Origin of the sequence: Arthrobacter parietis, from assembly GCF_039530425.1 — a bacterium.
GTDB classification, from domain to species: domain Bacteria; phylum Actinomycetota; class Actinomycetes; order Actinomycetales; family Micrococcaceae; genus Arthrobacter_D; species Arthrobacter_D parietis.
The window spans coordinates 484708-542378 of the sequence record NZ_BAAAON010000001.1 but is presented as its reverse complement, the minus strand read 5'-3'; the positions used below and the strand labels follow the sequence as shown (position 1 = coordinate 542378).

The following is a 57671-nucleotide window of genomic DNA, read 5'->3' as shown; positions in this document are numbered from 1 at the left end:
TCGGGCGTCCCATGCTTCCACAGACGCCAAGTGGACGAAAGGCCCGCTCAGCGAACCGCTCGATCGCAGCGTCAGCTGGGGAAGCTCGAACCAAGCGCAGACAGCACCCCGAACGCCTTCGTCCGGACCTCGTCCCACTCCTCGGCGGGGTCGGAATCCGCAGTGATCGCGCCGCCCACTCCGAGTGTGAGGCGGGTGCCGCCGTCGTCGTCCTCCAGCACGAGAGTGCGGATGACGACGGCGAGATCCGCCGCCCCATCGAGGGAAAAGTAGCCGGCGGCGCCGGCGTAGACGCCGCGGGGTGCTTCCTCGAGCCGGTCCAGGATAGCCATGGTGCTGATCTTCGGCGCACCCGTCATTGAGCCGGCAGGAAATGCGGCCGCAACGGCTTCGGCACGGGAGGAACCGGGCCGGAGCCGGGCGTCGATGGTGCTCACCATCTGGTGAACGGTTGCATAGGTCTCGATGTCGCACAACCGGGTCACCGTCACGGTGCCGGGGACTGCAAGGTGGGAGAGGTCATTGCGGAGCAGGTCCACAATCATGATGTTCTCTGCCCGGTCCTTCGTGCTGGTGCGCAGATCCTCCTGGAGGGCGGCGTCTTGGGCTGGGTCCGGGGAGCGGCGCCGGGTTCCTTTGATTGGTTCGGCCCGCATTCCGCCGGTGGAGTCCAGCCGCAGGAATCGTTCGGGCGAGGTGCTCGCGACGGCGAAGCCCGGGAAGGTGAAGTAGTGCGCAAACGGGGCAGGATTGGCGCCTCGCAGGGCGAGGTAGATGCCGAATGGGTCGACGGGCGTTTCCTCGCGTGAGGTCAGGGCCGTCGTCAGGCACACCTCATACGAGTTGCCGTCCGTGATTTCCGCCTTGGCCGCACGGATTTTCTCCAGGTAGGGCTCGCGTGTGTCCCGCGCAGTGAAGCGGGGTGCACTCAGTGGGCGCGGTGCACCCACCGGACTTGTCACCGCCGGAGCAGCGCCCCCGGAAAGCACGACGGCGCGGGCACGTTCCAGCCACGCATCGGCGTCGGCGTCGCGGGAGCCGTCGCTCAAGGTCAGCAGGTAGGTGCGCTGTTCCCGGTGGTCAAGGACGACGGCACGCCCCGCGAAGAGCAGCGAAGCATCCGGAACCGAACTGGAACCGTGCGCAGGAGCGGAACCACCGGTTTCACGCTTCAGCTCGTAGCCAAGGTAGCCCAGCCAGCCAAGTGCGAACGGCCCCGGATAGTCCTCCGGCGACCGGACCGCGCGGCGACCCCACACGCCGTCGAGCCAGCGGAAAAATGGACCGGCAATCCGGGCAGTAACCGGGCCGCTGCTGACCATGGTGACGCCGGAGGTGTGCTGCGCAACCTGCCCGAACCGGCCGCCGTCGTCAGCCAGGATGGAGAAGCGGCTGCGGCCCTGCGGGTCCTGGGCCGCGGAGCTGTCCAGCCAGGCAGCGGCCTCAGCTCCGCCATACAGGGTGGAGAAAACGCCTGCGGCGTCCGGACACCCTGCGACGCTCTCAACCTGTAGCGTAAGACCCCGCCGTGCGGCACGCTCCATGGACATGAGCGATTCACACTGCGGCAGTCCGGCCAAGGCACGACGAAGCTGGTCCGGAACGGCGTTGCCGCGATGGCCCTGGACCAGCAGGTCAGCGTGGGGCGCGGGCCGGTCGGTTGCGAGCCACCGCTCTTCCTGTTCGGACCAACGCTGCCAGAACGGCGCATACGTATTGCCGTCCCGGACGAGTGCACTGGTCCGGCGGAGATTGTCGTCAGCGTGTATCCACACCACCACGTCGAGCAGTTCCCGGGCAGCTGCGCAGGCCGCACCCACGCCCTCGACCACCACAATGTCAGCGGGTTGGGTGAGATGGGTGGCGCCGTCGTTGTTCGTTGTCCAGTCCCACGCCGTCCACCGGGCGGGCAGTCCGGAAGCCAGCGGGGTGAGCACCGTGCGGACGTACCGCTCCATGCCGTCGGCCAGGCCGTCCCAACCGGGGTAGATGTCCTCGAGGTGGAACAGGCTGACGGTGTGGTGTTCGCGCAGCAGTGCAACAAGTTCCACGGCGAGGGTGGTTTTACCCGCTCCGGACCGGCCGTCCACGGCAATGATGAGCGGAGCGACGGCGTTCGCGGACTTGTGACCCATACGTCAGGCGAATGCCAGCAGCGCACCCACGGCCACGAACAGGGTGCCGAACGTGCGGTTGAGGACGCGTTGCCCGCGCGGGCCGCTGGTGAACCGGCTGAAGGAACGTGCAGCGGCGGCGAAGAACAGCCACATCACCAGAACATCAATAACGACGACGGTTCCCGCCAGCACCCCGTACTGGCCGAAAAGCTCCTGCTCGGGCCGGATGAATTGGGGGACGAACGCGAGGAAAAACACGATCGCTTTGGGATTGAGCAGGTTCACCCAGAGGCCGCGGCGAAACATTGACGCAGCGCCCTCGGCGTGGAGCGTGGCCGCCTGCTCGGCTGGCACCAGGGGCTCAAAGAACTTCCGGATGCCCAGGTAAACCAGGTAAGCGGCACCGGCGTAGCGGATGATGCTGAATGCCAGCGGGGACCCGGCGACCAGGAGGCCAACCCCTGCCGCGACGACGCCGATGTGTACCAGCAGTGCCAGCTGCTGGCCGAGGATGCCCCACATGGAGCGGCGAAAGCCGACGGTGAGCGAGTTGCTCATAGTGTTGACGGCTCCCGCACCCGGGGTGAAACTGATGAGCGCCTGGGCGCCGACCAGCGCCAGCCAAATCGAAAGGGTCACTGGTTAATCTTAGGGGCCGCACGGAACCTTCAACGCCGCTTTCATTGCCGCGGAGGCATACAGGGTCTCATCCATGCTGCTGATGATCTTGCGAGGCCTTGGTCGAGAGCGAGCGTGGGCTCTGCCGGGGGAGTAGGGCTGTAGCCTCGTCAGCACTCAGCGGGCGGCGTGGCCCGCGCCAGTTCCTCCAGTACGTACTGAACGATCCCGGGAACGGCGTCGTTAACCATCCGCCACGTGGCTTCGAAGTCTGCCTGATCTCCGTACCACGGGTCGTAGATTCCGAGCTCGGAAACCGGTGTCCCGGCAGCGGCCGGATCGAATTCGCGAAGCATGCGCACCCGGCTCCGGCTCTCGGCGTCGGGCGCTTCCAGGCGGAGGTCCTCGTAGTGGTCAACATCGAGCGCGAGAATGAGGTTGCGCTCGCTGTACCACTCCGGGTCGAACTTCCTCGCACGGTGCGTATCGCTGACAAGCCCGAGTTCGGTGAGCTTCGCGGCCGCCCGCTCATCGATCGGGTTACCTGCTTCCCAGCCGGTGGTGCCGGCGGAATCCACCAGGACGTCATCGGCCAGACCAGCCTCCTCAAAGGCGCGGTTCAGCATAATTTCGGCCATGGGGGAACGACAGATATTGCCGGTGCAGACAGTGACGATCCTGTACATGAATCAATCCTAGGTACTGAAGCGGGACGGTCGCAGGGGACGTGCCGAAATCCTCGGCTAATCCTCTTCCAGCAGCGCCATCGCGGCGCTGTAACCACCGAGTCCGCTCACGCCGCCGCCGCGCCGTGACCCCGCTCCGCACAGCAGGACGCGCGTGTGATCCGTTGCGACACCCCACCGGCGAGCGGGCGTGTCCAGGGGTTCGTCGTCGTCCGCAAAGGGCCACGACAGCGGTCCGTGAAAGATGTTCCCGCCCGTCAGGCCCAACGTTTCCTCGAGATCGAGGGTGGTCTTGGTTTCAATGCAGGGCTCACCCGAGGGTCCGGCGAGGATGCAGTCCTCGATCGGCTCGGCCAGCACGCTGTTCAGCGACGCCAGCACAGCCTGCTGCAGCGCAGCGCGGCGAGCATCGTGGTCCCCTGAAGCGAGCAGCCGGTGAGGGGTCTGCAGGGAAAAGACGGTGAGTGTGTGCGCCCCCGCCTCCCGCAACTCCGGCGACAGGATCGAAGGATCCGCCAGCGAGTGACAGTAGATCTCGATCGGCAACGGGTCGGGTACCCGGCCGGCGGCCGCCTCGTCATAGGCCTTCTCCAGCTGCGGGTACGTCTCGTTGATATGGAACGTCCCGCCGAATGCCTGCTCGGGTTTCACATTCGGGTCGCGGAGCTGCGGAAGCCTGGACAGCAGCATGTTCACCTTCACCTGGGCGCCTTCAGCAACAGGGTGCGACGCCGGTGGGAAGCGTGAGGCATCCGGCCCGCCCATCAGCCGGCCCAGAGCGGCCGGCGTGACATTCGCGAGGACAAATTCGCCGCTCACCCGCTGAGGACCACCGCCTTCGCTGTAATACACAACCGGTGTTCCGCCGACTGTAGCTGCCACAGCGGTCACTTCCGCTTCCGTGCGGATCACCACGCCTGCTTCGCGCGCCGCCCGCTCCAGCTCTCCCGAGACCGCGCCCATTCCACCGACGGGCACATCCCAGTTCCCGGTGCCACCGCCGATCACGTGGTACAGGAGGCACTTGTTCTGCTGCAGATCCTCGTCGTGTGCCCGGGCGAAAGTGCTGATGAGCCCATCGGTCAGTAAGACCCCGCGCACCAGATCGCTGTCCACGCAGCGTTCGATCACCTCACCGACCGGCCGCTCGATGAAGTCTTCCCACACCGAGTCGTCGCCGACCAACGCGCGCGCCTCAGCCCGGCGCAGCAGCGGCTGCGTCACCGTCGGCCACAACTTTTCGCCGAGTATCGAAGTGCTCCGGTGGAAGGACGCGAATCCGCCGGTGTCGTTTTCAGCACCGATGCGTTCGAAGCTGGCGCGGGTCGCCTCGTCATCGGAGATATCGATGAGTAGCCCCACGTCAAAGCCGGGCAGCGGCGTATAGGAGGAGTACCGCCGTCGTACCAGTTGCAGGTCAAGATCGAGGTCCTCGATGATCTGCTGCGGCAGGAGGCTCACCAGGTAGGAGTAGCGGGACAGCCGGGCACCGGTGCCTGGAAACGCTTCGGCCGAGACCGCTGCGCCGCCCACCCGGTCCAGCCGTTCAAGGACCACCACGGACCGGCCGGCACGGGCCAGGTACGCTGCCGCAACCAGGCCGTTGTGGCCGCCACCGACCACCACGATGTCGAAATGCTCAGGATCGGTTGGCAGGGTCCGGCTCATCATCGCCTCACCCTACAACTTCACACGCGAACCGAATCGACAACTGTTTCACACACGGATGATGAGCTCCCCGCACGGAATGAGGAACCAGCCGTCGGGCGATTCACCCCAGCGCCGCCAACCGGCAGCCATCCGTTCCAGCGCGGCGCTGTCCGCCAGACCGCGCTCAAGCGTCTGCTCCGCGAAGCCCGAGCTCAGCACGCGCTCCGCCCAGGTCTCCGCGTGCCAGCGGCGGCGCTCCTGCGTGGCATACAACCAGTTCGACGACGATGCCTCCACCTCCGTCAGGCCCGCCTCGTGAGCCCAGGCAAGGAGGTGGCGGCCGGCGTCGGGCTCTGCCCTGTTGCTGCGGGCGAGCTGTTGGTAGGTTTCCATCCACTCGTCCAGCTCCGGAGCCGGCGGGTACCAGGCCATGGCGTGGAAGTCCGCATCACGGACGGCGATGATGCCGCCAGGGCGGGTGACGCGCTGCATCTCGCGTAGCGCCGCAACCGGGTCCGTGAGGTGCTGCAGCACCTGATGGGCGTGCACCACATCAACGGATTCGTCCTCAAGATCGAGGTCATACACATTGCCCGTGCGAAATGAGAGGTTCTCAATGCCGGCATAGGTGCGCGCCGCCAGAGCCACGACGCCCTCGGCCCGATCCATGCCGATCACCACTGCGGGGTCCAGCAGTGCGGCAAAATCGGCGGTAATGCTCCCCGGGCCGCAGCCGATATCGAGCAGGCGCATCCCGGAGGAAAGGTGTTCCAGCAAGTATCCGGCGGAATCCTGCGCCCGACGCATTGCATGGGCGCTCGTCACGCTGGCGTGGTGGCCATGGGAGTAGACCTCATCATTCATGACCGACAGGTTACTCCGGCGCGTCCTCCGACGCCTGACGGCGCGCGTTCACGGTGGCGTCCGTGACCTTGCGCATCATGGTGCTGAACAACTCGAGTTCTTCGGGGGCGAACCCGGAGAGGGCCTGTTCCACTTCACGCGCCAGGGGGATGAATAGCCGGGACCCGGTTTCGAGTGCCTTCTCCGTCATCTCGAGGTGTACCTGCCGCCGATCCACAGAACTCCGGGAGCGGCGGACGTGCCCCGCTTCATCGAGCCGGTCTATCAGCGCCGTGGTTGCCGGTGAACTCAGGTTCAGGGCGTGGCGGAGCATCCCGGGTGTCACGGTGGCGCCGGCTCGCGCAGCACCCATCATGATCCCCAGTGCGTTCAGATCCGTGCGGTGCAGGGAATCGCGGACGCTGACCGTATCCACGTAGCGGTCAGTCTCAACGGTGAACTGCTGAAGCAAAGCCAGTAGTTCACGTGATGCGGCGGCCATCTTCCTCCTGTTCATCTCCAAGATTAGAATACTGCGAATTATCTCGATGGTGGATATAGTAGGCAGCAGAGATACTCCAGGAAGGTTGCGCATGTTCAACAAGAAGTGGGTCCGGGTGTTCTTCCCGGCATTCATCGTGGTGCTGTGGTTCATCGGTGCCGGCTTCGGCGGTCCCACTTTCGGCAAGCTGGAGGAGGTTTCCAGTAACGATCAGGCGTCCTTCCTCCCGGCCAGCGCCGAATCGACGGAGGCCGGCGAGCTGCAGGCAGCGTTCACGGAATCCACCGCGGTGCCCGCGGTGATCGTGGTTGAGTCGGAGACCGAGATCCTTCCCCAGGAACTCCCGCTCTATGAGGAGTTGGCTGGTCAGCTGACTGAGGTGCCCGGCCTTGAGCCTGCCGCCGAGGGGCAGCCGGCTGTCATCGGTCCCATCCCCTCGGAGGATGGCCTTGCCATCCAATACATCGCCTCAGTGTCCGACGGCGCCGAGCTGGGTGAGGTGGTCATCGAACTCCGCGAGGTGCTTGAGGCGGAGCTTCCCGCGGGTACCGAGGGCTATGTCACCGGTCCGGCGGGCTTTACCGCTGACCTCGTCAGTGCATTCGGCGGAATTGACGGGATCCTCCTGGCTGTTGCCCTGGCAGCGGTGTTCGTGATCCTCCTGGCCGTGTACCGTGCGCTCATCCTGCCGTTCCTGGTGCTGTTCACCTCCGTCTTCGCGTTGGCAACCTCGATTCTGCTCGTCTACGCCTTCGCCCTGTGGGGCTGGATCGAGCTGAGCGGGCAGAGCCAGGGGATCCTGTCGATCCTGGTGATCGGCGCGGCAACGGACTACGCGCTGCTGCTGGTTGCCCGCTACCGTGAAGCACTCACCGAGTTCAGCTCTAAGTGGGATGCCATGAAAGTTGCTTACCGGGCCTCGGTCGAGCCGATCATCGCCTCCGGGGCCACGGTGATCCTCGCCCTGCTGTGCCTTCTCTTTTCCGATCTCAACTCGAACCGCAGCCTTGGTCCCATTGCCGCGATCGGCATTGTCTTCTCCCTGCTGGCCGCGCTGACCCTCCTGCCCGCCTTCCTCCTGCTTTTCGGGCGAAGCGCTTTCTGGCCGCTACGGCCGAAGGCCGGCACTCATCCGGCCGGTGTCCACGGCCGCAACGTCACCGGTCTGGAAGGACTGCGCGGCGTCTGGAAGCGGGTCGGTGGACTCATCTCACGGTCTTCCCGGCCTGTCTGGATCGTTTCCCTGCTGGTCCTCGTGGCAGGATCCCTCGGGCTGCTTCAACTTCAGGCTTCGGGTGTCCCGCAGTCCTCGCTGATCCTGACTCCGTCGAATGCGGTGGATGGTCAGGATGCACTGGCCCGCCACTTCAACGCCGGCGCCGGCAGCCCGGTGACCATCATCGCTCCCGAAGGGCAGGAAGACGGCGTGCTCGATGTCCTCGAAGCGCAGGAGGGCGTCGCTGAGGCGACCGTTGCCGCTGACCAGGCGGGCGACGTCGTCGTACGCGATGGAAATGTGCTGGTCAGGGCCACGCTTGACTACCAGGCTGACTCCGCAGAGGCCGAGGAGCTCGTCAAGCAGCTGCGCACCGATCTGGACACGGTGAGCGCGGACGTGCTGGTCGGTGGCGTGACCGCCGTCGCGCTGGATACCAACGAGACCGCCCAGGCAGACCTGACGAAGATCATCCCCATCGTCCTGGTGGTGATCCTGGTGGTCCTCATGCTGCTGCTGCGGTCCGTCCTGGCGCCGGTGCTGCTCATCGGTTCAGTGGTGTTGTCCTACGCCACTGCGCTCGGTGTCTCGGCGCTGGTGTTCAACAACCTGCTCGGGTTCGATGGCGCGGACGCGTCGGTTCCGCTGTTCGGCTTCGTGTTCCTGGTCGCGCTCGGCGTCGATTACAACATCTTCCTGATGACCCGGGTACGGGAAGAGTCACTGCGCATCGGAACACGGCCTGGAATTCTCCGCGGGCTGGGTGTGACGGGCGGGGTCATCACCTCCGCGGGCGTAGTGCTGGCTGCAACCTTTGCGGCCCTGGGCGTCATCCCGATCCTGTTCCTCGCGCAGATCGCCTTCATAGTGGCATTCGGCGTGCTGCTCGACACGGTGATTGTGCGTTCACTGCTGGTTCCGGCGCTCGCGTACGACATCGGACCGAAAATCTGGTGGCCTTCCAAGCTGGCACAGCACGACGGCGGCACCCACCCAGACCGGCAGTCTGAAACTGAGCAGGAAGGGCGGAAAGAGCCGGCTCACCGGGCGTAGCTGCGGCGGTTGGCGGGCGCAACCTGCACAAATTCTCATTGGTATTGCGGTTGCTACCGGCGAGTAGCTAGCGTCTGTGCGATGCCCGCTCCCGCCCGGGGAGCGTCGATGATACGAAGAGGTTTCACCATGCCGCACCGCCTGTCGACAATCTTTGCCACCGCCGCCCTGCTAGGCGGAAGCCTCGCCGGGGCAGCTCCCGCCGCTGCCGACACCGAGGACATTTCGCCGCCCGGTGCCAACAACTGGTCCTGCACGCCGAGCGAGGAGCACCCTCATCCCGTCATCCTGGTGCCGGGAACTTTCGAGAGCATGGTGAAGAACTGGTCCACGCTCTCCCCGGTGCTGGCCGGACAGGGGTACTGCGTATTCGCCCTTAACTACGGCACCACGAACGGTATTGACGCCACGGGCCCCGTGGCCGATTCCGCAGCGGAACTTGGCTCGTTCGTCGACGCCGTTCTCGCCGCCACCGGAGCCCGGAAAGTTGACCTGGTGGGACACAGCCAGGGCGGCATGATGCCGCGCTATTACATCGGCTTCCTGGGCGGGGCGAAGAAGGTCAACCACCTGGTGGGAATTGCGCCCTCGAACCATGGCACCGAGGGAGTCCTGGTGCCGGCAGGCGAGGACGCGCCCCTCACTACGTCGGATACCAGCTTTCTCTGCCAGGCCTGCGCAGATCAGGAGGCAGGTTCGCCGTTCCTCACCGAACTCAATTCGATTGGCGACACGGTCAGTGGGCCGTCCTATACGGTCATCAGCACCAGATATGACGAGGTCGTGACGCCCTACACGAGCCAATTCCTGGCGGGCCCTGCACGGCAGGTCACGAACATCACCATTCAGGACAAGTGCGCCCTTGACCTGATCGAGCACGACCAGGCACCGAACGATCCGGTAGTGCACAGGCTCGTGACCCATGCCCTCGCCCAGGACGGCCCGGCGGACGCCAAGTTCCAGCCACGCTGCCTCTGACCGTTTGCAGCTGGCTGCAGATGCCCGAGACTGCAGTGCAGGATTCTAGTTGAGTGTTCCTGACTCAACTTCAAATTGACATCCGTGGCGAGCGGAGTACAGTTGAGTGCAGAACGCTCAATCTGGGCGGAATCCCGAATTTCTGGTTGATGGCCACAAGGCCGCCGACTCGCTGAAAGGAAATACGCATGTCACGTGCAGTAGGTATTGACCTCGGAACCACCAACTCCGTCGTTTCCGTGCTCGAAGGTGGCGAGCCCACCGTCATCGCCAACGCAGAAGGCGCCCGCACCACTCCGTCCATCGTCGCTTTCTCCAAGAGTGGAGAGGTCCTGGTCGGCGAGATCGCCAAGCGCCAGGCAGTCAACAACATCGACCGCACCATCGCCTCCGTCAAGCGCCACATGGGAACGGACTGGACCAAGCAGGTTGATGACAAGACTTACACTCCGCAGGAAATCTCCGCGCGCATTCTGCAGAAGCTGAAGACTGACGCCGAGAGCTACCTGGGCGAGAAGGTGACCGACGCCGTCGTCACCGTTCCGGCCTACTTCAATGACGCTGAGCGTCAGGCCACCAAGGAGGCCGGCGAGATCGCGGGCCTGAACGTCCTGCGCATCGTGAACGAGCCCACGGCTGCCGCGCTCGCCTACGGCCTGGACAAGGGCAAGGAAGATGAGCTCATCCTGGTCTTCGACCTCGGTGGCGGAACGTTCGACGTGTCCCTCCTCGAAGTCGGCAAGGACGAGGATGAGTTCTCGACCATCCAGGTGCGCGCAACTTCCGGTGACAACCGCCTCGGCGGCGATGACTGGGATCAGCGCGTCGTCGACTTCCTGCTTGCGCAGGCAAAGGCAAAGGGTGCAGACCTGTCCAAGGACAAGATCGCGCTGCAGCGCCTCAAGGAAGCCGCTGAGCAGGCCAAGAAGGAACTGTCATCCGCCAGCTCGACCAACATCTCCCTCCAGTACCTGTCCGTCACCCCTGACGGCCCGGTTCACCTGGACGAACACCTGAGCCGTGCCAAGTTCCAGGACCTCACCAAGGACCTGCTCGATCGCACCAAGAAGCCGTTCAACGACGTCATCAAGGAAGCCGGCATCAAGGTAGCCGACATCGATCACATCGTGCTTGTCGGTGGCTCCACCCGTATGCCTGCCGTTTCTGAACTGGTCAAGGAGCTTGCCGGAGGCAAGGAGCCCAACAAGGGCGTCAACCCGGACGAGGTCGTCGCAGTCGGCGCAGCACTGCAGGCAGGTGTGCTGAAGGGCGAGCGCAAGGACGTACTCCTTATTGACGTCACCCCGTTGTCCCTCGGCATCGAGACCAAGGGCGGCGTGATGACCCACCTGATTGAGCGCAACACGGCCATCCCCACCAAGCGAAGCGAGACCTTCACCACCGCGGATGACAACCAGCCGTCCGTGGCCATCCAGGTCTTCCAGGGCGAGCGCGAGTTCACCCGCGACAACAAGCCGCTGGGTACCTTCGAGCTCACCGGCATTGCCCCTGCGCCGCGCGGCGTACCGCAGGTCGAGGTGACCTTCGACATCGATGCCAACGGCATTGTGCACGTATCCGCCAAGGACAAGGGCACCGGCACTGAGCAGTCGATGACCATCACCGGTGGTTCCTCGCTCTCCAAGGAAGACATCGACCGCATGGTCCGTGACGCCGAGGAGCACGCTGCCGAAGACAAGCAGCGCCGTGCGGCAGCTGATACCCGTAACGGTGCCGAGCAGCTGGCCTACTCGACCGACAAGCTCATTGCCGATAACTCGGACAAGCTGCCGGAAGAGGTCAAGACGGAGGTTCAGGCTGACGTCGACGCCCTCAAGAAGGCCCTGGAAACCCAGGACAATGATGATGAGGTGAAGGCCGCCTTCGAGAAGCTCCAGGCATCGCAGAGCAAGCTGGGCGAAGCCATCTACGCCCAGGCACAGCAGGAAGGCGCCACCGGTCCCGGTGCTGCCCCAAGCGGTGAGCCGGGCGAAGACGGCACCAAGGCTGACGATGAGGACATCGTAGACGCCGAGGTTGTTGACGAAGACGAGAAGAAGTAGCCATGCCTCACCACGGAAACGAAGAAGAGCATCAGGAGCCGGTCAGCTTCCGGGACAACCGGAAGATCGACCCGGAAACCGGCCAGGTCCGTGGGCAGCAGGATGCCGGCGGGACCGCCGGCTCGGATGACACTGGTTCGGCGCCCTCAGCGGGTGCCGGTCAGGAGTCCGAAGCCCCGACCGACGGCCCTGCAGACGGCCAGGACGCATTGGCCCAGGCGGAAGTCATCCTCAACGAGGCCGGTGGCGGCGAAGAGGTTCCGGCTGCTTCCACCGATGTTGAGGCCGAGCTCCGGAACGACTTCCTGCGGCTGCAGGCGGAGTACGTCAACTACCGCAAGCGCGTGGAGCGTGACCGGGACGTCGCGCGGGACATGGCAGTGATCGGCGTGTTGAATTCGCTGATGCCGGTTCTCGACGACATTGACGCAGCCCGGCAGCACGGCGACCTCGCGGACGGTCCTTTCGCAGCAATCTCCACCAAGCTGGAGAACGCGCTGAAGACCTACGGTCTGTCCCGCATCGATGAGACCGGTGTGGAGTTCGACCCGAACATCCACGAAGCCCTCATCCAGCAGCCCAGCGCCGAGGTCCAGTTCGACAGCGTCAGCCAGATCCTGCGCGTGGGTTACAAGAAAAATGACCGCGTCCTGCGTGCCGCCCAGGTGATCGTCGCAGTTCCGGAGTAGCTGAGCGCGTCCTTTCCCTCCGACCGGGGGCAACGAAATTCCGAGACTCGCAGAGCTCGCTTCGGAATATTAAAGCCCCCTTCCTCGGAGGGAAAGGACGCAACGCTTCCACGAACAGGCAACTTAGAGAGTTATAGAGAGGAGGGGTCAGATGGCCAGTCAGGACTGGGTCGACAAGGACTTCTACAAGATTCTTGGTGTGCCCAAGGACGCCTCCGACGCCGACATCAAGAAGGCTTACCGGAAGCTCGCGCGGAAGCACCACCCGGACCAGAACCAAAGCACCGGGGGCTCTGACAAGATGTTCAAGGACATTTCCGAGGCCTACTCGGTGCTGTCCGACGCTGAGGAACGCCAGCAGTATGACGCGATCCGCGCCATGGGAAGCGGCGCCCGATTCACCGCAGGGGGCCCCGGTGGCCCAGCCGGCGGCGCAGGCTTCGATGACGTCTTCGGGAACCTCTTCGGCCAGTCCGCGGGGCGTCAACGCAGCGGCGGCTTCGGCGGCGGCAGTAACCTGCCACCGGAGTTCGCTGACCTGTTCGGGGGCGCAGGCGGCTACTCGTCCGGCGGCGGTTTTCCGGGCTACCAGACGCCGCCCCGCAAGGGCGCGGACCGCACCGCCAGCACCAGCATCTCCTTCGCAGGGTCAATCCGCGGGACCACCATCGGCCTGCGTGAACCATCGGGCGAAGTCATCGACGTGCGCATTCCAGCCGGCATCCGCGACGGCCAGAAAGTGCGTGTGCGCGGCAAGGGTCAGCCGGGAGCCGCAGGCAACGGGGACCTCATGGTCACCGTCAATGTGAAACCGCATTCCTTCTTCCAGCGCGACGGCGACAACATCCGTGTACACGTGCCGGTCACGTTCCCGGAAGCGACCCTCGGAGCGCAGGTGGAGGTGCCCACCCTGGACGGCGAGAAGGTCACGGTGAAAGTCCCGGCAGGCACTCCCTCGGGAAGGACCCTGCGCGTGAAGGGCCGCGGAGTAAAGACGTCGAAGGCAACCGGCGACCTCCTGGTGACAATTGACATCGTTGTTCCACAAAATCTGAACAAAGACGCCGCAGCCGCAGTGGAGGCCTTCTCGAACGCCACGAAAGACGCTGATCCACGGGTCAATCTTGCCGAGAAGGCGCGGCTCTAAGGTGTGGGAGAGCTAGCCAGCGAAAGGGGAGCGACACATGCCTGTTGACATCAATATGCCCATCTATGTCATCTCCGTTGCGGCGGAGTTGGCGGACATGCATCCCCAGACGCTGCGTCAATACGACAGGTTGGGCCTCGTGATTCCCAGCAGGGCGCCGGGGCGTGCCCGGCGCTACTCACAGCGTGACGTCAATGTCCTGCGTGAGGTGCAGCGGCTCTCCCAGGAAGGCGTTTCGCTCGAGGGCATCAGGCGCATCCTGGAGTTGGAGAACCAGGTCCTGGCACTCCAGCACCGGGTGAGTGAACTCACGGACGAACTCGCCCAGCGCCGGAAGTCCGAGGCCACCCGTGTTTTCGCTGCCGGTCTCGCGGGCGACGTGGTTACCCTCGCCCGCGGGCAGCGTCCCCGCCCGCGCAGCCAGGCACTGATGATCTGGCGCGGCGAGCCAACCCGCTGACCGCTCCGGTGCTTCCCACGTGGCGCAACCTGCAATTCCACGGCACACTTAGATACATGCCTGAATCAGAGTTCGTTGACGCCGCGGAATTCCTGCTGGAGGGTGTTCTCCAGCTTCTCCTCTTCGGGGGTGCCGTCCTGGGAATCCTCGCGATTGGCGCTGCAACCGGAACCTGGTTGATTGTGCGCCGCATCCGTCGCTCAGGAATTCTCCGTCGCCGGATCGAGCGCGGCTCCAGCCGGCTGCGTTCCTTTTCCACGGACGCTTCGGCGCGGGAGCTCGCAAGGCTCCGGCTCCAGCTGGAGCGTTCCACTGGCGCCACGCGCCGTTCAGTTGCCGCCGCCATCGCGCAAGGGTCTCCGACGGGTGATCTGGCGGCAACGGCGGATGACCTCACGCGCGCCGAGGCAGTACTCTGCGAACGCATAGCACTTGCTGAGCGTGAACCTAACCGCGCGCTGCGCGAGGACCTCGCGAACAGCATCGGAGAGCAGGTCAACTCCCTGTGCGAACTGTCGGCCCAGCTGCGCCGTACCTTGCTGGAGGTACACCAGGAAACCGGCAGCAGGCAGCTGGAGCGGGCCACCTCCCGCCTCACCATGGAGATCGGCGCGCTGAAGACCTGGAACGCCGCCTACGGCACCGGCACCCGGCGGGCCTAGCGCCAGTGTCCGTCCGACGCCGCATCTCACGCATCATCGCCTCACGCCGAAACGCCGTTGAACCGGGCGATCCCATCACCGCCCTCGGCGAATCGCAGCGCCAACAGGAAGAGAACCTCGACCGCGCGCGCCGCAGCGTCGCTGACCTCGCCGCAGTCCGCCATCGCGTGGATACCCTTGCCCGGCAAGCAGCTGCAGATCTCGATGCGTGCAACCGGGAAGCGGAACGGGCTGTCGCGAACAACAATGACGACGCCGCCCGGTCAGCCCTGCGCCGCGCCCTGGAAATCCAGAAGAGACTCGAGACACTGACCCGCCAACGCGACGACGTCGATCAGCAGTTCCGCTCGCTGGAGTCAGACCTGTACTGGCTTGAAACCTCCCTGCAGGACAACGCGGTGCGCTACGAATCCCTGAAGGCTCAGCACGGTGCAACCCAGGCAGCGCTGGACGTTCGGGGAGCAGTCTCGTCCTCCGCAGGCAACAGTATGGAAACCGCCCGCGCTGCCCGCGAGGCGGAGCAGGAAGCCCGGCGGCTGAGGCACCTGCAGGCTGCGCAGGAAGAACTCGCCTGGTCAGACCCAACTTCCGGGAAGCTCGAAGACGCCTTCGGTGAGCTGGAAGCACGCGAAGCTGCCGAGCAGGAACTCCGCCAGCTGAAGGGTCGGGTGCAGGGAAACCGTCCAAGTTCCGCCTGACAGCCCGGGCACTTCAGGGGGAACCGTCAGGGCCGGTTGTTAGGCTCAGGCAATGGATGATCTCAATGGCAACGGAATCAGCGGCAAACAGTTCCTGGTGGTCGGCGCAACGGGTGAGCTCGGCTCGCGCATCGCGGGGGAGCTGAGCTCCAGGGGAGCTGAACTGACGCTCAGCGGCAGGGACCAGGAGAAACTCGGTGCGCTCGCTGGCCGGCTTGGCGCCCAGTGCATCGCCGCTGACCTCACGCTGCCGGGCGGTCCGGCCGGCATCGTCGATGCGCTTGACGGCCAACCGCTGGACGGCGTGGTGTACGCCGCCGGTGTGGTTGCGTTCGGCGCCTTGGCGGAGCTCGACGACGACACCCTGGATGAGCTGCTCCTCACCAACTTCGTAGGCTATGCCCGGCTTCTGCGGGCAGTGCTTCCGCGCCTGGAGAAGGGCGGGCAGGTGGTTCAGATCAGCGCCGTCGTCGCCGATAGTCCCACCGCAGGAATGGCGGCGTACTCGGCCAGCAAAGCAGCCCTGAGTGCCTTCGGGAAGGCAGCCGCTCTCGAACTGCGCCGCAGCGGTGTCCGTGTGCTGGACGTGCGGCCACCCCATACCGAGACCGGCCTCGCTACCCGTCCAATCGATGGCCAGGCACCCCGCCTGCCGCAGGGCAAGGACCCGGATGCGGTTGCGCGGCGGATTGTGGATGCGATGGCTGCGGGGGAGCGGGACCTGCCGTCGTCGTCGTTCGACTGAGCGGAGGGACAGGAACGCGAAGGGGTCAGCGGAAGCGGCGGCCCTGATCGCGCCGCGCAGCCCAGAGCGCTGCCGCTCCCAGTACCAGCAGCCACGCCAGCAGGCAGACGACGGTGGTCGAGTGCAGCCCCTCACCGGTGAGCGCGAAGACGGACAGGTCCCGTGCGGCACGCGAGGGGAGGAACAGCGAAAGCGTGTTGAGCCACTCAGGGAACATCAGCGGTGGGAGCATCATGCCGCCCGCAAAGGCCAGTGGGAAGAACACCACCTGCGTCACCGCAACGGCTACCTTCGAGGTGCACAGGTGCCCGATGAACAGCCCAAGCGCCAGGAACGGCAGCCCGCACAGCAGCCACACCGCTACAGCGAAGGGAACGCGCCACCAGGGCAGGTCGCCGCTGGTGAAGGCGTCCGGTGCGGAGGTGAGCAAGGCGCCCAGAATCAGGACCGGCAGCAGCGACATGAACGCAAACAGCATTCCGGTCACCGCTCTCCCCAGGATTCCAGGCAGCGCTCCCACCGGGAGTGAGCGGACATAGCTGCTCCACGGGTTGGCGCGGTCCTCCGCCACTCCGACTCCGTAGTTGAACAGGAACGCGCTCATCACACCGAACACGCCAAGCTGCGCTATCGATTCCAGCGAGGCCATCGGATCGGCAGTCACCGCCGGCTGCGGCACCACGAAAAACATCAGCACCAGTGCCGGAAATACCACCGAGGAGATCACCGCGACCGGAATGCGCAGCTGCTCAAGGAGCTGTGCTTTCGTATGCGTGCGGATCAGTGAAAGCTGGGACGGCGCAGTGTGTGCCGTCGCGGTGTTGTGACGAGCCGCGGCGTCAGGTCCTGTGACGGTGCTCATTGCTGCTCCTTGGCGGTGAGGGAAAGGAAGGCTTCTTCGAGGGTTGCCCCATGGACCTCAAGCTGTGAGAACGGCAACCCGTCCTGAACCAGCTGCCGGACTGTGGCGTCGGCGTCCTGGGTTACCACGGTGGTGCGTCCGGTGTCAGCGACCGTGACGTCCACCGTGCCCGGGAGGCACAGGAACGACGACGCGGGCAGGTCCGTTAGGAAGGACACCTTGCTGACTGCCACCCGGCTGCGGATGTCATCCACCGTTCCGTCAGCAATGACCGTGCCCCGGTCGATCACCACTACCCGGCTGGAGAGGGCCTGAATCTCCTCGAGGTAATGGCTGGTGATGAGCAGCGTGCCGCCGGAACTGCGGTAAGTGCGAAGTTGGCTCCACAGCGTCTCGCGTGCGTCCACGTCCAGACCGGTGGTTGGTTCATCGAGGATGACCAATTCCGGCCTTCCCACAAGTGCCAGCGCTACCAGCAGGCGCCGCTGCTGGCCGCCGGAGAGGCCGCCGCACTGCTTCCGTTCCGCCTCCACCAGCCCAAAATCCTTCAGCAGCTGTGCGGACGGAATGGGGTCCGGGTAATGTCGTGCGACAAACTGCACGGCTTCATGGACTGTCAGGTTCTGCGGAACCGCAGTGGCCTGCGGAGTGATGCCGAGCCGTAAGCGCGTGCGGGGATGGGAAGGGTTCTCTCCGAATAGCCGGACGGTTCCCGAGTCAGGCCGCCGGAGCCCTGACAGCAGCCCGATCAGGGTTGACTTGCCGGCACCGTTCGGGCCAAGAAGCCCCACAGATTCGCCAGGGTGGATCTGCAGGCTCACTCCGGTGAGCGCAGCGGTCCTTCCGAAGGATTTGGTGACTGCCTCCGCAGAGGCGAGCGGCGCCGTCGTAGTCGGATGGCGCTGTACCAGTGCTGCTGGTGAGGTCATGACTTCTCCGTAAGTTCGGTGGTGAGGAGTTGATGTAGTGCCAGGCGGTAGGCGGCGTAGGCGGCGGTCCCCGCCGGGGTGATGGCCACGTAGGTTGCCGGGGTGCGGCCCTCGATGGTCTTGGAAACGGTGATATAGCCGGCGTCTTCGAGCTTGCGCAGATGGGTTGAGAGATTGCCGGCCGTCATGTCGAGGATCTTCTGCAGCTTGGTGAAGGCGATGCGGTTGCGCTCGCCGACTTCGTTCAGCGTGGTGATGGCCCGCAACCGCGACTCGGCATGGATCACGGGGTCGAGCTCAGGCATGCGTCGGCCTCCGGCGCTGACGGAGCGCCTGTACTACGGCCCCCACAAAGAAGCCGCCGGAACCGAAAATGAAGAACACGGTGAGGAAATGTTCCGGTCCGGCGATGATCGACGCGATATCCACCACGAGGAACCAGACGCCCATGACCACCTGCACCACGTCGTTGAATGTGGTGCCACCCGTGATGTACAGCAGGCCGACAATCAGGATGGCGATGCCATTGATGAGCATCCCCCGGAGCCAGAAGTCGTCCACTGCCATCCCGATCGTGCCGCTCAATGCCCCCATGACTATGAACCCCAAAATCCAGGCGAGCGCATAGAAGCCTCCCGTGAAGCGTGAGTGCCCGCGGATACCCCGGCCTTGACGGCCGAAAATCACGATGGTCACCGCTACACCGGCGGCAACGAGCAAGCCGAAGAGCGTGAGCGCGGTTTCGGGTTCGAGAGGAATCCAGCCGTTGCGGGAGCCATGCAGGGTGCCGAACCCGCTGAGCCAGGTGAGGGCCCACAGGAGATACACCCACGCACCGTTGCCACGCAGTTCCCGTCGTGCACGCCTTTCTGCGGCCTCAACTACGTTGAGCGCGGCGTTCAGGTCCAGGGGGCGTTCGTCGTCGGCCTGGTGTGCGCCGTCACTGAGCTTCTTTCGCGAGTTCACGCAAACTACTTTGCGGCACAAACCTGTTTGTCGCAAGAGGCAAGGTGCAATTCACCGTCACAGGATGCAGGCGAAGGGGTAGGTCTGGATACGCTTCCTCCTATGGCGATTGAACCGGATACCAAAGACTGGACCTGGGTGCTCGAGCGTCCCTGCCCCCAGTGCGGCTTCGACGCGTCGGACTATCCGTCCGAAAGCATCGCGGGAAAACACAGGCTGGACCTGCCGCGGTGGCGGAAGGCGCTTGGCAGGGCTGACGTGCGGGACCGCCCGGATGAGTGCACCTGGTCAACGCTTGAGTATGCTGCGCACGTCCGGGACGTTTACGTGCTGTTCACCGAGCGCACGGAGCTGATGCTGTCGCAGGAGGATCCAATTTTCGACGATTGGGACCAGGACCGCACGGCTCAGGAGAAGAACTACGCGGCGGAGGATCCGGGCCGCGTAGCCGACGAGCTGGCGGCAGCCGGGGAAACCTATGCGGCGCTGCTGGACTCGGTCGGGGACTGGAGCCGGGTTGGACGCCGCAGCAACGGCTCGCGCTTCACCGTGGAAACCCTTGCCCAGTACGGGCTGCACGACGTCGTCCATCACCTTTCCGACGTCCGCGCCTGACGCAGCGCTACCGGACCCGGCGGTACGCCAGGTCGAAGATCGAGCGGCCAGCGTCGTGGGCCTTGTTCTCGAAGCTCGTCAGGATGCGGCCATCGAACCGCGGCGCCCAGCCGCCGATCGAGTCTTCGCCTTCCTGGGCGGAAGCCGTCCCGGCTGGTTCGCGCCCCTCGCGGCGGGGCGTTCCGCCGACCTCGTGCTCTACACCGCTGGCCCAGATCTGGGTGAGCGGGCTGTCGGAGCCGGCGCGTTCGCCGTCGTGCAGGTTCTCGAAAAGCGGTGAGTCATCGGCGGCCGCGCGCATCTGCACTGCGTAGTCGGACCAGTCGGTTGCGAGGCGCAGAATGCCGCCCGGTGACAGCACACGGCCGGCGAGCGCAACAAAGGAGTCTTTCACCAGCCGGCGCTTGTGATGGCGGGTCTTGTGCCAGGGGTCCGGGAAAAACACCCACAGTTCAGCAACCGAGGCCGGGCGGATCATGGTGGCCAGAGCCTCTGCCGCGTTCACCTGCGCAACGCGGACGTTGGTGAGCCCGCCCTGATCGATGCGCAGCAGGGTCTGGGCGAGCCCCGGCTTGTAAACCTCGAGCGCTAGAAAGTTGCGGTCGGGATCGGCCGTCGCGGCGGCCGCCACCGCTTCTCCGAGTCCTGACCCGACCTCCACCACCAGCGGGGCGTCGCGGCCAAAGGAGGCAGCGGCGTCGTACTCCCAGGCAGGATCCACGGACGTGTCCGCTGCAGTGTTCCGGGGCACATCCACCACCAGGCCCTCGGACAGTTCAGCCCAGGCATCACGACGGCGGCCCTGCAGGCGGGAGCCTCGGCGGACGAAGGAGACCGGTTGGGTGGAGAAGGGCTGGGGTTCAGGGCGCGTGCTCATCGGTACAAGCGTAACGAGGCCCGCAAAGCCGGCGATGCCGCTGGATGGTTCCGCTGGGTAGTGCCGCCGGGTCAGGCGCCGGACAACTCGGCGATCCGCGCCATCGCCAGCTGCGCATAGAGCGCGGTGCCGTCAGCCAGGATGCTGTCATCGAAGGCCGCGTAGGGAGAGTGATTGAAGGCGGTACCCGCCGGGTCCACACCGGGTTGAACCGCGGACAGGAAAACGAAGCTTCCGGGCACGGCGGCGAGCACCCGGGAGAAATCCTCGGAGCCGCTGAGCGGGTTCACCATCTGCGTGTACCGTTCGTCGCCGAAGAGGTCGCGGACGTGCTTCTCGATGTTCGAGGTCTCGCCGGCGTCCGTCACGGTCAGCGGGTACTCCGTTTCATACTCGACGGTCGCGTGAAGCCCGTGCGCCTCGGCAATGCCGTTCACCAGCCGGGGGATGGCGGTGCGCATCAGCTCCCGGTTCTGCTCGGAGAACGTCCGGATCGTCGCTTCGATGCGCGCGGATTCGGGGATGACGTTGCGCTTGGTTCCGGCGTGCAGCAGGCCAACGGTCAGTACCGCGGGGTCGAACATGTCGAACTGGCGGGTGATCATCGTCTGGAGGCTGGTCACGATCTCCGCCGCAACGGTGACCGGATCCTTCGCGCGGTGGGGCGCTGACCCATGACCGCCGGCGCCGTGGACGGTCACATACAGCCCATCCGATGCTGACATCAACGTTCCAGGCCTGCTGGCAAAGAGGCCGTTGGGCAGCAGTGAGGACACCACATGGATGCCATACGCAGCATCGGGCCGCCGCCCGGCTGCCTCAAGCACACCCTCGCGGATCATCACCCCTGCACCGTCGAAACCCTCTTCGCCCGGCTGGAACATCAGGACGACGTCGCCGGCCAGTTGGTCACGTCGGTCGGCAAGGATCCGCGCGGCTCCGGCGAGCATTGCGGTATGCAGATCATGCCCGCAAGCATGCATCGCGCCATCGATACGCGACGCGTAGGGCGCACCGGTCTGCTCCTGGACCGGAAGCGCGTCCATGTCACCGCGCAGCAATACCACCGGCTTCCGGGAGGCCGACGACGGCGCCGTTCCGCGCAGGACAGCAGTCACCGACGTCGTATCCCTGCCCATGCTTACCTCGTAGGGCAGTCCATCGAGCGCTTCCAGCACCTTTTCCTGCGTCCGCGGGAGGTGCAGTCCGATCTCCGGCTCCTGATGCAGCCGATGGCGTAGCTCCGTCACTTCCCCGGACAAATCTGCAGCATGTGAGCGAATAGCGGCGGCGGTGGACATGGTTCCTCCTGCGTAGATGACGAGGTGTGTCGGTGAGCAGGCATGGTGGGCTTGCTCACACAGACCCCATCCTCACGAACCGTCGTCGGGACCGCAACCTCACCACTGATAGACTGGTTCCACTTGCTTGCGGCATCCGGAGCTTGTTCCTGGAGATTTCCGGGTTCCTTCAGCCGCAGCCTGCGTCGATGAACGCATTCTTTTGTCCCGCGCTATCTCCCAAGATCGTGAGAGCGGTTGACACTGTCTGACTTTCCTTCGGCGGACTCTGGGCACCAACCGGTGCGCAGGGAAGATGAGAAGAAAGTTCGTGTACTTTACATGACTACCTTTGCTGCGCTTGGCGTGCCCACAGCGCTGGTCCGTTCCCTCACCGAGCAGGGAATCACCGAACCATTCCCCATTCAGGTCAAGACGCTCCCCGACACCCTCGCGGGCCGGGACGTCCTTGGCCGCGGCCGCACCGGCTCGGGCAAAACCCTGGCCTTCGCGTTGCCCATGGTGTCACGCCTGGCCGAGCGCGAGGCGGCCTACCGCCGCAAGCCCGGACGCCCCCTGGCGCTGATCCTTGCTCCCACCCGTGAACTCGCCACCCAGATCAACGCCACCGTTGAGCCACTCGCCAGTGAGCTCGGCCTGAACACCACCGTCATTTACGGCGGCGTATCGCAGGCGCGTCAGGAGAAGGCGCTGCGTGCCGGCGTCGACATTGTCATTGCCTGCCCAGGCCGGCTTGAAGACCTGATGCGCCAGAAGCTGGTCACACTCGAGTCGGTCGAAATCACCGTGCTTGACGAAGCCGACCACATGGCTGACCTCGGCTTCCTGCCCGTCGTGAAGCGGATCCTCGACACCACGCCCACCGAGGGTCAGCGCATGTTGTTCTCGGCCACGCTGGACAACGGTGTGGACAAGATCGTGCAGCGCTACCTGTCGAACCCGCTGACCCACTCCGTGGACACCACGCAGGCTTCGGTCACCACTATGGAGCATCATGTGCTGCTGATCGGGGATCAGACCCAGAAGAAGCAGCTCATTGTGCAGCTGGCCTCCGGTACCGGCAAGCGCGTACTGTTCATGCGCACCAAGCACCACGCCCGCAAGCTTGCCAAGACCCTGACCGACGCCGGCATCCCCGCTGTCGATCTGCACGGCAACCTGTCCCAGAATGCGCGTGACCGCAACCTGGCCGAGTTCTCCACCGGAGATGTGCGGGTTCTCGTTGCCACCGACGTCGCAGCGCGCGGCGTCCACGTGGATGACGTCGAGCTCGTGGTCCACGTTGACCCGCCCACAGAGCACAAGGCTTACCTGCACCGTTCCGGCCGCACGGCCCGCGCCGGTTCCGACGGCACCGTTGTGACCATCACCCTTCCCGAGCAAAAGGGTGAGGTGCAGAAGCTCATGAAGGCCGCCGGTGTGAACGTGGGGTTCGAGAACGTTTCCGCCACGTCCCCGCTGGTGGGCAAGCTCATCGGCGATGTTGCAGAGAAAGTCGACCCACGCACCCGCGCCGCCCTGCTGGCCCAGCGGGAGACCCCGCGCGGTGGCGGCTCCTCGACCGGAGCAAACGCCGAGCGCAAGCGAAACCGGCGTGCAGCCCCAACAGCAGGCGGACGCGGCGGCCGCGGTGGACGCGGCCGCGTGGCAGCGGACGCACAGGGCAACCGAGCAGAAGGCAACCGCGCAGAGCGCCGCAAGGACCAGCCGCAGGCAGCACGTTTCGGTACCGACGGCGAGCGTCGTCGTACCGGTGAGGGTGCAGCAGCCGGCGGCAACCGCACCCGCCGCCCGCGTCCGGCGCGTTCGGGTGACGTCGCCGCTCACAGCGCCACCGGCGGTACCCGTGGTTCGCAGGGCAAGGCGCAGGCCGGTTCCGGGCAGCGCAGTCACGCGCCGTCGTCGGCTGGACGTCCGGCGGGCTCGCGTGGAGCCGGCTCACGCAGGGCGAGCGCACCGGCGTCGAATGAGCGCCGCGGCCGCTAGGTAGCATCCTTGAAACGCCCCTGCCCACCGAGTTGACGAACAACTCGGTGGGCAGAGGCGTTTTTGCGTCGATCAGAACAGTGGCTACCAGGAACGATCGGCAAGGAGATCGTTCCGACATCGGGCAGCCGGTACCTGCAGCGGTTGCGGTAGCGGCCCGGCTACTGACCGGCCCCGCGAAGGAATTCCTCCATCAGCGGGCCGCCGGAGATGGAGCCGCGTTCACCCTCCTCAACGAAAACGGCAACCGCAAGATCCCCCTGCAGAGCTACCACCCAGGCATGCGTCCGGGGCGGATCTTCCGTGCCGAATTCGGCCGTGCCGGTCTTGGCGAGGACCGGCTCGCCCGGGATATCCGCGAGCAGTTGCGCACCACCCACCGTGACGACGGCGCCCATCATCTCCCGAAGTGCTGCCGCCTCGTCGGCCGTCAGGCTACTTGGCGTTGGAGCCGGCTGTGTCTGGGCTTCTGCTGTTTGTTCAGTTGAGGGCTCAGCAGAAGCCAACGACGACGGCGCCTCCTCCGGCGCTGCGGTCCCTGCCAGGAGCGTGGGTGCCACCCGTTCTCCGGCGCCGACCGAGGCGGCCATGATGGCCAGGGACAGTGGGGAGACCAGGACCTCGCCCTGCCCGATCATGGATGCTGCATGAGCAGTGCCGTCCGCCTCCGTCGGAACCGAGCCGAAGAAAGCGGGGGTTCCAATGGGAACGTCGATTCCAATGCCCAGGTCCGCGGCAGCCGAGGCCAGCGCTTCCTGGGAAACGACGTCGCGCTGTGAGATGAAGCCAGTGTTGCAGGATTGCGCAACGGCCTGCAGGAGCGGAATTTTCCCGGTGAACTGCGCGGGATACCCCGGCACGTTGTTGAACGCGCGCCCCTCGACCACCAGCTCCTCGGGGCAGCTGGTGGGGGTCTGCGGGGTGAAGCCGTTCTTGAGCAGGGCAAGTGATGTGGCCACCTTGAAGGTAGATCCGGGCGGATACTGGCCAAGCAGTGCGGTCTGCAAACCCTCGCTGCCGGGGCCGTTCGCGACCGTCAGGATTTCTCCAGTTGACGGCCGGATAGCCACAATCGAGGATGCCGAGGGTTCTTCTGCGAGCACGTTCTCTGCCAGTGTCTGCAGCGCCGGATCAAGTGTGAGTTCCAGCGGCTCTCCGGGAACCGGCGCCTTCTCGAAGAGGACTTCGCTGGTGCGTGCTTCTCCCTCCCCGGTCACGGCTTCGATGACCATCCCGGGGGTGCCGCCGAGCTGCTCGTCATACTGCAACTGAAGACCCGATAAGCCCGCAACATCACCCGGTTCGAGGCGACCAGCAGACTGCTCCACCAGCTCAGCCGTCACCGGCCCAACGGACCCCAGCAGCTCCCGGGCAAAGGTGCGGGTGGGGGCAAGGGACATGGTGTCCGGGATGCCGGATGCTCCCGGGATAGCGTCAATCTCTTCGTCCGAGACGGGGCGGTCCTCGTTGTCACGCAGGACGATCGCCTCGACGAAGGCCTGCTCGCCGGCACTCAGCACCTGTTCTGTGTAGGCGGCAGGATCGATGCCGACTAGTTCGGCCAGCGCGGCGGACGACGATTCAAGCCCGGAAGCATCGATCCGCGTCTTGTCGATGCCCACCCTGATGACCGGGCGGTCTGTCACCAGAACCTCGCCACCGGCGCCGAGGACTTCCGCGCGTTCGGCCGGTGTGCGGGAGACCGCAAGCGAAGCTTCGGCACTGAGGCCGTCAACGGCGACGGAGGGATCCCAGCCCGCCTGCCATTGGTCATCAACCAGCGTCAGCTCGGCGATGGTGGTGTAGGTCCAATCCTTGTCGCTGTCATCAAGATCCCACACATGATTCAGCTGGGCCGTTGCGGTGTCTTCTCCCGTCGATTCCACGCCCGCAACGGAAACCTTCGGTGAAACCGCGTCAAGGGCAGCGGTGATTTCTTCGAGCTGCGCTGTGGCATCCTCACCGGAGACGGCGGCAAAAGCAACGCTGCTCAGGTCCCCGCTGGCCAAGCCCTCGGCGAGGCGTGTGGCTGCATCCTCGGCCGTAGGACCATCCTGTGAGCAGGAGGTCAGCGTCAACGCCAACGCGGCAACGGTCAGGACGGACGTGATGTTGGTTTTCCCCATGGGTTCATTATTGCCTAGGTGCTTCCCGGATGATCCCGCTTGTCCACATACGCCGCGCAGGCCTGTCGGGCGGCCTGTCAGCGGAATACCATCGAGGGCATGACCCTCATCCGAACTGAACTGGCAACCGGCCTCACCGTGAGCGCCCAGGGATTCGGCGGCATGGCGCTCACCGATGTCTACGGCGGGCTCGATCAGGAACAGGCACTGAAAACGCTCCACCATGCTGTCGACACCGGCGTGACGTTCATCGACACGGCTGACGTGTACGGTGCGGGCAGCAACGAAGAACTCGTTGGCCGGCTGCTTGCGGCGCGGCGGGACGAGGTGGAAGTTGCCACCAAGTTCGGAATCGAGGGGAGCCCGGCCTCAGGTTACACGGGCGTCCGCGGAGATGCTGCCTATGTGCAAAGCGCAGCAGAAGCCAGCCTGCGGCGGCTGGGAACGGACGTCATCGACCTCTATTACATGCACCGGCGTGATACTTCCGTACCGATCGAAGAGACAGTCAACGCGATGGCGGAACTGGTTGCAGCGGGAAAGGTGCGCCACCTGGGACTGTCAGAGGTGACTGCGGATGAGCTGTCGGCCGCCCATGCCGTGCACCCGATCGCCGCCGTACAGAGCGAATGGTCCATTTGGAGCCGGGACGTCGAACGTCAGGTTGTGCCCGCAGCTGTACGGCTCGGGGTTGGGTTTGTGCCTTATTCGCCGCTCGGTAGGGGGTTCCTCACCGGGACGGTCCAGGCTCGGTCACTCTCTGCCGGCGACTTCCGGCATCGCGTGCCGAGGTTCAGCGCGGACGCGATGGATGCCAATGCCGCCGTGGTGGAAGCCGTCCAAGCGGTGGCCGTCAATGCCGGAGCCACGCCCGCGCAGGTGGCCCTTGCCTGGCTCGGGGCGCAGGGCTCCAAGTTTGGGCTTCCGGTAGTTCCGATTCCCGGCACCCGCAAACCGGAGCGCATCGACGAGAACGCAGGCGCGCTTTCGGTGACGCTTTCCGACGCGGATCTGGATGTGCTGGATGCGGCTGCGGACCTCGTGGTGGGCGAGCGCAGTGCCAACCCCGGCTGGGTGTCGAAGGGCAGGGAGGCCTGAGGCGGCTCTGTGCATCGGCAGCGGTTCGCCTGAAGTGAAAACGCCCTCCGAACACTGCGGCGTGAAGTTGAGCGTAGTACACTCAACTTAGTAGTTTGCGCTAATGCAGGAGGGCCAGCATGGACACCAAGTTCACCACCAAGAGCCAGGAAGCACTGTCTGCTTCCGCTATGAATGCCTCCACCGCAGGAAACCCCCAGGTGGAGCCCGCACACGTACTCAAGGCGTTGATGGATCAGCGGGACGGTGTGGCTGTCGCGCTGCTCTCGGCTGCCGGTGTGGGTGCTGACAGTGTCAGCGTCAAGGCGAGCGCCGCGATCAAGGCGATGCCGTCGTCGTCGGGTTCATCCGTTGCCCAGGCACAGTTTTCACAGCCCATGCTGAGGGTCATCACCGCTGCGCAGCAGGAGGCGGAATCGCTGGGGGACTCCTTCGTCTCCACCGAACACCTCCTCCTCGGGATCGCCGCTGACTCCGGGCCTGCAGGCCGGATTCTGCGCGAGGAAGGAGCCTCCCGTGATGCGCTGATAGCGGCACTCCCGGGCGTGCGTGGGGACCGGCGCGTCACCAGCCCTGATCCTGAGAACACCTTCCAGGCGCTTGAGAAGTTCGGTGTGGACCTGACGGAGATCGCGCGCTCGGGCAAGCTGGACCCGGTCATTGGGCGTGATACCGAGATTCGCCGCGTGGTGCAGGTGCTCTCTCGCCGTACCAAGAACAATCCCGTGCTGATCGGTGAGCCGGGGGTCGGCAAGACGGCCGTCGTGGAAGGCCTGGCGCAGCGCATGGTCGCGGGGGACGTTCCTGAGTCACTGAGGGGCAAGACGCTCATCAGCCTCGATCTGGGTTCGATGATCGCCGGTGCCAAGTACCGCGGGGAGTTCGAGGAACGCCTCAAGGCGGTCCTTGAGGAGATCAAAGCCTCGAACGGACAGGTGGTCACCTTCATCGATGAGCTGCATACCGTTGTCGGAGCGGGTGCGTCGGAAGGGTCCATGGACGCCGGCAACATGCTCAAGCCCATGCTCGCCCGCGGCGAGCTGCGCCTGATCGGCGCCACCACCCTGGACGAGTACCGGGAGAACATCGAGAAAGACGCGGCGCTCGAACGCCGGTTCCAGCAGGTCTACGTCGGTGAGCCAAGCGTTCAGGACACCGTGGGCATCCTGCGCGGACTCAAGGAACGCTATGAAGCCCACCACAAGGTGTCCATTGCGGACTCGGCGCTGGTTGCGGCCGCAACACTGTCCAACCGGTACATCAGCGGACGCCAGCTACCGGACAAGGCCATCGACCTGGTGGATGAAGCGGCGTCCCGGCTGCGGATGGAGATCGATTCCGCACCGGAGGAAATCGACCAGCTGCGCCGCGCCGTCGACCGCCTCACCATGGAGGAACTTGCACTCGAGGGTGAGTCTGATGAAGCCTCCGTTGAGCGTCTGGAGGCTCTCCGCGCGGACATGGCGGACCGCAAGGAGCAGCTCGCTGCGCTGAACGCCCGCTGGGAGGCGGAAAAGGCCGGGCTGAACCGCATCGGCGATCTCAAGGCGAAGCTGGATGAACTGCGCTCACAGCAGGAACGCACCCAGCGCGAGGGTGATTTCGAGACTGCCTCCCGCATTCTCTACGGCGAGATACCGCAGGTCCAGCGGGAACTTGATGCCGCGCAGGCCGAGGAGGAGCGGTCCGCGGATTCGCCGGAGCTGATGGTCGCGGAGGAGGTCACGGCGTCGGACATTGCGGAGGTGATCTCTGCGTGGACCGGTATTCCGGCGGGCCGCATGCTGCAGGGTGAAAGCCACAAGCTGCTCCACATGGAGGAAAACCTTGGTGAGCGCCTGATCGGCCAGAAGAAGGCCGTTGCGTCGGTTTCCGATGCAGTGCGTCGCGCCCGTGCCGGGATCTCGGACCCGGACCGGCCCACCGGATCTTTCCTCTTCCTCGGGCCTACCGGTGTAGGTAAAACTGAACTCGCCAAGGCCCTCGCGGACTTCCTGTTCGACGATGAGCGTGCAATGATCCGCATCGACATGTCCGAGTACTCGGAGAAGCATGCGGTTGCGCGGCTGGTCGGCGCGCCTCCCGGGTACGTGGGGTATGAGGAGGGCGGGCAGCTCACCGAAGCGGTCCGGCGCAGGCCCTACAGCGTGGTGCTGCTCGACGAGGTGGAAAAAGCTCATCCCGAGGCGTTTGACATCCTCCTTCAAGTGCTCGACGACGGCCGGCTCACCGATGGTCAGGGCCGCACGGTGGACTTCCGCAACGTGATCCTGGTGATGACATCCAACCTGGGTTCCCAGTTCCTGGTGGACCCCACCGTGGATGAGTCCGTGCGCCGGGATGCGGTCATGTCGGTGGTGAACTCAAGCTTCAAGCCGGAGTTCCTCAACCGGCTCGATGACATCATCATGTTCGACGCCCTCAGCATTGAGGAGCTCTCGCAGATTGTGGATCTGCAGGTGGCTGCGCTCGCGGCCCGGCTTCAGGACCGCCGGCTCACACTCGATGTCACCGACGCCGCGCGGGAATGGCTGGCACTCACCGGGTTTGACCCCGCGTACGGTGCCCGGCCGCTTCGCCGCCTGGTGCAGCGTGAGATCGGCGACCGCCTCGCGCGGGGATTGTTGTCAGGAGAAATCAGCGACGGCGACAAGGTACGGGTTGACCGAGCAGCGGACGGGGCAGCAGGGCTGAGCGTCGGCAGCGTTACGGTTTAGAACTGGCAGATCCCCGTGCCGGCGGCGCCGGTACGGGGATCCAGGCACTTCTTTCGGTCACCCGGCCAGCAGGGTGTCTGTGATGACGTTGCCTTCATCGGAGACTACGAAGCAGTCGATGCGCCGGTCGCCGTCCGCCCAGGTACCCGACGTCGGGGTGACCTGAGTCAGTGTGAGGCCCGCGTACTCTGCGGCCGCGTTCTCATCAATCGCCACCGAGTTGCACAGATCGTCTCCGCTGGCATTCAGTGCAGCTTCCCCGGGGAACTCCGAGTCCTCGGGGAAGGAGGTGGTGGCCAATAGCTGGGCATTGTGCGGCGTGGTGCACGTAACGGTGGTGACGTCAGCGCTGAGGTCAGTGGAATCGAAGCCGAGGATACAGTCTCCGGCGACGAGTTCGAGGGGCGAGATGCCTTCCGCGATGATGCCGTCCGCACCCGGAGTGGTGCTGGCAGAGGACGCGGCATCGGAAGTGTCCGCACCCAGCGCATTGACGATGCTCGCGATCGCGAAGATCAACAGGGCGAGCACCACCAGTCCTGCAACACCCAGAATGATCAGCTTTTTCCGGCTTCCGCCGCGGGAAGAGCGGCCGGCGGAACGGGCTCGGATGCGCGTAGGGGCAGGGTCATCTCCTCCCGCCGGTGGAAGGCCATAGGGCCCGCCCACAGGCGGAACAGGGCTCCCGGGAGCCTGCGGTTGCCCGCTCGCGAATGGTTGGGCCCACGGCGCTTCGGGAGCGGCCGAATCTGAGGATGCGCTGGTTGCTTCCGGTTCTTCAGTTCCGGGTTCAGCGGCGACTTCAGTCTCGGTTCCAGCTCCGGTTCCAGTTCCGGTGGGGTCGGTTGGTTGCGGGTCCCCGGCGGCGGTTGTAACCTCGTCGGCCTTCACGGCGGCGGCGGACGCATCAGCTTGGCCGGCGTCGAACAACGCGTCCCAGCGGGCCTCATCGCTGCCCGGGCCTGTCCAGGCCGGCTCGGTGCCTGATGCCGCGAAACTCGTCAATCCGCCTGGCGGGGCGTCTCCTGCTGCGCCGCCGGCAGGCGCAGTGCCCGCCGGCGCGGCAGCCTCAGCCGGGTCCTCGGTGGGACGGGGGCCGGCTACCAGTGTGCCGACGTCCTCTGCTTCTTTCGCTACCTGCGCGGCCTCTGCAGCCGCATCATCCAAGGAGGCGGCTTCGGCTGCGTCCCCGCTGATTTCCGCCGCTCCAAGGGACGGTTCAATGAGCCGGACATCCTCGGCCGAGGTGTTGAGGGTAGGTTCCACCGCATCCCCGGAGACATCCGGATCCGCAAGGTGAACGTCCTCGGCCTTGAGGATCTCGGGCTCCGGAACGGAAGCGTCTGCCGATGCCGATTTGTCATCCTCCGGCGTGTCCGGCTGATCGCTCATAGTGAACTGCCCCCTCATGCGCCTGCCGGAACGGCGGGCTGGCTATGGTCATGATTACCCCACGACTTTAGCTAACAATGGGCTTTTCCCGCATGGAGGCAGACCTTCGTTGGGTCTCCGGCTCCATCCGGCGGTGGGGCCCGCACGTTCGGCCCGAGAAACCATGTAACCTATACATACGACACATTAACCGGATACTCCGGGGCCTCGCTACGCCGTTATTTTGTTGGCCATGGCGACCACCTCCGGATCGACGCAAAAAGGGGGTCACGCCATGGGGCGCGGCCGTCAGAAGGCGAAAGCCACCAAGCAGGCACGGGACATGAAGTATTTCAGCCCGTCCACGGACTACTCGGCGCTGCAACGCGAGCTCAAGGCAACCGGTAGTCGTGCCTCCCGCCATGATGATCCGGTTGAGCCGGATTATTCGGCGTATGAGGATAAATACGCGGAGCAGTTTGATGATGAAGAGGATGACGGCGGCACCCGCCGCATCGGATAACCTCCTCTTCTGAGCAGAACGCTCGCATAAGACGTTGAGAACCAGCGGCCAGGACGATCACGTCAGGCCGCTGGTTCTTGTTGTGCCCGGGAATTGTGATGCGGCTCGGTAGCCGCCGCCCTGGGACAGTTTCGGGGCCCCCGCCCGGAACAGCGCCGAGCGGGGCTCCCGAAGAAGATCAGGCGTAGGAACCGACCAGCCGCACGGAGCCGCCATCCACACCCTTTGCACCCTGCACATAATCAGGTCCGTCGGTGCTCTCATGGGAAGCGCGTGCCACCTGGCCCATGACCCACGCGGGAACGCCGCGATCGTTCAACCGTGCAACAGCGCTGTCGGCTCCTGCGGCGGAAACGACCGCCACCATTCCGACACCAAGGTTCAGCGTGCGCTCCAGATCCGGCAGCGGTACGCTCCCCAGCTCGGACACAAGGCTGAAAACCGGCGGAAGCGACCAGGTGGAGCGATCCACGGTTGCTTCAAGTCCACGCGGCAGAACGCGCGCGAGATTGGCGGCAAGACCTCCGCCGGTGACATGGCTGAAACCGTGGACGGCGCCGTCGGAATCGAGCGGGAAATGCCGGGCGAGGTCCAGGCAGTCGGCCGCGTAGACGCGGGTTGGCTCGAGGAGTTCCTCACCGAGCGTGCGCCCGAGTTCCGAGACCTGCCGGTCCAGTGCCCAGCCGGCCTGGTTGATGACCCGGCGGACCAGCGAATAGCCGTTGGAGTGCAGGCCGGAGGACGCCATGCCGATGATGACATCGCCCTCGCGCACCCGGTCAGGGCCAAGCAGTGCGTCCGCTTCCACGACGCCGGTGGCGGCGCCCGCGACGTCATATTCATGCTCACCCAGGAGGCCGGGATGCTCGGCGGTCTCGCCGCCCACGAGGGCCGTTCCCGCGACGGAACAAGCGGAGGCGATTCCGCGCACAATAGCTGCGATGCGGTCAGGGACCACCTTGCCGCAGGCGATGTAGTCGGTCATGTAGAGGGGCTCCGCCCCAACCACCACGATGTCATCCACAACCATTCCCACCAGGTCGAATCCGATGGTGTCGTGGATATCCATGGCCTGCGCGATGGCAACCTTGGTTCCCACGCCGTCAGTTGAGGTGGCGAGCAGCGGCTTGCGGTACGTCAGCAGCTTCGAGACATCGTAGAGACCCGCGAAACCGCCGACGCCGCCGACAACATTGGCTGTGTGGGTGGCCTTGATGGCGTCCTTCATGAGCTCCACCGCCCGATCGCCGGCTTCGACGTCTACTCCGGCGCTTGCATAGGTGATGGGGTCAGGTGAGCTCATACCCGCTCTTTCTTGTCTGCTTCGGTCAGGAGGGTCTCAAGTTCGCTGCCCGGCCCGGGATCGCAGCCGGTGGCGCCCGGCTTTTCGGCCGGATCAGCCCGCTCAAGGAGGTTTTTGCCGCGGCGGTCTTCCTCGGGAAGCTTGATCGGGTAGTCCCCGGTGAAGCACGCCGTGCAGAGCCGCTCCCGCGGCTGCTTGGTGGCTTCGATCATGCCGTCCTCGGAAATGTAGGCCAGGCTGTCTGCGCCGATCGACGCGGCGATCTCATCCACTGCCGCGCCGTTGGCGATCAGCTCTGCGCGTGAGGCAAAGTCGATGCCGTAGAAGCAAGGCCAGCGCACCGGCGGGGAGGAGATCTTGATGTGGACTTCGGCGGCGCCGGCCTCGCGCAGCATCCGCACCACGGCCCGCTGGGTGTTGCCGCGGACGATGGAGTCATCAACCACGATGATCCGCTTCCCCTTGATGACGGACTCCAGCGCGTTGAGCTTCAGCCGGATGCCCAGTTGGCGGAGCGTCTGGCTGGGCTGGATGAAGGTGCGCCCCACGTACGCGTTCTTCACGAATCCGTGGGCAAACGGAATCCCGGACTGCTCAGCGAAACCAACGGCGGCAGGTGTGCCGGATTCCGGAACCGGAATGACGACGTCGGCCTCCGCCTTGTTCTCCCGGGCCAGCTGCCGGCCCATTTCGACGCGCGAATCATAGACCGAGCGGCCGGCAATCGAGGCGTCGGGCCGGGCAAGGTAGACGTACTCGAAAACGCAACCGGCCGGCGTGGTCGGTGCAAAGCGGCGGGAACGGACGCCCCCCTCGTCGATCGCGATGAACTCGCCGGGCTCGATCTCACGGATGATGCTGGCGCCCACGGTGGCGAGCGCAGCCTGCTCCGAGGCAACAACCCAGCCGCGCTCCAGCCGGCCAAGCACCAGCGGACGGACACCGTGGGGATCGCGTGCGGCGTACAGGGTGCCCTCATCCATGAACACGAAGCAGAACGCGCCCTCAATGGTGGGCAGGAGGTCCATGGCGGTGTCTTCGAGGGAGCGGCCGTCATCCCCGGCCAGCAGGGTGGTGACCAGGGCTGTATCCGAGGTGTTGCCCTGCGCCATCTCTCCGGAGCGCGGCTTCCCATGGCGGTTGAGGACGGTCTGGTAGAGATCGGCCGAGTTGGTGAGGTTGCCGTTATGAGCCAGGGCAACGGTGCCTACGGCGGTGGCGCCGAGGGTGGGCTGCGCGTTGGCCCAGTTGGAGGACCCGGTGGTGGAGTAGCGGCAGTGGCCCACCGCAATGTGGCCGGTGAGGGTGTTCAGCGTGGCCTCGTCGAAGACCTGGGACACCAGGCCCATGTCTTTGTAGACGTTGATCCGGGTGCCGTCACTGGTGGCGATGCCCGCTGACTCCTGGCCGCGGTGCTGCAGCGCATACAACCCGTAGTAGGTCAGTTTGGCGACTTCCTCGCCGGGGGCCCAGACTCCGAAGACGCCGCAGGCATCCTGGGGGCCTTTTTCGCCGGGAAGTAGATCATGGGAAAGCTGTCCGTCACCGCGCACCATTACGCCATTCTCTCACGGCGTAATGAGGCTGGATTGCCGGGCTATTCGTCGTCGGTGCGCTCCGCCGTCGCCTGCTTCATGCGGCGTACGCTGATCCGGTCGAGCAGCAGTGCTAGGAGACCACCGATCAGCACTCCGGGAATCGCGAAAACCACAGTGAAGAAGCCCAGGACGGACTCGCGGGTCAGCGTGGGGTCAGCCGGGCCGGTGTAGGCCACGATCAGCGCGGCGATGAATCCGATCAACGCACCGAGGCCCATGAACGGACCGAATTTCGGCGCCCGTCGAATGGTGACCTGCCGGCGCTCTGGAGGCTGCTGCGAACTCATGGTTCAAGGCTACCGGGATCAGGTCTCCCGCTTGACCAGCTGGTACCCGGCCTCATCGAAGACCAAGGTGTAATTTTCGCCCGGATAGGTCTCCTCAGCGTGCTGTTCCGCGCTGGCCGGGCGGGTGGGCCCCCAGCTCCAGTCCTCGGCGTCGACCACCAGGTAGTCAGGCGCCGGGTTCTCATTGCCGATCCAATACACCTCGGTCTCCGGCACCAGGTACGGCATCAGCAACACGCCGGACTCAACCGCTGCGCCGGATGGAATCTCGTCCATCATCCGGTGCGCCGCATCCCAGCGCGGCGACTGCTGAAACGTCTCCGGCTTCGCAAGCGCAGCCAGCGGCTGCCCGGGCAACAGCATGAGCGCCACCACACTGACCACCGGCACGACGGCGGCGCTATAGGAGCGCAGCCAGCCGCGCCTGCTCTCGCGGGCGCGAAGAATCGCATGAATGAGCGCGGCGAACAGGATGGGCATGAGAACGGCGTTGTAGTGCCAGTCCGGCCCCCAGTAGGACTCATTCCCCGCAGCAAAGCGCCATATCAGGGTGGGAAGCAGCACTGCGGCCAACGGCGAGAGGAGGAACAGGAACCCGCCGGCGAGGCACAGCAGCCACAGGGTCTCGTATTTCTCCACGACCGTCATCATGGTGATTACGGTGCCCACGGGGTTGGCCAGGAGCGCGTTCACGTCGATGCGATCGGAGTAGTCGTACGTGCCGCCGGTGTTCAGTGCCGGCAGAATGACCTTCACTGACAGGACCACCCACGCGAGCCCCCAGACTGCCAGCCCCAGGCCGGCCTGGTAGCGGCGTCGGAAGCGCCAGGCCAGCACCAGGCCGAACGCGAAGACGGTCAGCCCCATGTCCTCCTTCACGAACACCAGCAGTGCGCCCGCGACGACGGCCGTGCGCAGCCGGCCCTCGATATACGCCTCCAACGCCAGCGCCAGCAGGGGCAGCGCCAGCGCCACCTCATGAAACTGCACAGCGACGGCGGCCTGGATGCCCCAGGACAGGCCGTAGGCGGCTCCAAGGAAGAGCCCCGGGACGCGCCCAACATGATGCACGGCCAGGCGGGTGAGAATCAGGACCGACCAGCCCACCAGCAGGTTCTGGAAGACCAGCAGGGTCAATCCGGACGGGAAGAGCGCATACACGGGTCCCAGGATGACGAGCAGGGGGTGGAAATGGTCGCCGAGGAGATTGAACCCGTGACCTTTGATCGGCACGATGGGCGCGTCGAACCCCGCATAGGCCTTGGCCAGCTGGGTGAAGATGCCGAGGTCCCAGGACGGGGTGTCGAACCGGTTCCACTGAGTGACCGAGAAGATCGTGTACAGGGCAGTGACAACACCGGCAACCACCCAGGCTTCCGCCGGTTGCCGGCGAAGGGCAGCGAGCGCGCCACACCATCCCCGGACCACGAGGTTCGGTTGCGTGGCATGGTGGCGCTCGAGGATCATGCCGGGCCTGTCGCAGGCCCGGGCGGTTCCTGCGGAAACAGTGGCAGAAGCGCGGAGAGGTCCGCCCGCTGACCGGATGCCGCGACTGCGCCGGAGGTGAGGGCTTCGGCCCAGGTCAGGGTCCCCAGGACGAGAGCGAGCCAGATGTCAGCGTCGGTCTCAATGACGTTGGGCGGGGTTCCGCGGGTATGGCGGGGACCTTCGACGCACTGCGTCACGCCCAGTGGCGGGACGCGCACTTCCACGCTGTTGCCGGGTGCGCGGAAGGCGAGCTCCTCCAGGGAGTAGCGAACCGCCGTCGTACGTTCTGTGCGGTCGGTGCTGCCGGCGGCCACCGCGCGGACTGCAGCGTTGCCGTCCGCGGGTGGGATACGCCGTCGTGCCATGGTTAGTCCAGCAGCGCCATGACCGGAGCGGCGAGGCGCAGTTGGCCGACGGGCTCGCCGCCGCCCAGCACGGGCTGCACAACCTTCTCCAGTACCGGTGCTACAGCCTCCGCCTCGAGGGCACCTGAGGCGGCCAAAAGAGTGAGCCCTACCAGTGTGGTCGCCCGGATATTGCCGTCCAGGATCTTGAGCGCCATGGACACGCCGGTGGGCGTAGCCATGACGAGGACGCCCTCGGCTCCGTTCTTCGCCAGGATCCCGAGGTCTTCCATCACTACCGAATTCTCGCGTCCGTGGCCGTGGACCGCCCACGGATAATCCAGCATGGCGGTTGCGATGGTGGCCGCGCGCGCATCGGCGTTCTTGTCACTGGGGGCCTTGGCGATCTTGCCGATTCCCCGCGCGAGACCGGTGAGTGAAACGGCGCCGAGCGGAGCGCCGCAGCCGTCCACTGCCCAGTGCTCCACTTTCTCTTCGGTGTATTCCTCGATGATGTCGGCGATGCGCTGCTGCAGCGGGTGGCCGCGGTCCAGGTAGGTCTTGTGGTCCCACGAGTTTTCGGTGCAGGCCCAGAGAAAGGCGGCGTGCTTGCCGGAGCAGTTGAAGGCTACCCGCTGGCGGCCCTTGTCGCTGCGGATGAGCGAGTGTCGGGCTTCCTCGTCCTGCGGCCAGTCAGCCGGGCACTGCAGGTCCTCCTCGGTGACTCCGGCGGCGCTCAGCATGGATTTCACGACGTCCATGTGCTCGAAACTGCCGACATGGCTGGCAGCTGCCAACGCAACCTGGGCTCCGCGGAGCGGGACGCCGGCCTGCATGGCAGCCAGTGCCTGGAACGGCTTCAGGGTGGAGCGGGGGAAGATCGGCGCGTTGACGTCACCGAGTTCCGTGACGGTGGAGCCGTCCGCTGCGAGGACCACGGCTGAGCCGATGTGGCGGGACTCAATGAAGCCGTTGCGCTCCAGGACCGCGAGGTCAACCGCGCTGGAGGAGGTAAAGGTGGAGGGCATGGTTCCAGTATTACGCATCGTCGAGGCGGATGTAGCTTGTGCCCACCGGAGGGAACGGGTCATCCGATGGGCACAAGGATAGGGGGCTGTCCTACTCCGCTGAGAACTGGACCGTGTGCCAGCCCGATGCGCCGTCCGGAACGGTATCGGCGCGCTCTTCGGTCTGGACGCCGTCGGGATCGTAAGCCCGTGAGCGGATGCGGTGGGAACCGGGCTCGAGCTGCACTTCGTGGGTCCACTGCCGCCAGGTGTCCACGGTGTATTCGGCGGCGAGGGTCGCTTCCTCCCAGGGGCCGTCGTCAATCTGGACCTCCACCGTGTCGATCCCGCGGTTCTGCGCCCAGGCAGTGCCGCCCACCCGGAAGGTGCCGGCAGCCACGTTGCCGAACGGCCGCGGAACCTCAATACGCGACTGCGTCTTGATGGGGCCCTTCTCAGCCCAGCCGCGGTCCGTCCAGTAAGCCGTGGCGTCCGCGAAACGGGTCACTTCAAGGTCAATCACCCATTTGGTGGCGGACACGTACCCATACAACCCGGGGACCACCATGCGCACCGGATAGCCGTGCTCGAGGGGCAGCGGCTCGTCATTCATGGCTACTGCGAGGATGGCGTCCCGCTCATCCTGCAGGATGGGCAGGGGAGTGGAGGCGCTGAAGCCGTCGGTGCTGGTGGACAGGACCATGTCAGCGCCCTCGGTGGGGCGGGCGCGTGCAAGCAGCTCGCGGATCGGGTAGCCGAGCCACTTGGCGTTGCCGATCAACTCCCCGCCTACCGGGTTGGAGACGCAGGTCAGCGTGATGTGCCGTTCGATCAGCTCCGAATCCAGCAGGTCCTGGAAGTTGATGCGGATCTCCTCCTCCACCATGCCGTGGACGCGCAGCTCCCAAGTGTCCACGTCGATGGTGGGAACCTGCAGGGCTGTGTCAATCCGGTAGAACTCCGGATTGGGCGTCAGCCACGGCTCAACACCGTCAAGGTCTACATCAACACCGGCTGGGACCGGCATCGCGGGGCTGACGGGTGCCGGGAAGCTCAGGCGTTCACGGGCAACATTGACGGTGTTGCGGATTCCACTGACGACGGCGCCTCCCGCTGCAGTAGCGGCGGCGACGACGGCGGTAACCCCCGCTGCTGCGAAGAACCCGCGCCTGCTGACGGAAGTCCTGGCGTTTGTACTGGCACCCACCGGGCGGGAACCGCCGGCGTTGAAGGCGCCGTCGTCGTCGTTGGTTGTGGTCTGTGTCTGTGGCTGCGCCGCATGCAGCTTCCGGATCATCCAGCGCAGCGCTGCCAGCCCGGCCAGGGTGCCGATCACCGAAGGGATCGCGTCACTTACGGATGCACCGGCACGGGAGACGACGGCGGCAACCATGACGGCGCCCATGAAGACGACACCCGCCACACCCAGGATCCAGCGCCGCCAGGCCAGGTAGCCGAGGATCGCGGCGAGGATGATGATGGTGACGGCCATGCCGACGAAGAGCGCGAGCTTGTCGTTGGTACCGAAGGTGTCGATCGCGAAGTCCTTCAGCCAGGCCGGCGTGAAGTCGATGAACGTGGAGCCCAGTGCAATCAGCGGTGCCGACCGCGTGGAGAAGAACGCGCCGATCAGCTCGGCCACACCGAGGACCAGCCCGGCCGCGAGTATGCCCGCGAGCATGGCTAGGGTCGAGGCGGAGCGGCTGGACGTGCGAACGGCTTTCATACTGGGTGTTCGGAGAGACAGGCCCGGTGTATTGGTATTCCGGACGTGCCGGCTGACTTCACAGTTTCTGCGGCCAGTAGTTGGGTGGGGGAGGACCCAGTACCCTGAACTACTGTGAAGGTTCTCGTTATTGGCCCTGGAGGCCGCGAACACGCCCTTGTCCGAGCGCTCCTCGCCGATCCATTCGTGGGCGAGGTACATGCCGCTCCCGGTAACGCCGGAATGGCCCAGGATGTCCCCGTGCACAACATCGATGCCAATGACCCGGTTGCCGTGACGGGACTTGCCTCGCGCCTGGGGTCGGACCTGGTGGTTGTGGGCCCCGAGGCTCCGTTGGCTGCCGGTGTGTCGGACGCGCTGATTGAAGCAGGCATCCCCGTTTTCGGACCCACGAAGGCTGCGGCGCAGCTCGAGGCCTCGAAGGCCTTCGCCAAGCAGGTCATGGCGGCTGCCGGTGTTCCTACCGCGATGGCGAAGGTCGCGTCAACTGCAGCCGAAGCCGAAGCCGCGCTGGATTCCTTCGGTGCCCCGTATGTGGTCAAGGATGACGGCCTCGCTGCGGGCAAGGGCGTAGTGGTCACTTCGGACCGGGCAGCCGCCCTTGAGCACGCCCAGGTGTGTTTTGGCGCAGGCGGCTCGGTGGTGATTGAGGAATACCTTGACGGCCCCGAGGTGTCCCTGTTTGTCCTCTCGGACGGCACCAGCGTGGTGCCCCTTGCCCCGGCACAGGACTTCAAGCGCATCTTCGACAATGACGAAGGACCGAATACCGGCGGCATGGGTGCCTACTCACCGCTTGAATGGGTGCCGTCCGGTCTGGTGGATGAGGTGATCGAGCGCGTTGCGCTGCCCACCATCGAGGAGATGGCACGCCGCGGCACACCGTTCACGGGGGTCCTGTACTGCGGGCTCGCGCTCACGTCGCGCGGGCTGCGCGTGATCGAGTTCAACGCCCGCTTCGGGGATCCCGAGACACAGGCTGTGCTGGCCCGGCTCAAGACGCCTTTGGGTGGCGTCCTGCTCGCTGCCGCAAAGGGGGAACTGGACACGGTCGACAATCTGAACTGGTCTTCGCAGGCCGCAGTCGCCGTGGTCCTCGCGTCAGCAAACTACCCCGATTCACCGCGCACCGGCGATCAAATCCGTGGTCTCGCGGACGCGGCTGCCCTGGATGGCGTTTCCGTGCTGCACGCTGGCACCGCGCTGGACGCGAACGGCTCGGTGGTGTCAGCCGGTGGGCGGGTGCTTGCCGTCGTCGGACTGGGCAAGGATCTTGAGGAAGCGCGCAACAAAGCGTACGACGGCGTGAGCCGCCTTGACCTCGAAGGCGGCCAGTACCGCACTGATATTGCTGCGAAGGCCGCGCGGGGCGAGGTTGTGGTGTCACAGCCGGCTTCAGTGACTGGTTCAGCGGCGGGTTCACAGACGGGCGGGGTATAGGCATGGCACAGGAACTTACGGGTTGGCGGCACATCTACTCCGGGAAGGTCCGGGACCTGTATGAACCCGTGACGGGCGAGGATGACCGCGTGCTGGTGGTCGCCAGTGACCGGATCAGCGCCTACGACTTTGTGTTGTCTTCCGAGATCCCGGACAAGGGACGCGTGCTGACCCAGCTGAGCCTGTGGTGGTTCGAGCAGCTGGCCGGCATCCCCAACCATGTCCTCTCCACCGACGTTCCCGCCGAGGTTGACGGCCGGGCCATGATCTGTCAGCGGTTGGACATGTACCCCGTGGAGTGCATAGCGCGTGGATACCTGACCGGTTCCGGGCTCCTCGAGTACAACGAGTCGCGGACCGTGTGTGAGCTGCCGCTGCCGGAAGGCCTGGTGGACGGCTCCCGTTTGGACGAGCCGCTGTTCACCCCATCCGCCAAGGCTGAGGTGGGCGAGCACGACGAGAACATCACCTATGACGCCGTCGTCATGATGCTGGGGGATGATCTCGCCGCGAAGCTGCGCTCGCTGACGCTCGATATCTACTCCCGTGCGGAGTCGATTGCACTGGATCGCGGCATCATCCTTGCGGACACCAAGGTGGAGTTCGGAATGTCCCGCTCTGGAGCTGTGACCCTCGGCGACGAGGTGCTGACGCCGGATTCGTCGCGTTTCTGGGACGCGGCCCTGTATTCGCCGGGTAAGGCCCAGGCCTCCTTCGACAAGCAGTTTGTCCGCGACTGGCTCACATCCGACGACGCCGGTTGGGACCGTGTGTCAGAACCGCCTGCACTGCCCGCCGAGGTTATCGCGAAGACACGCGCCCGGTACATCGAAGCCTACGAGCGGCTGACCGGCCGGACGTTCGTCTGACCTCGCTTCGTGTGACGCTTCACCGCGTCTGACGCAGAAACGAAAAGGTGCCCGCAGTGTGAACTGCGGACACCTTTTCTTCAGTGGTCGGGGTGACAGGATTTGAACCTGCGGCCTCGTCGTCCCGAACGACGCGCGCTACCAAGCTGCGCCACACCCCGATTGAGCTGTTCCGAGAAGCCCCGAAAGCAACCTCTCAAGGATAACGGACAACGGCGTCCCTGACGAACTAGCGGTCCGTGGGCAGCAGCTCGCTGACCAGCGCTAGACGAGCGAGTCCTGCCAGGCTGCGTGCAGGGTGGCGAAACGGCCGTTGCCGCTGATCAGGTCAGCGGGTGTGCCGTCCTCGACAATCGCGCCATCATGCACCACCAGCACGCGGTCCGCGATCTCCACCGTGGAGAGCCGGTGCGCAATAATCAGCGCGGTCCGGTTACCGAGCAGCTTCTGCAGGCCCTGCTGGACCAGCCGTTCGCTGGGGATGTCCAGCGAGGACGTTGCCTCGTCCAGGATCAGGACCGCCGGGTCCGCGAGGAACGCCCTGGCAAAGCTGATGAGCTGCCGTTGCCCCGAGGAGACCCGGCCGCCGCGCTTGTTCACATCGGTGTCGTAGCCCTCGGGCAGCGACGTGATGAACTCATGTGCTCCTACAGCCCTGGCGGCCTGCTCGATCTCTTCGCGGCTCGCCTCCGGCTTGCCCAGGGCGATGTTGTCAGCCACGCTCCCACTGAACAGGAACGCCTCCTGCGTCACCATGACGACGGCGCGGCGCAGGTCCTGCGGGGACAGTTGCCTCAGGTCCACCCCGTCGAGGGTGATGCTGCCTGCGGAGACGTCGTAGAACCGGGCGATAACCTTGGCGAGAGTGGACTTACCGGCGCCCGTCTGGCCAACGAGGGCAATCGTCTGCCCGGCCGGGATCGTGAGGTCCATGCGCGGCAGGATGACGGGACCTTCCCCATAACGGAACTCAACGCCGTCGAACTCTATCCGGCCCTGCGCGTCCTTCAACGGCACGGGGTTCTTCGGCGGGCGCACCGTCGGTACTTCCTCCAGGAGCCCGGACACCTTCTCGAGAGCGGCGGCTGCTGACTGGAACGAGTTGTAGAACATCGCCATCTGGTCCACCGGCTGGAAGAACCGCTTGCTGTACAGCAGCAGGGCCAGCAGCGCGCCGACCTCGAGCGATCCGCCAAGCACCCGGAAGCCTCCGAACAGGAGCACCGCGGCCACCGTCACGTTGCCGATCAGGACCAGGCCCGGCTGGAAGACGCCGTTGAGGTTGATCGAGCGCACCGTCACCTTGCGGTAGTCCTCGGCGAGCTCGTCGTAGCGGTCTGCGTTGACCTTCTCGCGGCGGAACGCCTTGACCGCACGGATGCCGGTCATGGTCTCGATGAAGTGGACGATCAGCTTCGCCGACACCACCCGCGATGACCGGTAGGCGATCTGCGAGTGCTTCTGGTACCAGCGCGCCAGGAACGTCATGGGGATAGCCGCGACCAGAAGGAGCAATCCGGTGGGCCAGTCGAGCACGAAGATGGTGACAGCGGTGAAGATCATGTACATCAGGCCGGACGCCAGGGAACTGACGCCGGAGTCGAGCAGCTCGCGTAGCGCTTCCAGGTCCGAGGTCTGGCGGGAGATGATGCGCCCGGAGGTGTACTTCTCGTGGAACTCGAGGCTGAGCCGCTGGGTGTGCCGGAAGACGCGCAGGCGGAGATCCAGCAGCATTTCCTGGCTCAGCCGGGCTGCTGCGAGGACGTAGCCGGCTGTGAGGGTCGCTGCCAGTACGGCCGCGATGAGGTAGGTGATGCCCGCAGCCCAGAGCAGCGCGGACTCGCCCTGCAGCAGCGAGGGGAGAGCGTGGTCGATACCGAAGGCGATGATCGCCGGCCCGGCCACCCGTGCGATCTGGGAGAAGACCACGAGGAACGCGGTCCAGATGAATTGCCGGCGGTTGGGGCGGATCAGGGAGCCGAGCAGTTTGAAGGACCGTGTCCGCACCGATTTGTTCTGTGCCCGGTCCAGCATCACGTCGTCCTCGTTGGAGACTCCTGAGGATATGACCGACGGCGGCTGGCCCGCGCGGGTGCGCCTGTTCGGCTTTTCCTGCTTCTCCTGTTTCGGTGCTGCACTCATGCGCGGGCCTCCTGGTCGTTGTGCTCCAGCTCTTCCAGCTCGCTGTCCAGATCCACGGGTTCCTCGGTCAGGCTCGCAATGACGTAGCGGTAGTGGTCGCTGCGGACCAGCAGTTCGGTGTGGGTACCGACCTCGGAGATGCGTCCGTTCTCCATGAGTGCGACGCGGTCGGCGAGCGCCACTGTGGAGGGGCGGTGGGCCACAATCAGTGTGGTGGTATCCGCGAGGACCTCGCGCAGGCGCTCCTCCACAAGTTCCTCCGTGCGCACATCGAGCGCGGACAGCGGGTCGTCGAGGACCAGCACCCGCGGCTTGGCCGCGATGGCCCGGGCGAGCGCCAGCCGCTGGCGCTGCCCGCCGGAGAGGCTGAGTCCCTCTTCACCGATGAGCGTATCCACGCCCTCGGGAAGCGAATACACGAAGTGCGCCTGCGCAACGTCCAGCGCCTCGGTGAGGATGGCGTCGTCGTCGTCCTGGGCGTCCACACCCATCAGTACGTTTTCGCGGACCGAGTTGGAAAACAGTGTGGTGTCTTCGAATGCCACCGCTACGTGGCGGCGCAGTTCCTCCAGAGAGAACTCGCGGAGATCGATCCCGTCGATGCGGATAGCTCCACCGGTGACATCGTAGAGGCGGGGTACCAGTTGGAGCAGGGTGCTCTTGCCGCAGCCGGTCACTCCCACCAGAGCCATGGTTTCGCCGGCCCTCAGCGTGAGGTTGACTCCGTCTATGACCGAAGTGGATGTGTCCTTCGCATCGGGATAACGGAAGGAGACGTCGTCGAACGTTACTTCGCCGTGCGGATCGGTGAGGGTGCGGGGATCAGGCGGTCCGGTGATGGTGTTCTCAGACTCCATGACCTCGTAGTGGCGGTCGATTGCCGTTTTGGCTGTGAACGTCATGGCGAGCAGCGGGCCGATGAACTCGACGCGCCCCGCCACCACGCCGGCGGTTGCGAAGAACGCGACCAGTCCGCCGATGGTGACGTCACCGTTGACAGCGAGGAGGATGCCGGTGACCAGCGAAGCGCCCAGGGCGAGTTCGGGGAGCAGCGTCACGATCAGTGAGAACGTGGCCAGGCTCTTGGCTTTGTGGATTTCCGTTTCACGCAGTTCCTCGGCCTGGTCACTGAAGGCGTCCAGGGCTTCCCGGCTCCGCCCGAAGGCCTTCAGGACGCGGATACCGTGGACGGACTCCTCGACGGTGGTGGCGAGGTCACCCGCCTGGTCCTGGCTCTTGCGCGAGACCCTGCTGTAGGAGGTCCGGAAGCGGAATCCGTAGATCATCACGGGTACCGCCGCTGTAAGGAAGATCAGGGCCAGGGGCCAGCTCATGAAGAACATGATGGCCACGCCCGCGGTCAGCGTGATTGCGTCCACCACGAGCATGATGGCGCCGAATGCCATCCACCGCCGCATGAGGTTGAGGTCTGACATGGCACGCGACAGCAGTTGGCCGCTGCCCCAACGGTCGTGGAAGGCTACCGCGAGGTTCTGCAGATGACGGTAGAACGACGTGCGCAGGTTGGTTTCTACCGTGGTTGCAGGATTGATGACGAAGAACCGCCGCAGGGCAACGAAGACAGCCTCGAGCACTCCGAGCACCAGGACAATCCCGGATGCGATCCACACGGTGGAACTCGCCTGACCTTCCGCCAGGGCGTCATTGACGAGGACCCGGAAGACCTGCGGGATGGCAAGCACCATGACGCTGGCACCGAGCGCGGCAAAAAGGCCGAGAACCAGTCGCGGAATGATCGGCTTGAGGTGCGGGTACAGGCGCCTGAGAGACTCCCACAGCGTTGTTTGCGTCGGCATGTACTTCTCTCGAAAGTTGAAGATTCGAGGGAGCCGAAATTTTCGTGTCCCCCAGCAACAATCCTATGTCAGACCGTGCGCGACGCGCTCGTCAGGGAACCGTCACCGCGGACCCGTTGCTCAGCGTGACGTGAGCGTCAGTAATACTGCTTCGGGGCGGCAGGCGAAACGGACTGGCGCAAACCGCGAGGTTCCGATTCCCGCTGACACGTTCAGCGGGACTGCCCGGCCGTTGTGCTCCCACTGGGTCAGACCACGGGCACGCCAGGTGGGCAGATCACAATTGCTGACGAGGGCGCCGTACCCGGGAACGCATACCTGTCCGCCATGTGTGTGGCCGGCGAATATCAGGTCTGCTCCGCCGTCGGTGAAGGTGTCGAGGACACGCTGGTACGGGGCATGGGCGACGCCGACACGAAGGTGGGGTGCCTCGCCTGCGGTACTGCTTCCCGCCGGGAAGCCGGCGAACTTGTCCCGTCCCAAATGGGGATCATCAACGCCGCTCAGATCCAGCCGGACGCCGCGAACAGCAACCGACTGCGACCGGTTGGTCAGATCAACCCAGCCAGCGGAGCCGAACCTCGCGAACATCTGCTGCCAGGGAAGTTCCTTCAGCGGCTTGTCTGCCTTGCTTGAGGAGGGACCGGTGAAGTACCTGAACGGATTCTGCAGCCGCGGTGCGTAGTAATCGTTGGAACCGGGAACAAAGACACCCGGGAACTCGAGGAGCGGTTCGAGCGCATCCAGTAGGGGCGCAAGCGCCTTGGGGTGGCTGAGGTTGTCGCCGGTATTGACCACGAGGTCCGGCTTCAGCTCTGCAAGGCCCTGCAACCACTTGGTCTTGGCGGCCTGACGGGGCACCATGTGGATATCCGAGAGGTGCAGGACCTGCAGCGGCCTGCTGCCCTGGGGAAGAATCGCGAGGTTCTCCTTGCGAAGTCCGAAGAGGTTGCGCTCGACGAACGCTGCGTAGCCGAAGGTGGCGACGCCGGCCGCTGCTGTTATGCCCAGCGCTACCGCTGCGCCGTTACGCGAACCCTCTGTGGTTGTCCCCACGATCAGCCGTTACCTCCGCCGTTGCCGTTTCCATTACCGTTGCCGTTCCCATTGTTCCCTGAATTGTCTGGGGGCGTAACGGGCAGGGTGTTACCGCCGGGTGCCGGGGGGAGAATCAGCTGACCGTTGTTGGTTGTGCCGTTGGTTGTCCCGTTGGAATTCGGCTGCTGTGATAACTGGTCCTGCTGTTCCTGGCGGCTGGTATTGATCATGTTCGACGGCGGGTCAGCAAACGGCTCGGGCTGGTAGGAACCTTGGATCTGCTGCATGTAGCGGGCCCAGGACGGCGCAGCGATCAGCGAACCGTCGATCTCCGGGTAAGTCCGTCCGCCAATCTGCATTCCGCTAAGGCTCGTGTTGCCTTCTTTCCAGTTACCGATCCACGAGGCCGTTGCCATGGCGGAGTTGTAACCCATGAACCAGGTCTGCGAGCGGGCGTCATTGGTGCCGGTCTTGCCGGCCATGGGGATGTCGCCGAACTCAAGCAACTGGCCCGAACCGCGCTCTATCACTGCCTGGGTGGCGTAGTTCACTCCGCGCGCGATTTCCTTCGGGATTACCTGCTCACATGATTCCGGCGGAACCGGATAAGTGTCTCCGTTGACCGCAGTCACTTCAACAAGTGCCCGAGGCTCGCATTTGAGGCCTTCGGCGGCAAGGGTGGCATAGGCGGTTGCCATTGACATCGGGGAGACGTCGCTCGAACCACCGATGAGCATCGGGACGTTGACATCGACCGGAAGTGGCTCACCCTCCGAGCTCTTCCCGTTGTGCACGCCCATCTCGAAGGCCATGTCACGGATCTTGCAGAGATCGAGCTGTTCGGCGGTCTCGAAGGTCACCGTGTTGTAGGACTGCGCAAGGCCTTCAAGGACGGTGTAATTACCGTAATTGGTGTCGCCATAGTTCTGCGGCTCGTACTCGTAATTCGGGTCGTCGCTGAGGATCTCGTAGAACCCTCGCGGCAGGCAGCTGGCCTCCCAGCGATCGCCGGCAGGGTAAGCCTTTTTGCTGCCGTCCACCACTGTATTGAGCGACCGGCCGTCTTCCAGCCAGGCGGCCACGACAAACGGCTTGAAGGTCGAGCCCGGCTGGAATCCGCCGAGACCGCCAATGGGCTTGTTCGGATCACCCTTGTAATACGCGTCTACATTGAAGTTCTGAACGGAGTCGCCCGGTGTTTCACCCGGCATGAAGCGCGTGTTCTGAGCCATGACCAGGATGTCTCCGGTGCCCGGCTCAAGGCTCACCATGGAGTGGCCCACGGCGGGATCGGTGGTCTCGCGGTTGGCGGTCTCATTGATGGCCGTCTGCGCAGCTGCCTGTGCGCGCGGATCAAGGGTGGTCTTGATGGTCAAACCGCCGCGGTACAACAGGTTCTCCCGGTCCTCACGGGTTTCGCCGTAGGCAGGATCATTGAGGACCAGGTGCGTCACATAGTCACAGAAGTAGGGTGCCTGCTCGGCGCCTACGCAGCCATTCAAGACCGGCGTGATGTTCAGTCCGAGATCCGAGGCAACGGCGGCGTCATACTCTTCCTGAGTGATTTTTCCGGTCTCCAGCATGCGGCCGATCACCAGATTGCGGCGTTCGAGCGAGCGCTCCGGGTAGAGCTCGGGGCTGTAGAAGGTGGGGCCGTTGACCACGCCGGCAAGCAGCGCAGCCTGCTGGATGTTGAGGTCTTTTGCCTCGACGTTGAAGAAGTACTTGGAGGCGGCCTGGACGCCGTAGGTGTTGCCGGTGAACGGCACGATGTTCAGGTAGCCGGCAAGGATTTCGTCCTTGCTCAGCTCCTTCTCCACGGCGATAGCCAGCTTGGCTTCGCGGAGCTTGTCGCCCAGGGTTTTCTGACCGCTGAAGGTGATGTCGCCGCCGCTCTGCATGCTGGCGTCTATGAGTACGTTGTTGACGTACTGCTGCGTGATGGTGGAAGCGCCGCGGGTGGTGTCGCTGCTGATGTTGCTGATGGCGGCGCTGATGATGCCCTGCAGGTCAACACCGCCGTGGTTGTAGAACTGATCATCTTCAATGGCGATCAGCGCATCCGTCATGTTCTCGGAGACCTGATCCAGCGTCACGGGCTGGCGATTCTCCTCATACAGGGTGGCGATCAGCGAGCCGTCGGAGGCAACGATCTTGGAGGGTTGGGCGAGCGCACCGCGCTCAAGCTCAGCCGGGAGGTTCTCGAAGAACTGGATGGACGCGGAGGCGCCGGTGCCGGCAGCAGCAGCCACGGGCACGAGGAGACCGGCAGCAAGCACCCCACTCAATCCACTGATTCCAAGAAATGCAATGATTTTCCCCAGGGTGGTTGCCGTGTCAAAGAAAGGAGATTTACGAGCAGCCATGTACTCCAGTTTACAAGCACGCGCTACCCTGTGAGTCATGACCAAATGGGAGTACTCCACAATTCCGCTCATCATCCACGCGACCAAACAGATTCTCGACCAGTGGGGTGAGGACGGCTGGGAGCTCGTGCAGGTGGTTCCGGGGCCTGACGGCAACGGTCTGGTTGCATACCTCAAACGGGAGAAAAACGCGTCGTGACCAGCGCCAATGAAGCAGTGTCAGCGGTAGAGAGCAGGCTGAAGGATCTCGGGATCACCCTCCCCGAGGTGGCCGCTCCGGTGGCCGCCTACATTCCCGCAGTAGTCTCCGGCAACTACGTCTACACCTCCGGGCAGCTTCCGTTTATTAATGGTGAACTCCCAGCTACAGGCAAGGTCGGCAGTGATATAGAAGCCGAGCAGGCCAAGGAGTTTGCGGCCGTCTGCGCAGTCAATGCACTCGCGGCTGTGAAGTCCCAGATCGGAGACCTCGACCGCATCAGCCGGATCGTCAAGGTGGTGGGCTTCGTCGCGTCGGATCCCACGTTCACGGGCCAGCCCGGGGTCATCAATGGAGCGTCCGAGCTGCTGGGGCAGGTCTTCGGCGAGGCCGGCGCCCACGCGCGTTCCGCCGTCGGGGTTGCGGTACTACCATTGAATGCGTCGGTAGAAGTCGAGATTATCGCGGAGTTCATCTAGTCACCGTGAACCGTTCAAGCACCAGGCTCTTCCCAGTCCCGGAAGAGCAGCAGGGTGCCGCCCGCAGCTGGATTGATCACGGCGAGCGCACCCCAATGAAGCCGCGTCCGGCGTCGTCGGTCGTGTTGATCCGTGACGCTCCGGTCGGTACCGAGGTGTACCTCTCCTACCGTCGGGGGGAGTCACCGCTTGGCGTGGTGGCCTTCCCCGGCGGCAGCGTGGAGGAGAACGACGACGAACCGGTCACCTGGTTCGGCCCCTCACCTGCCCACTGGGCAGCGGCGCTGGCAACCGACGATCATCATGTTGCGCGGCGATTTGTGATTGCCGCGATCCGCGAACTTTTCGAGGAGACCGGCGTGCTGCTCGCCGGCCCGGACGCATCGAGCCTTGTCGAGGGCACCCGCCACCCGCAGTGGATGGAAGCCCGTGAAGCAATCGCCGCCGGTGACAGGACGTTTGCGGAGATCCTCGCGAAGCGGGGGCTCGGTCTGCGCACCGACCTCATCAAGCCGCTGTCCGCCTGGCTGAGTCCGGATTTTGCCCATCGCCGTTTTGACACGCGGTACTTTGCTGCGGCGCAGCCGGTAAATCAGGAGCCCACCCTGCTGGCGAGCAAGGGCGTATGGGGCCAGTGGCGGTGGTCTGCCGAGGAGATCATGCAGCGCAATACCACCTCCCTCGGCGATGAAGTCAACCAGCCGAACACCGTCGGCCGGGGGCTGAGTGAACTGACTGTGCCCGCGGTTGAACTCATCCTCGAGAAGATCGGCTCCTCGCGCGGCTGCATCGCCTATCTTTCCCACAAGCGGCCGATGAAGGTCTTCTCCCCCCGGCTCGTTGAGGCCGAGGGTGAAACGAAGATCGAGGTCGAGTGCTCAACCGCCACGGAAGGCTCGGAGCAGCGCGGCCGGTAGCCGCCGTCGTCCAGCTTCAATCCGGAACTTTTGCGCACCTACGGTGACTTCCCGGCGTCGGAATCCACGTGATCTGCGCAGAAGTTACCGTCTGTGGATAGTCGGCGCACAGGATTCGGGAATGCGTTGAGATAGAACATGCCCAAACGCGCTCCCTTGCCCGACGAACTGGTTGGACGGTCCTTCACCTTGCGGTCAGCGCTCAGCGCTGACCTGTCGATCAGCCGAACGCGCGCGAAGGATCTGACCACCCCCAGCCGGGAAGTGCGCGTGCCCGTCGGCGCTATCCAACCCGTTTTATCGCGCTGCCGACCCTACGTGGAGTTGCTGCCGGGGAGTTTCGTTTCGCATACGACCGCCGCAGAGATTCACGGGATACACCTACCGCACTGGATTTCCCACGAGCAGGTGCACTTGTCCCGTGGTAGACAGACAGCCGGACCGCGCAGGAAGGGAGTCAAGGGCCATCGCCTCGATATCTCCGAAGGAGACGTTGTTGAGATCGACGGGTTGCCTGTGACGTCGCTCGCCCGAACCTGGCTGGATTTGGCAACGGTGCTACCGCTCGAGGACCTGGTGGTTGCCGGCGACCAGATCATCAGCGAACACACCCGCTCCTTCGGCCCGCCGAGGATCCCAATGGTCCCGAAACGGGACCTGGAGCGGTTCATCGCAACACACGGACGGAGCTGGGGCATACAGAAGGCGCGGTCAGCTTTTGATCGGCTTCGCGTCGGCGTCGACTCGCCACCGGAGAGTCTAGTGCGCCTGATCCTGGAGGACGCAGGGTTGCCGGAATTCTCGGTGAACTGTCCGCTACGGGACGCAAACGGGGTGATCGTTGCCTGGACGGACCTCGGCTGCGAGGCGTTCCGGGTCTGCATCGAATACGACGGCGAGCATCACCTGACGCCCGAACAGCAGGCCAAGGATATGGCCAGAGATGCCAAAGTTGCAGAGGTTGAGTGGGCGCAGGTGAAACTGAACCGCCTTGACCTGCCGGAGGGCGGCTGGCGGGTCGTCGCGAAGGTCAAGAAGCCACTCCTCCGGCAGGGATGGCGCCCGGGATCCCAGGAACTTTTGGGCACCTCTAGTGAGTTCCCAAACCGTAGACCCGCCTGACCTGCGCAAAATTCCAGGAGGGAGGTGCGGCCCCACTTCCAGGAACTTTTGCGCACCTACGGTGACTTCCCGGCGGGCGGAGTCACCTGACCTGCACAAAAGTTCCCAAAGGGGGGCTAGCGGCTGCGCTGACGCAATCGCTGGATGTCCAGGATGACGACTGCGCGCGCCTCCAGGCGCAGCCAGCCACGCTGGACGAACTCGGCCAGGGCTTTGTTCACGGTTTCACGCGAGGCGCCGACAAGCTGCGCGAGTTCTTCCTGGGTCAGTTCGTGAGCTACGAGGATGCCGTCAGTGGCAGGGCGGCCGAAGCGGTCCGCGAGGTCCAGCAGTGCCTTGGCCACGCGGCCCGGTACGTCGGAGAAGACCAGGTCCGCCAGGGATTCGTTGGTGCGGCGCAGCCGGCGGGCCAGGGCCTGCAGCAGCTGGGCGGACACCTCGGGGCGGGTTTCCAGCAGGGCACGAAGATTCTCGTTCTTGAGGCCGGCGAGGCGGGTCTCGGACACAGCCGTGGCCGTGGCGGTGCGGGGGCTGGGATCGAACAGGGCCATTTCGCCGAAGAGCTCACCGGGGCCGAGGATTGCCAGCAGGTTCTCGCGGCCGTCCTGTGCGGTACGGCCAAGCTTGATTTTGCCGGAGACGATGAAGTAGAGCTGGTCGCCCTGGTCGCCTTCCCGGAAGACCGATGCGCCGCGCGACAAGTCCACTTCGGTCAGCTCGTCAGTGAGCGCCGCAAACACCTCGTCGCCCAGTGAAGCGAACAGGGGCGCCCTGCGCAGTACCTCGATATCCATGAAATCTCCTCTGTATGATGCAGAACCAGCCAGTTTCCCGTCTTTTCCCATCTTGCCGTACGCAAGGACGTTGTGACACCTGCTACACGCATGTTCGCCCACGGGGTAGGGGAAATCACTCCAATCCTTCCCGGCGGACTGTCAGCGCGGGACCGTAGAATCAAAGCTCAGCAGGGGAAGTGCAGCGCTTCCTGGAAAGGGAGTGGCGTGTTCGGTTTTACACTCCTGGACATCATCCTGGTGCTGATGCTGATTGGCTACCTCATTGCCGGGCTGAAGAACGGCTTCCTGGTCACCCTCGGCGGCATCATCGGGTTCGCGGCCGGCGCAGTGGCCGCCTTCTTCGCCATACCGCTGGTCAGTGCGTCGGTATCCGAGGACTCCTGGCGGCTCGCCGCGGTGATCGCCACTGCCCTGCTCCTGGTCATCATCGGGCAGGCACTCGGCGCGGGACTGGGACGCGCGCTCAGCAGCAGGGCCGGGTCAGCTCCCGTGCGCGTCATCGACCGCCTTCTGGGAGGGGCCACCAATGTCGTCGTGGCCGCGCTGGTACTTGCCATGCTGGCTTTCAGCATCAGCACCATGGGCGTGCCCTTCCTTTCCCAGTCAATCGCATCGTCGAAGGTGCTCGGCAGTATTGACACCCTGACGCCGTCGCCCGTTCGTGCCTGGATGGCGCAGATCCGCTCCATTGCCGTTGCTGACGGCATACCCACGCTTCTTGAGGGTGTGGCGCCGGCCAGCCCGGCTCCGGTACCGGATGCATCAGTGGACACACCGGCGCTCGCCACCGCATCCCAATCGGTCCTGCGCATCGCCGGAACCGCCTACCAGTGCGGCCAGAACCAAACCGGGTCCGGATTCATCGTCGCGCCGGGTCGGGTAGTGACCAATGCCCATGTGGTGGCAGGGGTAAACCAGCCGGTCGTCGAGGTTCCCGGTGCAGGCGCAGTGCCGGGAAGCGTTGTCTATTTCGATCCGGTGAGGGACATCGCCGTGATCGCTGTGGACGGCCTGGACCGCGCGCCGCTTGCACTCGGGGAGGACCTCGAAACCGGGGACACCGCGGCCTTCGCCGGATACCCAGCGGGCGGGCCGTTCCAGGTTCAGCCGGCAAGCATCCAGAACCGGTCCGACGTCCTTGTCGAGAATATCTACGGTGCTGACCCGACGGCGATCGACGTCTACACGCTCGCCGCAAACGTTCAGCAGGGGAATTCCGGCGGACCGCTCCTGGACATGGAGGGCCGCGTCGCCGGAGTCATCTTTGCGAAATCCACGGCTGATGTGCCAGTGGGGTACGCGCTGACACTGGGGGAGCTCCGTCCCGTCGTCGAACAGGCGGCAGCGCTCAGTGAAACCGTGTCCGCCGGGCAGTGCACCGAACGCTAGGAAGTGCCGGCGCTTAACCAAATCGTGATCGCTTGCTGGCGGGAAATACTGCATGCGCCCGCGCTGGGAGTTAGGCTCGTCACATTAGGCAACACGGCCTGCCCGTGCGCCGCCCGGGCACAGTGACGTGTCCGCCAGGTAACAGATCATCAGGAGCACTTAATGTTCACAAGCACATCGGCGCGGGGGACGCATCCCACAAAGAAGCGCGCTGCCGCCATTACTGCCGGCGCCGCAATCAGCGCTCTGCTGCTCAGCGGCTGCGTCCAGAGCCAGCGTGAAGAGGACGGCGGCGCAGCGGCGGAGGGCGAGGTCGACTCGACTTTCGTCTTCGCGGCCTCGTCCGACCCAGCATCGCTTGACCCCGCCTTCGCGAGCGACGGCGAGTCCTTCCGCGTCAGCCGGCAGATTTTCGAGGGCCTTGTAGGCGTCGAGCCGGGCACGGCAGACCCGGCACCGTTGCTGGCGGAATCATGGGAAACATCCGAGGACGGACTGTCCACCACGTTCGCGCTGAAGGAAGGCGTGACCTTCCACGACGGCACCGAGTTCAACGCCGAAGCCGTCTGCTTCAACTTTGACCGCTGGTACAACTTCACCGGTCTGGCCCAGGCGCCGTCGGTGTCCTACTACTACAACAACCTGTTCCGCGGCTTCGCTGATTCGCCGGACGCTGCGGTGTATGAGTCCTGCGAAGTGAACGGGGACCTCGAGGCCACCGTCACGCTTGCCAAGCCGTTTGCCGGGTTCATCCCCGCTCTGTCCCTGCCGGCATTCGCCATGCAGAGCCCCACCGCGCTGCAGGAGTTCAACGCCGATGACATCGGAGGTTCCTCCGAAGCTCCCCAGCTGAGCGAGTACGCGGAAGGCCACCCGGTGGGAACCGGTCCGTTCAAGTTTGACTCCTGGAACGTCGGCGCAGACCTCACCGTCACCGCCAACGAGGAGTACTGGGGCGAGCAGGGCGACGTCCAGACGGTCATCTTCCGCATCATCGATGACCCGCAGGCACGCACCCAGGCGCTGCAGGCCGGAACCGTCGACGGTTTCGACCTCGTCTCCCCGGCGGACATTCCCGTTCTTGAGGAGGAAGGGTTCATGATCGTTCCGCGCGATCCGTTCACCATCCTCTACCTCGGCATCAACCACGCCGTCGAAGAGCTGAGTGATCCGCTGGTCCGCGAGGCCATCCACCACGCAATCGACAAGCAGGCGTTGATCGACCAGACGCTGCCCGAGGGAACCCAGCTGGCCACCCAGTTCATCCCCGATGTTGTGGACGGCTACAACGAGGACATCACCACGTACGAGTATGATCCTGAGCGCGCCAAGGAACTGCTGGCCGAGGCCGGCTACCCGGACGGCTTCGAGGTCCAGTTCAACTACCCGACTGACGTCTCCCGCCCGTACATGCCTACTCCGGAGCAGGTGTTCACGAACCTCAGCGACCAGCTGAAGGACGTCGGTATCACGGTCACCCCGGCGCCGGATGTCTGGACGCCTGACTACCTCGACCGCATCCAGGGCACCGAGAACCACGGCATCCACCTGCTCGGCTGGACCGGCGACTACAACGACACCGACAACTTCATCGGCGTCTTCTTCGGCCAGGAGAAGCCCGAGTTCGGCTTCGACAATCCGGAACTGTTCAACGCACTCAGCGAGGCTCGCGGCATGACTGACCGCGAGGAGCAGACCGCCACGTACGAGGAGATCAACGAGCAGATCGCCCAGTTCAACCCGGCGATTCCGCTGGCGCACCCGGCGCCGTCCCTGGCGTTCGCTCCGCGGGTAGATTCCTACCCGGCGAGCCCCGTCAATGACGAAGTCTTCAACATGATCGAACTGAACGAGTAACAACTCTGGCGGAGGGACCGGCCCATCGGTCCCTCCGCTTTTGTTTGCTCTCGTCCACTCGATGCCACACTGTTGAAAGGACCTCGTGCTTCGCGTCATTGGTAAACGCCTCGCCCTGCTCGTTCCGACCCTGTTTGGACTTTCGGTCCTGCTTTTTCTCTGGGTTCGAGGCCTGCCGGGCGGGCCTGCAACAGCCCTGCTGGGCGAGCGGGCAACCCCGGAAGCGGTCGCCCGCGTCAACGAACTGTACGGTTTCGACGAACCGATCCTCCTTCAGTACTTCACCTACATGGGTAAACTGCTGCAGGGCGATTTCGGCACCTCGATCATCACGGGCCGTCCCGTACTGGAAGAGTTCGCAACACGCTTCCCGGCCACGCTTGAACTGAGCGTGGTGGCGCTGATCTTCGCGATCGGCGTCGGTATCCCGCTGGGCTATATGGCCGCCCGCCATTACGGCAAGCTTGTCGATCATGGTTCGGTAGTCCTCAGCCTGATCGGCATCACTGTTCCGGTCTTCTTCCTGGCCTTCATCTTCAAGTACCTGTTCGCCATCCAGTGGCCCATCCTGCCGCCGGATGGACGCCAGAATCCGCGCATCAACGCGACGCACGTCACGGATTTCTATGTGCTGGACGGCATCCTGACGGGCGAGTACGACGCCGCGTGGGACGCCTTCCAGCACCTGATCCTTCCGGGGCTCGCACTGGGAACCATCCCGCTGGCCATCATTGTGCGCATCACGCGCGCTTCGGTGCTGGAAGTGCAGAACGCCGATTACGTTCGGACGGCCCGCGCAAAGGGCCTCATGGAAAGAACAATCCGAAGCCGGTTCATCCTGCGTAACGCGATGCTCCCGGTCGTGACGACCATTGGCCTGCAGACCGGCCTGCTCATTTCAGGTGCGGTCCTCACCGAAACGGTGTTCGCCTTCCCCGGCATCGGAAGTTTCCTCCGCGACGCCATCTTTGAACTGGACTATCCGGTGCTGCAGGGCTTCGTCATCTTCATCGCGATCCTGTACGCCCTGATCAACCTCCTGGTTGACGTTTCGTACTCCGTCATCGATCCAAGGGTGCGTGTGCAATGAGCACAGTATTGCCTCCCGCCGCGGGCGGGCCCACTTCTCCGACCACTGATCCGAGCCTCGCCGAGGGCGGCGGCACCGGCCTCTGGAAAGACGCGTTCCGACGGCTGCGCCGAAACCCGCAGGCGATTGCCGGCGCGATCATCATCGGGCTGTTCCTCCTGGTCGCCGCGCTGGCGCCGATCCTTGCACCCTACGGCGGGGAAGCACTGCCCGGGCGCACGGAAATCACCCCGACCAACATCCCCGGACCCGGCGAACTCGCGGAGTACCCGTTGGGCCTCGACCGTTTCGGTGGTGATGTGCTCAGCAAACTGATCTGGGGGGCGCAGGCGTCGCTGCTGATCGGCGTCATTTCGACGGCGATCGGCCTGGCCGGCGGAATGCTGCTCGGGCTGCTTGCCGGTGGATTGGGCGGCTGGGTGGACAGCGTCATCATGCGCTTCGTGGACATTCTGCTGTCCGTCCCGAACCTGCTCCTCGCCGTCAGTATCGCGGCCATTTTGGGACAGGGGCCCTACGCGGTGATGATCGCAATCGGTGCCTCGCAGCTGCCGATCTTCGCGCGCCTGCTGCGTTCATCCATGCTCTCGCAGCGTGGTTCGGACTACATCCTGGCAGCGCAGACGCTCGGCCTGAGCAAGCGCACCATCACCATGAGCCACCTGCTGCCCAACAGCGTGGGGCCGGTGATCGTGCAGGCGACACTGTCCCTTGCGACAGCCGTGATCGACGCCGCTGCCCTGTCCTTCCTGGGGCTCGGCGGCGGGGTTCCGCAGACAGCCGAATGGGGCCGCATGCTGACCTACGCACAGCGGGAGCTGGCCTCGGATCCATACCTGGCGTTCCTGCCCGGCGCGTGTATCGCCATCACTGCGCTCGGATTCACCCTGCTGGGCGA

Annotated in this window: 50 protein-coding genes and 1 tRNA gene; 24 read left to right on the top strand and 27 right to left on the bottom strand. The window is 64.8% G+C overall.

Going from position 1 to position 57671, the window contains the following annotated elements; all coding sequences use genetic code 11:
- Positions 1-71 precede the first annotated feature (71 nt).
- From pabB to ABFX19_RS02510, 6 genes are all read right to left on the bottom strand, one after another.
- Positions 72-2135 carry an aminodeoxychorismate synthase component I gene (gene pabB / locus ABFX19_RS02535; RefSeq protein WP_346027347.1) on the bottom strand — a complete coding sequence of 688 codons (2064 nt, stop codon included), beginning with the start codon at positions 2133-2135 and terminating at the stop codon, positions 72-74.
- Positions 2136-2138: 3 nt separating this feature from the next.
- Positions 2139-2756 carry a LysE family transporter gene (locus ABFX19_RS02530; protein WP_346027346.1) on the bottom strand — a complete coding sequence of 206 codons (618 nt, stop codon included), beginning with the start codon at positions 2754-2756 and terminating at the stop codon, positions 2139-2141.
- A gap of 149 nt (positions 2757-2905) precedes the next feature.
- Entirely contained in the window at positions 2906-3421 is a 516-nt protein-coding gene (locus tag ABFX19_RS02525) for a low molecular weight protein-tyrosine-phosphatase (RefSeq protein WP_346027345.1), read from the bottom strand.
- Positions 3422-3478: 57 nt separating this feature from the next.
- Positions 3479-5092 carry a phytoene desaturase family protein gene (locus ABFX19_RS02520; protein WP_346027344.1) on the bottom strand — a complete coding sequence of 538 codons (1614 nt, stop codon included), beginning with the start codon at positions 5090-5092 and terminating at the stop codon, positions 3479-3481.
- A 45-nt stretch (positions 5093-5137) separates the two neighbouring features.
- Positions 5138-5935, bottom strand: coding sequence for a methyltransferase domain-containing protein (locus ABFX19_RS02515; protein WP_346027343.1), 798 nt, complete (start codon positions 5933-5935; stop codon positions 5138-5140).
- 10 nt (positions 5936-5945) lie between these two features.
- Positions 5946-6416, bottom strand: coding sequence for a MarR family transcriptional regulator (locus ABFX19_RS02510; protein WP_082565801.1), 471 nt, complete (start codon positions 6414-6416; stop codon positions 5946-5948).
- A gap of 91 nt (positions 6417-6507) precedes the next feature.
- Here ABFX19_RS02510 and ABFX19_RS02505 point away from each other — a divergent pair, with 91 nt between their 5' ends.
- From ABFX19_RS02505 to ABFX19_RS02465, 9 genes are all read left to right on the top strand, one after another.
- On the top strand, positions 6508-8685 hold the full coding sequence (locus ABFX19_RS02505; RefSeq protein WP_277357367.1) for an MMPL family transporter: 2178 nt from the start codon (positions 6508-6510) through the stop codon (positions 8683-8685).
- A 129-nt stretch (positions 8686-8814) separates the two neighbouring features.
- Positions 8815-9663: an alpha/beta fold hydrolase gene (locus tag ABFX19_RS02500; RefSeq protein WP_056543327.1), complete on the top strand. Its 849-nt coding sequence runs from the start codon at positions 8815-8817 to the stop codon at positions 9661-9663.
- Between the two features lie 188 nt (positions 9664-9851).
- The gene (gene dnaK / locus ABFX19_RS02495; protein WP_056543330.1) at positions 9852-11726 is read left to right on the top strand and encodes a molecular chaperone DnaK; all 1875 of its coding nucleotides are present in this window, start codon (positions 9852-9854) and stop codon (positions 11724-11726) included.
- A 2-nt stretch (positions 11727-11728) separates the two neighbouring features.
- Positions 11729-12415 carry a nucleotide exchange factor GrpE gene (locus tag ABFX19_RS02490; protein ID WP_056543333.1) on the top strand — a complete coding sequence of 229 codons (687 nt, stop codon included), beginning with the start codon at positions 11729-11731 and terminating at the stop codon, positions 12413-12415.
- A 151-nt stretch (positions 12416-12566) separates the two neighbouring features.
- Positions 12567-13562 carry a DnaJ C-terminal domain-containing protein gene (locus ABFX19_RS02485; protein WP_277357366.1) on the top strand — a complete coding sequence of 332 codons (996 nt, stop codon included), beginning with the start codon at positions 12567-12569 and terminating at the stop codon, positions 13560-13562.
- A gap of 37 nt (positions 13563-13599) precedes the next feature.
- Complete coding sequence (locus ABFX19_RS02480) at positions 13600-14022, top strand: heat shock protein transcriptional repressor HspR (RefSeq protein ID WP_277357365.1); 423 nt, start codon at positions 13600-13602, stop codon at positions 14020-14022.
- A gap of 56 nt (positions 14023-14078) precedes the next feature.
- The gene (locus ABFX19_RS02475; protein ID WP_277357364.1) at positions 14079-14684 is read left to right on the top strand and encodes a hypothetical protein; all 606 of its coding nucleotides are present in this window, start codon (positions 14079-14081) and stop codon (positions 14682-14684) included.
- Between the two features lie 5 nt (positions 14685-14689).
- Positions 14690-15382 (top strand): PspA/IM30 family protein, encoded by a 693-nt coding sequence (locus ABFX19_RS02470; RefSeq protein ID WP_346027342.1) that lies wholly within the window; start codon positions 14690-14692, stop codon positions 15380-15382.
- Between the two features lie 52 nt (positions 15383-15434).
- Complete coding sequence (locus ABFX19_RS02465; protein ID WP_346027341.1) at positions 15435-16127, top strand: SDR family NAD(P)-dependent oxidoreductase; 693 nt, start codon at positions 15435-15437, stop codon at positions 16125-16127.
- Between the two features lie 25 nt (positions 16128-16152).
- On the opposite strand, the gene ABFX19_RS02460 is transcribed toward ABFX19_RS02465, so the two are convergent.
- The 4 genes from ABFX19_RS02460 to ABFX19_RS02445 are packed head-to-tail and all read right to left on the bottom strand — an operon-like array spanning position 16153 to position 18884.
- Positions 16153-16989 (bottom strand): ABC transporter permease, encoded by an 837-nt coding sequence (locus ABFX19_RS02460; protein ID WP_277357361.1) that lies wholly within the window; start codon positions 16987-16989, stop codon positions 16153-16155.
- Positions 16986-17918 (bottom strand): ABC transporter ATP-binding protein, encoded by a 933-nt coding sequence (locus tag ABFX19_RS02455; RefSeq protein ID WP_277357360.1) that lies wholly within the window; start codon positions 17916-17918, stop codon positions 16986-16988. Before ABFX19_RS02455 ends, ABFX19_RS02460 begins: the two co-directional genes overlap by 4 nt.
- The gene (locus ABFX19_RS02450) at positions 17915-18223 is read right to left on the bottom strand and encodes a transcriptional regulator (protein WP_204532227.1); all 309 of its coding nucleotides are present in this window, start codon (positions 18221-18223) and stop codon (positions 17915-17917) included. Before ABFX19_RS02450 ends, ABFX19_RS02455 begins: the two co-directional genes overlap by 4 nt.
- The gene (locus ABFX19_RS02445; RefSeq protein WP_277357359.1) at positions 18216-18884 is read right to left on the bottom strand and encodes a hypothetical protein; all 669 of its coding nucleotides are present in this window, start codon (positions 18882-18884) and stop codon (positions 18216-18218) included. The genes ABFX19_RS02450 and ABFX19_RS02445 overlap by 8 nt, the downstream gene beginning before the upstream one ends.
- A 102-nt stretch (positions 18885-18986) precedes the next feature.
- Between ABFX19_RS02445 and ABFX19_RS02440 the strand changes: the two genes are divergently transcribed.
- On the top strand, positions 18987-19499 hold the full coding sequence (locus tag ABFX19_RS02440) for a DinB family protein (protein ID WP_346027340.1): 513 nt from the start codon (positions 18987-18989) through the stop codon (positions 19497-19499).
- A 7-nt stretch (positions 19500-19506) separates the two neighbouring features.
- On the opposite strand, the gene trmB is transcribed toward ABFX19_RS02440, so the two are convergent.
- Both trmB and ABFX19_RS02430 read right to left on the bottom strand, forming a co-directional pair.
- Entirely contained in the window at positions 19507-20376 is an 870-nt protein-coding gene (gene trmB / locus ABFX19_RS02435; protein ID WP_277357357.1) for a tRNA (guanosine(46)-N7)-methyltransferase TrmB, read from the bottom strand.
- Positions 20377-20447: 71 nt separating this feature from the next.
- Positions 20448-21677: a M20 metallopeptidase family protein gene (locus ABFX19_RS02430; protein WP_346027339.1), complete on the bottom strand. Its 1230-nt coding sequence runs from the start codon at positions 21675-21677 to the stop codon at positions 20448-20450.
- A gap of 321 nt (positions 21678-21998) precedes the next feature.
- Here ABFX19_RS02430 and ABFX19_RS02425 point away from each other — a divergent pair, with 321 nt between their 5' ends.
- Positions 21999-23663: a DEAD/DEAH box helicase gene (locus ABFX19_RS02425; protein WP_346027338.1), complete on the top strand. Its 1665-nt coding sequence runs from the start codon at positions 21999-22001 to the stop codon at positions 23661-23663.
- Between the two features lie 161 nt (positions 23664-23824).
- Here ABFX19_RS02425 and ABFX19_RS02420 read toward each other — a convergent pair whose 3' ends face one another.
- Positions 23825-25789, bottom strand: coding sequence for a penicillin-binding transpeptidase domain-containing protein (locus ABFX19_RS02420; RefSeq protein ID WP_346027337.1), 1965 nt, complete (start codon positions 25787-25789; stop codon positions 23825-23827).
- A 99-nt stretch (positions 25790-25888) separates the two neighbouring features.
- Between ABFX19_RS02420 and ABFX19_RS02415 the strand changes: the two genes are divergently transcribed.
- Both ABFX19_RS02415 and clpB read left to right on the top strand, forming a co-directional pair.
- Entirely contained in the window at positions 25889-26887 is a 999-nt protein-coding gene (locus tag ABFX19_RS02415) for an aldo/keto reductase (protein WP_346027336.1), read from the top strand.
- Between the two features lie 119 nt (positions 26888-27006).
- Positions 27007-29604, top strand: coding sequence for an ATP-dependent chaperone ClpB (clpB, locus tag ABFX19_RS02410; protein WP_346027335.1), 2598 nt, complete (start codon positions 27007-27009; stop codon positions 29602-29604).
- A gap of 57 nt (positions 29605-29661) precedes the next feature.
- On the opposite strand, the gene ABFX19_RS02405 is transcribed toward clpB, so the two are convergent.
- Entirely contained in the window at positions 29662-30996 is a 1335-nt protein-coding gene (locus ABFX19_RS02405) for a septum formation family protein (RefSeq protein WP_346027334.1), read from the bottom strand.
- Positions 30997-31270: 274 nt separating this feature from the next.
- Here ABFX19_RS02405 and ABFX19_RS02400 point away from each other — a divergent pair, with 274 nt between their 5' ends.
- Entirely contained in the window at positions 31271-31498 is a 228-nt protein-coding gene (locus ABFX19_RS02400) for a DUF3073 domain-containing protein (RefSeq protein ID WP_056543382.1), read from the top strand.
- Between the two features lie 178 nt (positions 31499-31676).
- On the opposite strand, the gene purM is transcribed toward ABFX19_RS02400, so the two are convergent.
- From purM to ABFX19_RS02365, 7 genes are all read right to left on the bottom strand, one after another.
- Entirely contained in the window at positions 31677-32801 is a 1125-nt protein-coding gene (purM, locus tag ABFX19_RS02395; RefSeq protein ID WP_277357780.1) for a phosphoribosylformylglycinamidine cyclo-ligase, read from the bottom strand.
- Positions 32798-34357, bottom strand: coding sequence for an amidophosphoribosyltransferase (gene purF, locus ABFX19_RS02390; protein WP_277357779.1), 1560 nt, complete (start codon positions 34355-34357; stop codon positions 32798-32800). Before purF ends, purM begins: the two co-directional genes overlap by 4 nt.
- A gap of 41 nt (positions 34358-34398) precedes the next feature.
- On the bottom strand, positions 34399-34686 hold the full coding sequence (locus ABFX19_RS02385) for a hypothetical protein (RefSeq protein ID WP_277357778.1): 288 nt from the start codon (positions 34684-34686) through the stop codon (positions 34399-34401).
- An 18-nt stretch (positions 34687-34704) separates the two neighbouring features.
- Positions 34705-36153, bottom strand: a complete 1449-nt coding sequence (locus tag ABFX19_RS02380) for a DUF2079 domain-containing protein (RefSeq protein ID WP_346027333.1) — start codon at positions 36151-36153, stop codon at positions 34705-34707.
- Complete coding sequence (locus ABFX19_RS02375; RefSeq protein ID WP_277357776.1) at positions 36150-36539, bottom strand: sterol carrier family protein; 390 nt, start codon at positions 36537-36539, stop codon at positions 36150-36152. The genes ABFX19_RS02380 and ABFX19_RS02375 overlap by 4 nt, the downstream gene beginning before the upstream one ends.
- Positions 36540-36541: 2 nt before the next feature.
- Entirely contained in the window at positions 36542-37546 is a 1005-nt protein-coding gene (locus ABFX19_RS02370) for an asparaginase (protein ID WP_346027332.1), read from the bottom strand.
- Positions 37547-37637: 91 nt separating this feature from the next.
- Positions 37638-39251: a molybdopterin-dependent oxidoreductase gene (locus tag ABFX19_RS02365; protein ID WP_346027331.1), complete on the bottom strand. Its 1614-nt coding sequence runs from the start codon at positions 39249-39251 to the stop codon at positions 37638-37640.
- Between the two features lie 114 nt (positions 39252-39365).
- Here ABFX19_RS02365 and purD point away from each other — a divergent pair, with 114 nt between their 5' ends.
- Positions 39366-40691, top strand: a complete 1326-nt coding sequence (gene purD, locus ABFX19_RS02360; RefSeq protein WP_346027330.1) for a phosphoribosylamine--glycine ligase — start codon at positions 39366-39368, stop codon at positions 40689-40691.
- 2 nt (positions 40692-40693) lie between these two features.
- Positions 40694-41560: a phosphoribosylaminoimidazolesuccinocarboxamide synthase gene (locus ABFX19_RS02355; RefSeq protein WP_346027329.1), complete on the top strand. Its 867-nt coding sequence runs from the start codon at positions 40694-40696 to the stop codon at positions 41558-41560.
- Positions 41561-41644: 84 nt separating this feature from the next.
- Here ABFX19_RS02355 and ABFX19_RS02350 read toward each other — a convergent pair.
- From ABFX19_RS02350 to ABFX19_RS02330, 5 genes are all read right to left on the bottom strand, one after another.
- Positions 41645-41721: transfer RNA gene (locus ABFX19_RS02350), tRNA-Pro, on the bottom strand.
- Between the two features lie 103 nt (positions 41722-41824).
- Positions 41825-43594 (bottom strand): ABC transporter ATP-binding protein, encoded by a 1770-nt coding sequence (locus ABFX19_RS02345; RefSeq protein ID WP_346028024.1) that lies wholly within the window; start codon positions 43592-43594, stop codon positions 41825-41827.
- Positions 43595-43698: 104 nt separating this feature from the next.
- Positions 43699-45519, bottom strand: coding sequence for an ABC transporter ATP-binding protein (locus ABFX19_RS02340; RefSeq protein WP_277357771.1), 1821 nt, complete (start codon positions 45517-45519; stop codon positions 43699-43701).
- A 120-nt stretch (positions 45520-45639) separates the two neighbouring features.
- On the bottom strand, positions 45640-46575 hold the full coding sequence (locus ABFX19_RS02335; RefSeq protein ID WP_346027328.1) for a metallophosphoesterase: 936 nt from the start codon (positions 46573-46575) through the stop codon (positions 45640-45642).
- Between the two features lie 2 nt (positions 46576-46577).
- Positions 46578-48923, bottom strand: coding sequence for a transglycosylase domain-containing protein (locus ABFX19_RS02330; protein ID WP_277357769.1), 2346 nt, complete (start codon positions 48921-48923; stop codon positions 46578-46580).
- Positions 48924-48960: 37 nt separating this feature from the next.
- Between ABFX19_RS02330 and sp36 the strand changes: the two genes are divergently transcribed.
- The 4 genes from sp36 (at position 48961) to ABFX19_RS02310 (ending at position 51640) form a co-directional block, all read left to right on the top strand.
- Positions 48961-49122 carry a Sp36 family protein gene (gene sp36 / locus ABFX19_RS02325; RefSeq protein WP_157358939.1) on the top strand — a complete coding sequence of 54 codons (162 nt, stop codon included), beginning with the start codon at positions 48961-48963 and terminating at the stop codon, positions 49120-49122.
- A complete protein-coding gene (locus ABFX19_RS02320; RefSeq protein WP_277357768.1) occupies positions 49119-49601 on the top strand; it encodes a RidA family protein in 483 nt (160 codons plus the stop codon). The genes sp36 and ABFX19_RS02320 overlap by 4 nt, the downstream gene beginning before the upstream one ends.
- 5 nt (positions 49602-49606) lie before the next feature.
- Complete coding sequence (locus tag ABFX19_RS02315) at positions 49607-50518, top strand: NUDIX hydrolase (protein ID WP_346027327.1); 912 nt, start codon at positions 49607-49609, stop codon at positions 50516-50518.
- 138 nt (positions 50519-50656) lie between these two features.
- The gene (locus tag ABFX19_RS02310; protein ID WP_346027326.1) at positions 50657-51640 is read left to right on the top strand and encodes a hypothetical protein; all 984 of its coding nucleotides are present in this window, start codon (positions 50657-50659) and stop codon (positions 51638-51640) included.
- A gap of 116 nt (positions 51641-51756) precedes the next feature.
- Here ABFX19_RS02310 and ABFX19_RS02305 read toward each other — a convergent pair whose 3' ends face one another.
- Positions 51757-52434 (bottom strand): Crp/Fnr family transcriptional regulator, encoded by a 678-nt coding sequence (locus ABFX19_RS02305; RefSeq protein WP_026544229.1) that lies wholly within the window; start codon positions 52432-52434, stop codon positions 51757-51759.
- Positions 52435-52641: 207 nt separating this feature from the next.
- On the opposite strand from ABFX19_RS02305, the gene ABFX19_RS02300 reads away from it, so the two are divergent.
- The 4 genes from ABFX19_RS02300 to ABFX19_RS02285 all read left to right on the top strand — a co-directional run.
- Entirely contained in the window at positions 52642-53826 is a 1185-nt protein-coding gene (locus ABFX19_RS02300; protein WP_346027325.1) for a MarP family serine protease, read from the top strand.
- 162 nt (positions 53827-53988) lie between these two features.
- Positions 53989-55683, top strand: a complete 1695-nt coding sequence (locus ABFX19_RS02295; protein ID WP_277357764.1) for an ABC transporter substrate-binding protein — start codon at positions 53989-53991, stop codon at positions 55681-55683.
- 85 nt (positions 55684-55768) lie between these two features.
- A complete protein-coding gene (locus tag ABFX19_RS02290) occupies positions 55769-56773 on the top strand; it encodes an ABC transporter permease (protein ID WP_056543435.1) in 1005 nt (334 codons plus the stop codon).
- Positions 56770-57671, top strand: a 902-nt coding sequence (locus ABFX19_RS02285; protein WP_346027324.1) for an ABC transporter permease, incomplete at its 3' end; no start/stop codon positions are given. The genes ABFX19_RS02290 and ABFX19_RS02285, both read left to right, overlap by 4 nt.

Bases quoted from the DNA above. Each gene is read 5' to 3' on its own strand.
- ABFX19_RS02465 (WP_346027341.1), top strand. From the start codon at position 15,435: ATGGATGATCTCAATGGCAACGGAATCAGCGGCAAACAGTTCCTGGTG.
- ABFX19_RS02305 (WP_026544229.1), bottom strand. From the start codon at position 52,434: ATGGATATCGAGGTACTGCGCAGGGCGCCCCTGTTCGCTTCACTGGGC.
- clpB (WP_346027335.1), top strand. From the start codon at position 27,007: ATGGACACCAAGTTCACCACCAAGAGCCAGGAAGCACTGTCTGCTTCC.
- ABFX19_RS02475 (WP_277357364.1), top strand. From the start codon at position 14,079: ATGCCTGAATCAGAGTTCGTTGACGCCGCGGAATTCCTGCTGGAGGGT.
- ABFX19_RS02330 (WP_277357769.1), bottom strand. From the start codon at position 48,923: ATGGCTGCTCGTAAATCTCCTTTCTTTGACACGGCAACCACCCTGGGG.
- ABFX19_RS02345 (WP_346028024.1), bottom strand. From the start codon at position 43,594: ATGCTGGACCGGGCACAGAACAAATCGGTGCGGACACGGTCCTTCAAA.
- ABFX19_RS02405 (WP_346027334.1), bottom strand. From the start codon at position 30,996: ATGAGCGATCAGCCGGACACGCCGGAGGATGACAAATCGGCATCGGCA.
- ABFX19_RS02340 (WP_277357771.1), bottom strand. From the start codon at position 45,519: ATGCCGACGCAAACAACGCTGTGGGAGTCTCTCAGGCGCCTGTACCCG.
- ABFX19_RS02485 (WP_277357366.1), top strand. From the start codon at position 12,567: ATGGCCAGTCAGGACTGGGTCGACAAGGACTTCTACAAGATTCTTGGT.
- ABFX19_RS02295 (WP_277357764.1), top strand. From the start codon at position 53,989: ATGTTCACAAGCACATCGGCGCGGGGGACGCATCCCACAAAGAAGCGC.
- ABFX19_RS02520 (WP_346027344.1), bottom strand. From the start codon at position 5,092: ATGATGAGCCGGACCCTGCCAACCGATCCTGAGCATTTCGACATCGTG.
- ABFX19_RS02430 (WP_346027339.1), bottom strand. From the start codon at position 21,677: ATGTCCACCGCCGCCGCTATTCGCTCACATGCTGCAGATTTGTCCGGG.
- ABFX19_RS02490 (WP_056543333.1), top strand. From the start codon at position 11,729: ATGCCTCACCACGGAAACGAAGAAGAGCATCAGGAGCCGGTCAGCTTC.
- trmB (WP_277357357.1), bottom strand. From the start codon at position 20,376: ATGAGCACGCGCCCTGAACCCCAGCCCTTCTCCACCCAACCGGTCTCC.
- purF (WP_277357779.1), bottom strand. From the start codon at position 34,357: ATGGTGCGCGGTGACGGACAGCTTTCCCATGATCTACTTCCCGGCGAA.
- ABFX19_RS02525 (WP_346027345.1), bottom strand. From the start codon at position 3,421: ATGTACAGGATCGTCACTGTCTGCACCGGCAATATCTGTCGTTCCCCC.
- ABFX19_RS02420 (WP_346027337.1), bottom strand. From the start codon at position 25,789: ATGGGGAAAACCAACATCACGTCCGTCCTGACCGTTGCCGCGTTGGCG.
- ABFX19_RS02375 (WP_277357776.1), bottom strand. From the start codon at position 36,539: ATGGCACGACGGCGTATCCCACCCGCGGACGGCAACGCTGCAGTCCGC.
- ABFX19_RS02515 (WP_346027343.1), bottom strand. From the start codon at position 5,935: ATGAATGATGAGGTCTACTCCCATGGCCACCACGCCAGCGTGACGAGC.
- ABFX19_RS02365 (WP_346027331.1), bottom strand. From the start codon at position 39,251: ATGAAAGCCGTTCGCACGTCCAGCCGCTCCGCCTCGACCCTAGCCATG.
- sp36 (WP_157358939.1), top strand. From the start codon at position 48,961: ATGACCAAATGGGAGTACTCCACAATTCCGCTCATCATCCACGCGACC.
- ABFX19_RS02400 (WP_056543382.1), top strand. From the start codon at position 31,271: ATGGGGCGCGGCCGTCAGAAGGCGAAAGCCACCAAGCAGGCACGGGAC.
- ABFX19_RS02425 (WP_346027338.1), top strand. From the start codon at position 21,999: ATGACTACCTTTGCTGCGCTTGGCGTGCCCACAGCGCTGGTCCGTTCC.
- ABFX19_RS02500 (WP_056543327.1), top strand. From the start codon at position 8,815: ATGCCGCACCGCCTGTCGACAATCTTTGCCACCGCCGCCCTGCTAGGC.
- ABFX19_RS02480 (WP_277357365.1), top strand. From the start codon at position 13,600: ATGCCTGTTGACATCAATATGCCCATCTATGTCATCTCCGTTGCGGCG.
- ABFX19_RS02355 (WP_346027329.1), top strand. From the start codon at position 40,694: ATGGCACAGGAACTTACGGGTTGGCGGCACATCTACTCCGGGAAGGTC.
- ABFX19_RS02505 (WP_277357367.1), top strand. From the start codon at position 6,508: ATGTTCAACAAGAAGTGGGTCCGGGTGTTCTTCCCGGCATTCATCGTG.
- ABFX19_RS02455 (WP_277357360.1), bottom strand. From the start codon at position 17,918: ATGACCTCACCAGCAGCACTGGTACAGCGCCATCCGACTACGACGGCG.
- ABFX19_RS02385 (WP_277357778.1), bottom strand. From the start codon at position 34,686: ATGAGTTCGCAGCAGCCTCCAGAGCGCCGGCAGGTCACCATTCGACGG.
- ABFX19_RS02370 (WP_346027332.1), bottom strand. From the start codon at position 37,546: ATGCCCTCCACCTTTACCTCCTCCAGCGCGGTTGACCTCGCGGTCCTG.
- dnaK (WP_056543330.1), top strand. From the start codon at position 9,852: ATGTCACGTGCAGTAGGTATTGACCTCGGAACCACCAACTCCGTCGTT.
- pabB (WP_346027347.1), bottom strand. From the start codon at position 2,135: ATGGGTCACAAGTCCGCGAACGCCGTCGCTCCGCTCATCATTGCCGTG.
- ABFX19_RS02460 (WP_277357361.1), bottom strand. From the start codon at position 16,989: ATGAGCACCGTCACAGGACCTGACGCCGCGGCTCGTCACAACACCGCG.
- ABFX19_RS02310 (WP_346027326.1), top strand. From the start codon at position 50,657: ATGCCCAAACGCGCTCCCTTGCCCGACGAACTGGTTGGACGGTCCTTC.
- ABFX19_RS02415 (WP_346027336.1), top strand. From the start codon at position 25,889: ATGACCCTCATCCGAACTGAACTGGCAACCGGCCTCACCGTGAGCGCC.
- ABFX19_RS02380 (WP_346027333.1), bottom strand. From the start codon at position 36,153: ATGATCCTCGAGCGCCACCATGCCACGCAACCGAACCTCGTGGTCCGG.
- ABFX19_RS02450 (WP_204532227.1), bottom strand. From the start codon at position 18,223: ATGCCTGAGCTCGACCCCGTGATCCATGCCGAGTCGCGGTTGCGGGCC.
- purM (WP_277357780.1), bottom strand. From the start codon at position 32,801: ATGAGCTCACCTGACCCCATCACCTATGCAAGCGCCGGAGTAGACGTC.
- ABFX19_RS02440 (WP_346027340.1), top strand. From the start codon at position 18,987: ATGGCGATTGAACCGGATACCAAAGACTGGACCTGGGTGCTCGAGCGT.
- ABFX19_RS02510 (WP_082565801.1), bottom strand. From the start codon at position 6,416: ATGGCCGCCGCATCACGTGAACTACTGGCTTTGCTTCAGCAGTTCACC.